Source organism: Phytohabitans sp. LZ39 (assembly GCF_059359075.1).
Window position 1 is genome coordinate 1 of the sequence record NZ_JCADBM010000019.1, and the last position, 57,671, is coordinate 57,671.

Annotated in this window: 52 protein-coding genes, 1 tRNA gene and 1 other RNA gene (1 of these 54 running past the window's edge); 32 read left to right on the forward strand and 22 right to left on the reverse strand. The window is 70.6% G+C overall.

The window, feature by feature from the left end; translation table 11 throughout:
* Positions 1-89: 89 nt before the first annotated feature.
* A complete protein-coding gene (locus AC5L36_RS30890; protein ID WP_441222290.1) occupies positions 90-2,402 on the reverse strand; it encodes a helicase-associated domain-containing protein in 2,313 nt (770 codons plus the stop codon).
* Between the two features lie 181 nt (positions 2,403-2,583).
* On the opposite strand from AC5L36_RS30890, the gene AC5L36_RS30895 reads away from it, so the two are divergent.
* From AC5L36_RS30895 to ssrA, 10 genes are all read left to right on the forward strand, one after another.
* Positions 2,584-3,960: a serine/threonine-protein kinase gene (locus tag AC5L36_RS30895; protein WP_441222291.1), complete on the forward strand. Its 1,377-nt coding sequence runs from the start codon at positions 2,584-2,586 to the stop codon at positions 3,958-3,960.
* A 133-nt stretch (positions 3,961-4,093) separates the two neighbouring features.
* Positions 4,094-4,609 carry a PadR family transcriptional regulator gene (locus AC5L36_RS30900; protein ID WP_441222292.1) on the forward strand — a complete coding sequence of 172 codons (516 nt, stop codon included), beginning with the start codon at positions 4,094-4,096 and terminating at the stop codon, positions 4,607-4,609.
* A gap of 19 nt (positions 4,610-4,628) precedes the next feature.
* Complete coding sequence (prfB, locus tag AC5L36_RS30905; protein WP_441222293.1) at positions 4,629-5,750, forward strand: peptide chain release factor 2; 1,122 nt, start codon at positions 4,629-4,631, stop codon at positions 5,748-5,750.
* 106 nt (positions 5,751-5,856) lie between these two features.
* Complete coding sequence (gene ftsE, locus AC5L36_RS30910) at positions 5,857-6,537, forward strand: cell division ATP-binding protein FtsE (RefSeq protein ID WP_441222294.1); 681 nt, start codon at positions 5,857-5,859, stop codon at positions 6,535-6,537.
* Between the two features lie 34 nt (positions 6,538-6,571).
* On the forward strand, positions 6,572-7,450 hold the full coding sequence (gene ftsX, locus AC5L36_RS30915; protein WP_441222295.1) for a permease-like cell division protein FtsX: 879 nt from the start codon (positions 6,572-6,574) through the stop codon (positions 7,448-7,450).
* 119 nt (positions 7,451-7,569) lie between these two features.
* The gene (locus AC5L36_RS30920; RefSeq protein ID WP_441222296.1) at positions 7,570-8,817 is read left to right on the forward strand and encodes a peptidoglycan DD-metalloendopeptidase family protein; all 1,248 of its coding nucleotides are present in this window, start codon (positions 7,570-7,572) and stop codon (positions 8,815-8,817) included.
* A gap of 64 nt (positions 8,818-8,881) precedes the next feature.
* On the forward strand, positions 8,882-9,358 hold the full coding sequence (smpB, locus tag AC5L36_RS30925) for an SsrA-binding protein SmpB (protein WP_441222297.1): 477 nt from the start codon (positions 8,882-8,884) through the stop codon (positions 9,356-9,358).
* A 22-nt stretch (positions 9,359-9,380) separates the two neighbouring features.
* Entirely contained in the window at positions 9,381-10,469 is a 1,089-nt protein-coding gene (locus AC5L36_RS30930; RefSeq protein ID WP_441222298.1) for an SRPBCC domain-containing protein, read from the forward strand.
* A gap of 69 nt (positions 10,470-10,538) precedes the next feature.
* Positions 10,539-11,579: an SRPBCC domain-containing protein gene (locus tag AC5L36_RS30935; protein ID WP_441222299.1), complete on the forward strand. Its 1,041-nt coding sequence runs from the start codon at positions 10,539-10,541 to the stop codon at positions 11,577-11,579.
* Positions 11,580-11,648: 69 nt separating this feature from the next.
* Positions 11,649-12,024, forward strand: a transfer-messenger RNA (tmRNA) gene (gene ssrA, locus AC5L36_RS30940).
* Positions 12,025-12,114: 90 nt separating this feature from the next.
* On the opposite strand, the gene AC5L36_RS30945 is transcribed toward ssrA, so the two are convergent.
* Positions 12,115-12,708, reverse strand: coding sequence for a DUF402 domain-containing protein (locus tag AC5L36_RS30945; protein ID WP_441222300.1), 594 nt, complete (start codon positions 12,706-12,708; stop codon positions 12,115-12,117).
* A gap of 134 nt (positions 12,709-12,842) precedes the next feature.
* Here AC5L36_RS30945 and AC5L36_RS30950 point away from each other — a divergent pair, with 134 nt between their 5' ends.
* Positions 12,843-13,307: a hypothetical protein gene (locus AC5L36_RS30950; protein ID WP_441222301.1), complete on the forward strand. Its 465-nt coding sequence runs from the start codon at positions 12,843-12,845 to the stop codon at positions 13,305-13,307.
* A 57-nt stretch (positions 13,308-13,364) separates the two neighbouring features.
* Positions 13,365-14,066 (forward strand): response regulator transcription factor, encoded by a 702-nt coding sequence (locus AC5L36_RS30955; protein WP_441222302.1) that lies wholly within the window; start codon positions 13,365-13,367, stop codon positions 14,064-14,066.
* Here AC5L36_RS30955 and AC5L36_RS30960 read toward each other — a convergent pair.
* Positions 14,041-14,844, reverse strand: coding sequence for an S-methyl-5'-thioadenosine phosphorylase (locus AC5L36_RS30960; protein ID WP_441222303.1), 804 nt, complete (start codon positions 14,842-14,844; stop codon positions 14,041-14,043). The genes AC5L36_RS30955 and AC5L36_RS30960 overlap by 26 nt on opposite strands.
* A gap of 133 nt (positions 14,845-14,977) precedes the next feature.
* Between AC5L36_RS30960 and AC5L36_RS30965 the strand changes: the two genes are divergently transcribed.
* Positions 14,978-15,532 (forward strand): YqgE/AlgH family protein, encoded by a 555-nt coding sequence (locus tag AC5L36_RS30965; protein WP_377250352.1) that lies wholly within the window; start codon positions 14,978-14,980, stop codon positions 15,530-15,532.
* Between the two features lie 82 nt (positions 15,533-15,614).
* Positions 15,615-15,687, forward strand: a tRNA-Ala gene (locus tag AC5L36_RS30970).
* A gap of 69 nt (positions 15,688-15,756) precedes the next feature.
* Here the strand turns inward: AC5L36_RS30970 and AC5L36_RS30975 are convergent.
* The 14 genes from AC5L36_RS30975 to AC5L36_RS31040 form a co-directional block, all read right to left on the reverse strand.
* A complete protein-coding gene (locus tag AC5L36_RS30975; protein ID WP_441222304.1) occupies positions 15,757-16,932 on the reverse strand; it encodes a tyrosine-type recombinase/integrase in 1,176 nt (391 codons plus the stop codon).
* Positions 16,933-17,139 (reverse strand): excisionase family DNA-binding protein, encoded by a 207-nt coding sequence (locus AC5L36_RS30980; protein WP_441222305.1) that lies wholly within the window; start codon positions 17,137-17,139, stop codon positions 16,933-16,935.
* 353 nt (positions 17,140-17,492) lie between these two features.
* Complete coding sequence (locus AC5L36_RS30985; protein WP_441222306.1) at positions 17,493-18,524, reverse strand: AAA family ATPase; 1,032 nt, start codon at positions 18,522-18,524, stop codon at positions 17,493-17,495.
* Positions 18,521-19,393: a bifunctional DNA primase/polymerase gene (locus AC5L36_RS30990; RefSeq protein ID WP_441222307.1), complete on the reverse strand. Its 873-nt coding sequence runs from the start codon at positions 19,391-19,393 to the stop codon at positions 18,521-18,523. The genes AC5L36_RS30985 and AC5L36_RS30990 overlap by 4 nt, the downstream gene beginning before the upstream one ends.
* Before the next feature lie 23 nt (positions 19,394-19,416).
* Positions 19,417-19,716, reverse strand: coding sequence for a hypothetical protein (locus AC5L36_RS30995; protein ID WP_441222465.1), 300 nt, complete (start codon positions 19,714-19,716; stop codon positions 19,417-19,419).
* Positions 19,716-20,018 carry a hypothetical protein gene (locus AC5L36_RS31000; RefSeq protein ID WP_441222308.1) on the reverse strand — a complete coding sequence of 101 codons (303 nt, stop codon included), beginning with the start codon at positions 20,016-20,018 and terminating at the stop codon, positions 19,716-19,718. The genes AC5L36_RS30995 and AC5L36_RS31000 overlap by 1 nt, the downstream gene beginning before the upstream one ends.
* Positions 20,015-20,263, reverse strand: coding sequence for a hypothetical protein (locus AC5L36_RS31005; RefSeq protein ID WP_441222309.1), 249 nt, complete (start codon positions 20,261-20,263; stop codon positions 20,015-20,017). Before AC5L36_RS31005 ends, AC5L36_RS31000 begins: the two co-directional genes overlap by 4 nt.
* Before the next feature lie 140 nt (positions 20,264-20,403).
* Entirely contained in the window at positions 20,404-22,596 is a 2,193-nt protein-coding gene (locus AC5L36_RS31010) for a cell division protein FtsK (protein WP_441222310.1), read from the reverse strand.
* Positions 22,593-22,814, reverse strand: a complete 222-nt coding sequence (locus tag AC5L36_RS31015; protein WP_441222311.1) for a hypothetical protein — start codon at positions 22,812-22,814, stop codon at positions 22,593-22,595. The genes AC5L36_RS31010 and AC5L36_RS31015 overlap by 4 nt, the downstream gene beginning before the upstream one ends.
* The gene (locus AC5L36_RS31020) at positions 22,811-23,284 is read right to left on the reverse strand and encodes a DUF3307 domain-containing protein (protein ID WP_441222312.1); all 474 of its coding nucleotides are present in this window, start codon (positions 23,282-23,284) and stop codon (positions 22,811-22,813) included. Before AC5L36_RS31020 ends, AC5L36_RS31015 begins: the two co-directional genes overlap by 4 nt.
* Positions 23,285-23,377: 93 nt before the next feature.
* Positions 23,378-24,178: an ABC transporter permease gene (locus AC5L36_RS31025; RefSeq protein WP_441222313.1), complete on the reverse strand. Its 801-nt coding sequence runs from the start codon at positions 24,176-24,178 to the stop codon at positions 23,378-23,380.
* A 3-nt stretch (positions 24,179-24,181) separates the two neighbouring features.
* Complete coding sequence (locus tag AC5L36_RS31030) at positions 24,182-24,544, reverse strand: RRQRL motif-containing zinc-binding protein (RefSeq protein WP_441222314.1); 363 nt, start codon at positions 24,542-24,544, stop codon at positions 24,182-24,184.
* Between the two features lie 2 nt (positions 24,545-24,546).
* On the reverse strand, positions 24,547-24,765 hold the full coding sequence (locus tag AC5L36_RS31035; RefSeq protein WP_441222315.1) for a hypothetical protein: 219 nt from the start codon (positions 24,763-24,765) through the stop codon (positions 24,547-24,549).
* Positions 24,765-25,025, reverse strand: a complete 261-nt coding sequence (locus tag AC5L36_RS31040) for a DUF6284 family protein (protein WP_441222316.1) — start codon at positions 25,023-25,025, stop codon at positions 24,765-24,767. The genes AC5L36_RS31035 and AC5L36_RS31040 overlap by 1 nt, the downstream gene beginning before the upstream one ends.
* Before the next feature lie 418 nt (positions 25,026-25,443).
* Between AC5L36_RS31040 and AC5L36_RS31045 the strand changes: the two genes are divergently transcribed.
* The 17 genes from AC5L36_RS31045 (at position 25,444) to AC5L36_RS31125 (ending at position 51,137) form a co-directional block, all read left to right on the forward strand.
* The gene (locus AC5L36_RS31045) at positions 25,444-26,295 is read left to right on the forward strand and encodes a GntR family transcriptional regulator (RefSeq protein WP_441222317.1); all 852 of its coding nucleotides are present in this window, start codon (positions 25,444-25,446) and stop codon (positions 26,293-26,295) included.
* Positions 26,292-26,825: an AAA family ATPase gene (locus AC5L36_RS31050; RefSeq protein ID WP_441222318.1), complete on the forward strand. Its 534-nt coding sequence runs from the start codon at positions 26,292-26,294 to the stop codon at positions 26,823-26,825. The genes AC5L36_RS31045 and AC5L36_RS31050 overlap by 4 nt, the downstream gene beginning before the upstream one ends.
* Before the next feature lie 573 nt (positions 26,826-27,398).
* Positions 27,399-28,430, forward strand: a complete 1,032-nt coding sequence (locus AC5L36_RS31055; RefSeq protein ID WP_441222319.1) for a methyltransferase — start codon at positions 27,399-27,401, stop codon at positions 28,428-28,430.
* 237 nt (positions 28,431-28,667) lie between these two features.
* Positions 28,668-30,530: a RiPP maturation radical SAM C-methyltransferase gene (locus AC5L36_RS31060; RefSeq protein ID WP_441222320.1), complete on the forward strand. Its 1,863-nt coding sequence runs from the start codon at positions 28,668-28,670 to the stop codon at positions 30,528-30,530.
* Positions 30,527-31,015, forward strand: coding sequence for a DUF5825 family protein (locus AC5L36_RS31065; RefSeq protein WP_441222321.1), 489 nt, complete (start codon positions 30,527-30,529; stop codon positions 31,013-31,015). The genes AC5L36_RS31060 and AC5L36_RS31065 overlap by 4 nt, the downstream gene beginning before the upstream one ends.
* Positions 31,016-31,215: 200 nt before the next feature.
* Positions 31,216-32,628 carry a hypothetical protein gene (locus AC5L36_RS31070; protein ID WP_441222322.1) on the forward strand — a complete coding sequence of 471 codons (1,413 nt, stop codon included), beginning with the start codon at positions 31,216-31,218 and terminating at the stop codon, positions 32,626-32,628.
* Positions 32,629-32,709: 81 nt separating this feature from the next.
* Positions 32,710-34,947, forward strand: a complete 2,238-nt coding sequence (locus AC5L36_RS31075) for a CATRA conflict system CASPASE/TPR repeat-associated protein (RefSeq protein WP_441222323.1) — start codon at positions 32,710-32,712, stop codon at positions 34,945-34,947.
* Positions 34,948-35,218: 271 nt separating this feature from the next.
* On the forward strand, positions 35,219-35,776 hold the full coding sequence (locus tag AC5L36_RS31080; RefSeq protein WP_441222324.1) for a molecular chaperone GrpE: 558 nt from the start codon (positions 35,219-35,221) through the stop codon (positions 35,774-35,776).
* Positions 35,777-35,783: 7 nt separating this feature from the next.
* Complete coding sequence (locus tag AC5L36_RS31085) at positions 35,784-37,391, forward strand: Hsp70 family protein (protein ID WP_441222325.1); 1,608 nt, start codon at positions 35,784-35,786, stop codon at positions 37,389-37,391.
* Positions 37,392-37,404: 13 nt separating this feature from the next.
* Positions 37,405-40,056, forward strand: coding sequence for a hypothetical protein (locus tag AC5L36_RS31090; RefSeq protein ID WP_441222326.1), 2,652 nt, complete (start codon positions 37,405-37,407; stop codon positions 40,054-40,056).
* 2 nt (positions 40,057-40,058) lie between these two features.
* Positions 40,059-41,264, forward strand: coding sequence for a hypothetical protein (locus AC5L36_RS31095; protein WP_441222327.1), 1,206 nt, complete (start codon positions 40,059-40,061; stop codon positions 41,262-41,264).
* Position 41,265: 1 nt separating this feature from the next.
* Positions 41,266-43,632: a GTPase-associated protein 1-related protein gene (locus AC5L36_RS31100; protein ID WP_441222328.1), complete on the forward strand. Its 2,367-nt coding sequence runs from the start codon at positions 41,266-41,268 to the stop codon at positions 43,630-43,632.
* 27 nt (positions 43,633-43,659) lie between these two features.
* Positions 43,660-45,189 (forward strand): TRAFAC clade GTPase domain-containing protein, encoded by a 1,530-nt coding sequence (locus AC5L36_RS31105; RefSeq protein WP_441222329.1) that lies wholly within the window; start codon positions 43,660-43,662, stop codon positions 45,187-45,189.
* Between the two features lies 1 nt (position 45,190).
* Positions 45,191-45,346 carry a hypothetical protein gene (locus tag AC5L36_RS31110; protein WP_441222330.1) on the forward strand — a complete coding sequence of 52 codons (156 nt, stop codon included), beginning with the start codon at positions 45,191-45,193 and terminating at the stop codon, positions 45,344-45,346.
* Position 45,347: 1 nt separating this feature from the next.
* Positions 45,348-46,487 (forward strand): TerD family protein, encoded by a 1,140-nt coding sequence (locus AC5L36_RS31115; RefSeq protein WP_441222331.1) that lies wholly within the window; start codon positions 45,348-45,350, stop codon positions 46,485-46,487.
* The gene (locus AC5L36_RS31120) at positions 46,484-49,147 is read left to right on the forward strand and encodes a CHAT domain-containing protein (protein WP_441222332.1); all 2,664 of its coding nucleotides are present in this window, start codon (positions 46,484-46,486) and stop codon (positions 49,145-49,147) included. Before AC5L36_RS31115 ends, AC5L36_RS31120 begins: the two co-directional genes overlap by 4 nt.
* Before the next feature lie 16 nt (positions 49,148-49,163).
* A complete protein-coding gene (locus AC5L36_RS31125) occupies positions 49,164-51,137 on the forward strand; it encodes a hypothetical protein (protein ID WP_441222333.1) in 1,974 nt (657 codons plus the stop codon).
* Between the two features lie 644 nt (positions 51,138-51,781).
* On the opposite strand, the gene AC5L36_RS31130 is transcribed toward AC5L36_RS31125, so the two are convergent.
* The 4 genes from AC5L36_RS31130 to AC5L36_RS31145 all read right to left on the reverse strand — a co-directional run bounded on the left by AC5L36_RS31130 (position 51,782) and on the right by AC5L36_RS31145 (position 56,164).
* The gene (locus AC5L36_RS31130) at positions 51,782-53,737 is read right to left on the reverse strand and encodes a caspase family protein (RefSeq protein WP_441222466.1); all 1,956 of its coding nucleotides are present in this window, start codon (positions 53,735-53,737) and stop codon (positions 51,782-51,784) included.
* Positions 53,738-53,862: 125 nt separating this feature from the next.
* On the reverse strand, positions 53,863-54,858 hold the full coding sequence (locus tag AC5L36_RS31135; protein ID WP_441222334.1) for an ABC-2 membrane transporter-related protein: 996 nt from the start codon (positions 54,856-54,858) through the stop codon (positions 53,863-53,865).
* Complete coding sequence (locus tag AC5L36_RS31140) at positions 54,855-55,778, reverse strand: ABC transporter ATP-binding protein (protein WP_441222335.1); 924 nt, start codon at positions 55,776-55,778, stop codon at positions 54,855-54,857. Before AC5L36_RS31140 ends, AC5L36_RS31135 begins: the two co-directional genes overlap by 4 nt.
* On the reverse strand, positions 55,775-56,164 hold the full coding sequence (locus AC5L36_RS31145; protein WP_441222336.1) for a GntR family transcriptional regulator: 390 nt from the start codon (positions 56,162-56,164) through the stop codon (positions 55,775-55,777). The genes AC5L36_RS31140 and AC5L36_RS31145 overlap by 4 nt, the downstream gene beginning before the upstream one ends.
* A gap of 116 nt (positions 56,165-56,280) precedes the next feature.
* Here AC5L36_RS31145 and AC5L36_RS31150 point away from each other — a divergent pair, with 116 nt between their 5' ends.
* Positions 56,281-57,561 (forward strand): alpha/beta hydrolase family protein, encoded by a 1,281-nt coding sequence (locus AC5L36_RS31150; protein WP_441222337.1) that lies wholly within the window; start codon positions 56,281-56,283, stop codon positions 57,559-57,561.
* Here AC5L36_RS31150 and AC5L36_RS31155 read toward each other — a convergent pair.
* Positions 57,543-57,671: the end of a Calx-beta domain-containing protein gene (locus tag AC5L36_RS31155; protein ID WP_441222467.1), read on the reverse strand. It continues 1,557 nt past the right edge of the window; only the last 129 of its 1,686 coding nucleotides appear in the window; the start codon falls outside the window, past its right edge; it ends in the stop codon at positions 57,543-57,545. The genes AC5L36_RS31150 and AC5L36_RS31155 overlap by 19 nt on opposite strands.

The following is a 57,671-nucleotide window of genomic DNA, read 5'->3' on the forward strand; positions in this document are numbered from 1 at the left end:
AACGGCCCGGACCACGACGGACATCGCGGTAGCCCAATCTCCGTCCTAACAGGAATTCAAAGCCAGTCCACCCCGACGCCGAAAGGTCTCTAGATCGCGGAGACCGACTCGATCCTGGGTAGGAGGAAGACGCGTTCGTCGTCGCGGAGTTGGCACCAGGCCGAGAGCTTTGGTCCGTCCAGCTCCGCGGGCTCGATGACGCGGCGGGTGGATTCGCCTTCGCCGTCGGTGTAGGAGATCTCGACCGGCGTGCCCTGGCTGACCGCGCCGATGAGCAGGAGCCGCTGCGCCGTGGAGAGGTGCGGCGCGTGGTCGCGTACGTCGCGCGCGACGCTCATCGGGGTAGGGCGGAGAGCGGCGGGCTCGGCGGCGCTGTCCACATAGGACGAAAGTAGCCGCTGCGCGAGTGCCTTGGCGTCGGTGGGGGTGCGTGGCGGGCGGGTGCGCTCCGGCCGGCGCGGTGTCGGCACGCGGTGGCGGGGCGCGCGTTCGACCGCGGTGATCCCGTCGGCGTCTTCGCCCGACGGCGCGTATCCGGCGGCACGCAGCGCGGTGAGTGTCTCGGCCAGCGGCCGTGCGCTGGCGAGCACGGTCGGCGCCAGCACGCTCAGCCCGAGCGGGCGCAGCGACCGCGCGCCGGCGATCTCGGCGAGCAGCGCGGGATCGTCGGCGCGCACCACGCACCCGACCGCCCGCACGCGCACCCGCCCGTGTTGCCGGCCGACGTCGCCGACGAGGTACTCCAGCACCTGTGGGACGGCACCGCCGACCGCCACGGCGCGGAGGTCGGCGATCAGGCCGTCGGGCGTGTGGCCGGCGTCGAGAGCCGCCCGCACCGACCCGGCCGAGAACCGCCAGGTGACCGCGCCGCCACCGGACTCGCGCACGGCCGCCGCGTCGAGCAGGCCGGCCAGCGCCGCCGCGGGGGTGCCCGGCACGACGGCGGTGAGGTCGTTCTGGAAGACGGCTTCGGCGACCGCGGAAGGCAGCAGTGACGCGGCCGCGGCGTCCAAGGAAGCTCCGGCGACCAGCGCCCGGCCGAGCGGCGTCAGCGCGCCGTGCGCCAGCGCGCCGACCAGATGCGCCTCCCGCCACAGCCCGTCGAGCAGGGCCGGCTCGTCGGCGAGCATCGGCAGCCGCCAGCCGAGCACGTCGACGAGCCCGGCCGCCGCGCCTTTACCGTCGGGCAGCTCGGCGGCGGCTTGGAGCAGGGCGGGGCGCAGGTCGTACGCCGCCACCCCGATCGCGTCCCGGGTCAGCGCCGCGCCGTCGGCGGCGAGCGGGGCGGCAGGCAGGTGCGGCCAGGCCCGCAGCAGCGGCACGAGGCGGCCGGCCGGCTCGGCGGCGCACCACCCGTCGTACGCCTCGGTGGGCAGCACCCGCATCTCGGAGACGCCGACGAGGCCGGCCGCGTACGCCAGCTCCAACCACAGCCGAACCTCGGGCTCGCCGCAGCCGACCGACTTGGCCAGCCGGCGCAGCTCGCGGGAGCCGACACCGCCGGCCCTGAGCAGCGCGACGGGCGCCGCGGCGACGGCGCCGAGCAGCGCGGAGGCCTGCTCGACCGCGGTGGTGGCCGCGGCGGCGGCTTCCCGGGCGACCGCCTCCGGCGACACGGCGACAAGGTCGGGCGCCGGCGGCAGCGGGTCGAACGGCGCCCGCCAGTCCGGACCGCGCAACGCCATCCCGACCTCGCCGGGCATCTGCGCGTGCTGCCAGCCGTCCGACACCAGCAGGCCGTGGCGCAGTGCCCAGGCGAGCGGTCCGTTGCCTGGACGGTCGTAGATGCCCATGACCACCAGCGGACCGTCCCAGGCGACCTTGGCGAGCAGATCGCGGGCCGCGACCGGGGCGGACGCCACCACCGCGCGCACGCGCTCACCGTCGGCGAGCGCGGCGCACACGTCGGCGAGAGCCGTCGCGCGGGTACGCCCGCGAGGGAGCCCCAGCGCCGAAGCGATCTCGTGCAGCTCGGTCACCGATGCGCCCTCCAGGAGGTGGCGCGCCGGCAGGCCGAGCTGGAGCGGGTGCTCGAACGCGTGCCACAGCGGGCCGGCCATGCGCAGCTCGTCACCGTCGGGCCAGACGAGGGCCCGCTGGGCGAGCACGGTGAGCGTGGCGACGAGCTCGGCGTCGTCCGGCTTGCAGCCGATGGCGGCCGCGACCCGGTCGAGCCCGACCAGCGGGCCGCCGAGGGCCTGGAGCACCTCGATCACTTGCAGCGCCGGCAGGGGCAGCGCGCCCGCGGCGGCGATCACCGTCTCGCTCTCCTGTAGGCGCCCGGCGAGACCGGTCAAACTGGACACTGGCGGGCCGGCCAGCACTTCCGGCCGGCGGGCCAGGACGGCGGCGAGGTCGTCGGCGGGGAGGCTGGCGAGCCATCGCACCAGAGGTGACGTCACGGAGGTCCACCCTCTCGCAGTGAGCGGCGGGTCGCCAGTCCCCGGTTCGTGCCAAACCCGTGTCGCGCCGCCCCGCGGGTGCCGCCAGCAGCCATAGCGTTCCATCCATGAGCGGGAGCCGCGAGGCTACGGGCCTTGGCTACGACGGCGAACGAGCGCCGAGCGGCGGAGCGGGGTAGGCATGGACGGGGTTCTGGACGGCCGCTACCGGCTGGAGGGGGAGATCGCTCAGGGCGCGATCGGCTCCGTGTGGCGGGCTGTCGACACGGTCACCGGGGGGTCGGTGGCAGTGAAGATGCTGCGTCCCGAAGCGGCCGAGCAGCCCGAGCTGGTCCGGGGTTTCCGGGCCGAGTTCGGGTTGCTCGCCGCCGTCAACCACCCGTCCGTGGTGCGCCCGCACCGGCTCGTCGACACGGGTGGCCCGCTCGCGATCGTCATGGACCTCGTGGAGGGGGAGGACCTGCGCCGGCGGGTACGCCGGGACGGGCCGGTGCCGCCGGCGATCGCGGCGAACATCGTGGCGCAGGTGGCCGACGCGCTCGCGTACCTGCACGAGCACGGCATCGTCCACGCCGACGTCAAGCCGGGCAACCTCGTCGTGCCGGCGGACGGCGGGCCCGTGCGGGTCGTCGACTTCGGCGTCGCGCGCCGCGTGGACGACTCGCCGCCGGCCTCCATCCACGCCACCCCGGAGTACGCCGCGCCGGAGGTGGTCGGTGGGGCCACTCCTTCGCCGACCGCCGACATCTACGCGCTCGGCATCGTCCTTTTTGAACTCCTGTGCGGCCGGAGTCCGTTCCGGGGCGGCGGTCCGCTCCAAGTGTTGCGCCGGCACGGGATGTGCGCCGCCGTACCGCCGCCAGGCCTGCCACCGGTCGTGTGGCCGGTCATCGAGGAGTGCCTGGCGCCGGATCCCGCGCAGCGTCCGGACGCCCGGCTCGTCGCCGCGCGGCTGCGGGGCGTGGAGCCGGCGCTCGACGGCGCGCCCCCGCTGCCGGCGCTCGCGGCCGACCAGATCACGTGGTGGCCCCGTCCCGCCGGAGCCGCCGCCGCGGTGGCGAGGGTGACCTGGGTGCCGCTCCGCGCCGCCCCGGTCTCGCCCGCTTCGGCGTACGTGGGGCGGATGGTGTCGATCCCCGTGGCCGGAATGGGTTCCGCCATCGAGCTCGGCGCGGCGTACGGCACCGAGAGCCCTTGGCCGGGCGCCAACACCGAGCCGGTGCCGGCGCCGGTGCCCGCGATGGCCGCTGCCGTGCCAACAGTCCCGCCACCGCCCAAGCGCCGCCGGCGCGGACCTGTCGTGCTGGCCGGCGCCGGCGCGGCCGCCATCGCCGCGATCGCCGTAATGGGCGCGCTTCTCGTCGCCGGCGGCGGATCCTCGCGTGGACCCGCGCCCGCCGGCCCCGCCGCTACGGCCACACCGCCAGTCGCTGCCGTCACACCGGCACCGGAGACGACTCCTTCCACAGTGGTCCCATCCACGATGGACCTACCGCCCGGGATGGAAGACTGGCCAGACATCGGTGATGTGCTGCCGACCCCGCGCCGGGCAGGATGATCACTTCTTGTGATCAACTAGCTACGCGTCCTCACCGGACTGTCGGGCACGGACAGTGCACAGTGGAGGATATCGCCCCGCGGATCACGCGAAATCCTGGACGCGGCGGCGACAAAGTGGCAGCGTGGAGGGCATGGCAGAAACTGCAATCAACCCCACCGCCGCAGCCCTCCTCGGGCTGCTCCACGAAGGACCGATGACCGGCGGCCAGCTGATGGCCTCGGCTGAGCGACGGCTCGGTCCGTTCTGGTCGATGACGCGCAGCCAGGTCTACCGCGAGTTGCCCGCCCTGGCCGACGCCGGCTACGTCCGCCTCGGCAAGCCCGGCCCGCGGTCGAGCCAGCCGTACGCGATCACCGCCTCCGGCAAGCGAGCCTTCACGCGGTGGCTGGCCGAGGAGCCCGGCCGCGACGCCGTGCGTAACCCGATCGCCCTCCGCGTGGCGTTCGGCGAGCAGCACTCCGCCGCTCAGCTCAAGGACCTCTACGCCGGCGCCACCAAGTACCACACGGACGCCCTCGCCTCCGCGCGGGAGCAGGCCAAGGAGGTCAAAAAGGACGGCGACAACTACGGTTCGGCGGCGCTCGAGTTCGCGGTGGCGTACCACCGGGCCGCCCTGTCGTGGCTGAAGACGGCACCGGGAGCCTGACGGCCTATCCTTGGTTGTTGTGACCGCTGCCGAGTTTGCCGACCAGCTCAAGACTCTCGACGCCACCTTGCGCAACATCGAGGCCGTTCTCGACCTCGACCGGCTGCGCCAGGAGAAGGCAGAGCTTGAGCAGCAGGCGTCCGCCCCCGACCTGTGGGATGACCAGGCGCGGGCGCAGCAGGTCACGTCGAAGCTGTCGTACGTCAACGGGGAGATCGGAAGGCTGGAGGGGTTGCGCCGCCAGCTCGACGACGCCCATGTGCTGCTGGAGCTGGCCGAAGCCGAAGACGACCCCGGCGTCCGCGCCGAGGTCGGCACCGAGCTTGCCAGCCTGCACAAGGCGATCGAGGAGATGGAGGTGCGCACCCTCCTCTCCGGTGAGTACGACGCGCGGGAGGCCCTGGTGGCGATCCGGGCGGGCGCCGGTGGGGTCGACGCGGCCGACTTCGCCGAGATGCTCCTGAGGATGTATCTGCGGTGGGCGGAGCGGCACGGCTACCCCACCGAGGTCTACGACACGTCGTACGCGGAGGAGGCGGGCCTCAAGTCGGCCACCTTCGCGGTCAAGGCGCCGTATGCCTACGGCACGCTGAGTGTCGAGTCGGGCACCCACCGTCTGGTGCGGATCAGCCCGTTCGACAACCAGGGGCGGCGGCAGACGAGCTTCGCGGGTGTCGAGGTGCTCCCGGTGGTCGAGCAGACCGACCACATCGACATCCCGGAAAACGAGATGCGGGTCGACGTCTACCGTTCGTCCGGGCCTGGTGGACAGAGCGTTAACACGACCGACTCGGCGGTGCGGATCACACACATCCCGACCGGCATCGTGGTCACGTGCCAAAACGAAAAGTCCCAGCTGCAAAACAAGGCGTCCGCTCTGCGGGTGCTCCAGGCCCGCCTGCTGGAGCGAAAGCGGCAGGAAGAGCAGGCCAAGATGGAGGGCCTGAGGACCGACGCCGCCGGCTCGTGGGGCGACCAGATGCGGTCGTATGTCCTGCACCCGTATCAGATGGTGAAGGATCTGCGCACCGAGGAGGAGACGGGCAACCCGGCCGCGGTCTTCGACGGTGACCTCGACGAGTTCATCGAGGCTGGGATCCGCTGGCGTAAGCAGCAGGAGCTCGAGCAAGGGTCGGCCTAGGGACCCATGTCGTGGGTTCAACGCCGCGTGGTTTTTTGTGGCAATGCGCGCGAACCGGTGCAGGGTGGACTTGGCTATCCGGTTACACCGCGTAGACTCCTGACCCGTGATTCAGCTCGAGCACGTCACGAAGACGTACCCCAAGGCATCCCGGCCGTCCCTGGACGAGGTGTCGTGCGGGATCGAGAAGGGCGAGTTCGTCTTCTTCATCGGCCCGTCCGGCTCCGGCAAGTCCACGATCATCAAGCTCCTGCTGCACGAGATCACGCCCAACCAGGGGCGGGTCGTCGTCAACGGGCGCGACGTGACATCGATGCGTTCCTGGAAGATCCCCCACTTCCGCCGCTCGATCGGCTGCGTCTTCCAGGACTTCCGCCTGCTGCCCAACCGCACGGCGTACGAGAACGTCGCGTTCGCGCTCGAGGTGATCGGGAAGACGAAGGCGGTGGCCCGCCGCGTGGTGCCCGAGGTGCTGGAGCTCGTCGGCCTCGGCGGCAAGGAGCACCGCTACCCCCACGAGCTCTCCGGTGGTGAGCAGCAGCGCGTGGCGGTGGCGCGAGCCTTCGTCAACCGGCCGCTGATCCTGCTGGCGGACGAGCCGACCGGAAACCTTGACCCTGACACGTCGATCGAGATCATGCGCCTGCTGGACCGGATCAACCGGACCGGCACGACGGTCGTGATGGTCACCCACGACTCCAACATCGTCAACCAGATGCGGCGCCGGGTCGTTGAGATCGAGAGTGGCCGGATCGTCCGCGACCAGGCGCGCGGCGTCTACGGCTAGTCCACCGACCTAACCCCCAGCGAAGGAACCCCCGATGCAGCGCGCTAAGTACGTCCTGTCCGAGGTCATGGTCGGGCTGTGGCGCAACGTGACCATGACGATCGCCATGATCATCACGATGGCCGTCTCATTGGCCATGCTGGGTGCCAGTGGGTTGATGTACCTCCAGGTCAACAGCATGAAGGACTTCTACTACGACCAGATCGAAGTAGCGATCTTCCTGAACAACGACGTGACCGATCAGCAGCGCACCGCGGTGGACGAGGCGCTCAAGGGCGACCCGCTGGTGGCCCAGGTCATCTACGAGTCGAAGGCACAGGCGTACGAGAAGTTCAAGACCATGTACGCGGACGCGCCCGACCTGGTCAACGCCGTCAAGCCGGGCCAGCTGCCCGAGTCCTTCCGCGTGCGCCTGAAGAACCCCGAGCAGTTCGAGCAGATCAACGAGAAGTACAAGAACAACGAGGGCGTCGAGACGATCGTCGACCAGCAGCGACTGCTCGACAAGATCTTCAACATCCTCGGCGCCGTCCAAAACATGGCGCTGCTGGCCGCGTCGATCATGGCGATCGCGGCACTGCTCCTGGTCGGAAACACGATCCAAGTCGCCGCGTACAGCAAACGGCGCGAGGTCGCCGTCATGAAGCTCGTCGGCGCCTCCAACTGGTTCATCCAGGCACCGTTCGTGCTGGAGGCGGTGGTCGCCGGCATCATCGGCTCGATCATCGCGTTCATCGGCCTGGTGCTGGGCAAGTGGTTCTTACTCGACGGCTCGCTACGCGACCTGACCGAGCTGCTGACGCCGTTGGGCTGGGGCGACGTGCTGCTCATGTTCCCGCTGATGGCCGGCGCCGGTGCCCTGGTCAGCGCGGTCACCGCCTGGGTCACGCTCCGCTTCTACCTGCGGGTCTAGCTACCGCTACTCTCCGTAATCGCCGCTCCCCGCACCTCGGGGGGCGGCGATTCGCGTTTGTACTGTTGAGAGCGTTGTGACAGGAGTACGGTAAAGACCACGTATGAGGGGAGTTGCCCGTGAGACCCCATCGTGCCTGGCTTGCCCTTTTCGTTGTGCTCCTGCTGCTGCCGGCGGGCCCGGCGCAAGGTGACCCGCGCGACGACAAGAAGCGTGTCGACGCCGCGGTCGCCACCGCCGCATCGATCCTGGAGGGCGCCACCGAACGGGCGCGGGAGGCCGCCAAGAGCCTGGCCGCGGTAAACGTCGAGCTGCCGGCCGCACGCGAGCACGCGGCTGCGGCCCGCGGCGAGGTGGTGGCCGCGGAGGTCGCCGCCAACACCGCCCGGCGGGAGGCCGCGGCGGCGGAGTTGGCGCTCGCCGCCGCCAGCGATCGGCACGAGGCGACCGCACGGCAGGTCGAGGTCGCTCGGGAGCGGGTGGGCAGGTTCGCCGAGTCCGCGTACAAGGGGAGCGACCTGGTCAGCTTCAACCTCCTGGTCGACGCGCGCACCCCGATCGACGCGGCCGAGCGGCTCGGCTACTTCGAGCGGATCATGAGCACCGAGAAGGAAGCACTGGACGGGTTCGTCACCGCGCGCCGGGCTGCCAAGCAGGCGGAGAACGACGCCGGGCTGGCTCAGCGTAGGGCGGAGGCGGCCCGCCTCGCGGCCGAGGGGGCGCTGGCCGAGGCCCGTGCGGCCCAGGCCGCGGCCGACGCGGCGGTCGCCGAGGTCGCCGCGCTCGCCGACCAGCGCGAGGAGGCACTCACGGTCGCCGAGGAGGAGCGCGACGCGAGCCTGGCCAGGTACGAGGAGGCGAAGGCCGAGGCCGAGCGCGTCGAGCAGGAGCTGCGCGAGTGGGAGGACCGGCAGAAGGTCACCCGCCCGGGCGGCCGGGTGCCGGCGATTCGCCCCGGCGCCCGCCTGCTCATGCCGGTGCAGGGGTGGAAGTCCAGCGACTTCGGCATGCGCTACGACCCGTACTACAAGGTGTGGCAGCTGCACGCCGGCGTGGACATCGCGGCCGGCGGCGGGCAGCCCATCCTCGCCGCCGCCGACGGGCGGGTGATCCGCGCAGGGTGGAACGGCGGCTACGGCAACTACACGTGCGTCAGTCACGGGCGATACAAGGGGCGCGGGTTGAGCACCTGCTACGCCCACCAGTCGCGGATCCTCGTGTGGCCCGGCCAGCAGGTACGGCGCGGCCAGGTGATCGGCCGGGTCGGCACGACCGGCGCGTCGACCGGCTACCACCTCCACTTCGAGGTGCGCCTCTCCGGCACCCCCGTGCAGCCGCTCAAATGGCTGCCGGGTTGCCTTTGCTGACCCTGCTTGTCGGCGCGCGCTCCGCGCGCAAGGCCCCGGCCGCCGGGGCCTGTACCATTGCGCGGTGCCGAGGGAAAAGGGTCGTAAGGTCGTCGCGTCGAATCGCAAGGCGCGGCATGACTACGCCATCCTCGACACCTATGAGGCGGGCATGGCGCTCACCGGCACCGAGGTCAAGTCGCTCCGCGCCGGCCGGGCGTCCCTCGTGGACGCGTTCGCCCAGGAGAGGGGCGGCGAGCTGTATCTGCACGGGATGCACATCCCGGAGTACAGCCAGGGCACCTGGACCAACCACGAGCCCCGCCGCACCCGAAAGCTGCTGCTCAAGCGCATCGAGATCGACCGGCTGATCGGCAAGCTGCGGGAGAGCGGGCTCACCCTCATTCCCCTTTCGGTGTACTTCTCGGACGGCTGGGCCAAGGTCGAGATCGGACTCGCCCGAGGTAAAAGGGCCTACGACAAGCGCCAGGATCTCGCCAAGCGCGACGCCGACCGCGAGATCAACAAAGCGATGGGCCGCCGCGGGAAGGGCATGGAGTAGCCCAAGGCTCTACAGTTCCCCGGTGACCGAAATCCGGATCGACTTCGACTTCGGCCATCCGCCCGCGCTCGTGTGGCGTGCGCTCACCGAGCGCCGGCTGCTCGCGCGCTGGTTCATGCCGGCCGATTTCCAGCCGATCCAGGGCAGCAAGTTCCAGCTGCTTCCGGACGCGCTGCCGGGTTTCGACGGCCCGATCGCCGGGCAGGTGCTGGAGGTCTCCGCCGAGCGGCGGCTGGTCATGCGGTGGAAGGGCGAGCAGCTGCACGCCCGGGTCGCCTGGGAGCTGAAGCCCAAGCCCGAGGGCTGCCTGCTGATGGTGAGCCAGTCCGGCTTTCTCGGCGTGCGGGGCAGCGCCCGCCGCCAGGCGCTGGTGTCCACGTACGACCGACTGTTCGGCGAGCGGCTCCCGGCGGTACTCGATGGGTTGGCTGGAAAGGGTGACCCGGTCGTGCCCGGAGCGCCGCGGCTGCCCGCGCCGGTCGTGGCGCGGCCGCACCGGCGCCGCCAGGTCCTCGCGATCGTGGCGGCCGCGCTCCTGATCGGGCTTGTCGCCGCGCTGCTCGCCAACCTGCCCTCGAAGACCAGCGCGCCCGCCGAAGCCGTGGCGACCGGGTCGAGTGGCCAGCCGGCGGCGTACGCGTCGGCGACGGTCACCGCCGCCACGGCGACCGGCGCCACCCAACGCCCGCCGACCGCGTCGCCGTCGCCCAGCGTCTCCGCCACGACCCGCCGGCCGGCCACCACCCCGCCCGTCACGCGCCGGGCGACCACCGAGGCCACGGCCGCCGCGCCTGCCGCGCTGGCCGCCAGCTACCGCACCGTCTCGACCAACGCGCTCGGCTACCGGGGCGAGGTGGTCGTCGAAAACAAGGGCGGCACCGCCTCCGGTGGCTGGACGCTGACGATCACGGTGCCCGCGCTGTCGCTGGTGACCAAGGTGGAGGGTCCGCAGCCAAGCCTGGGCGGGTCGGGGTGGGCGTTCAACGGCGCGGCGGTGCCGGCGGGCGGCTCGGCCCGGGTCGTCTTCGACGTCGTGCTGGACCTTCCGCTCGTCTCGCCGCAGCGGCCGCTCAGCTGCAAAGTCGGCGCGACGGCCTGCGCAGGGTTGTGAGCCGAGTGCTTGGAGTAGCGCTCCCAACTGGGTCGGCACGCCACGTGCGAATGTCTGTAAGGTCTCCCGGTGAGCGAAATCCGGATGGATGTCGATCTCGAGCACCCGGCCGAGCGGGTCTGGCGGGCGCTTACCGAGGAGAAGCTGCTTTCCCAGTGGCTTGAGCTGCCCGGATTCGCGCCGGTCGGCGAGGCCGAGGTGACCGGCGTCGAAGGGCAGCGACGGCTGGCGATGCTCTGGGACAAAGACGAGCTCAGCACCCGGCTCGTCTGGGAGCTGACGCCGACCCCGGACGGCGCCACCCTGATCCTCCGCCAGTCCTGCGTCTACGGCGAGTGGGAAGACGCGGAGCGCGAGGAGCTGCGCGCCGCGTACGACGCGGTGCTGCACGAGCGGCTGCCGGCGATCCTCGACTGGCTTGCGTTTCAGGAGGTCGACCTCAACGCCCCGGCGCCGGGGAGCCCGGCCGAGCCGGTCACCGAGGTGATCCCGTTCGTCGCTCCCGACCACCGTAAGAGCCGCGGGCGCCGGCGGGTGGCGCTCTCCACCGCCGGGCTGGTTTTGCTGGCCATCGTGGCCGTGGCCGCGCTGACCCGCACCGGCGACGGGGAGCCGGCCGCCGCACCGCAGACCGGCGCTCCCGCCGCTCCTTCCCCGACGGTCACTACGCCGGGCGGTGTCGCCGGGCTCGGCACCGGCGCGGCCTCGCCCAGCCCGTCCGCGAGCCCCACCACCGGCACACCGACCCGGCCGGCGACCAGCGCTCCGCCCAAGGAGGGCACCACCGCTCCCGCGGCGCCGGCCGTGCTCGGCGCGGACTACGAGACGACGTCGCGTGGCATCCTCGGGCTCGGGTACGAGGGCAAGGTCACCGTCAGCAACACCGGCAAGGGTGCCGCCGCGCAGTGGGCCGTGATCATCACCCTGCGGGGCAGGGCGCAGGTGACGGAGGCGGACGGCGCCGAGTTCCGCCAGGAGGGCAACAAGGTCACCTTCACCGGCGCCGACCTGGCCGCCGCTGCCTCGGTGACGTTCGAGTTCGTGGTCGACTCGGGCCTTGCCGACGAGGGGCCTGAGGCCTGCGAGGTGGACGGAAAGCCCTGCTCGTAGCGCCTGCCGGCCGGGCGGAATGTATCGGGTTGCCGAAGGCGTTAGGCTATCTGTCTGGAGATCCTTCGAGGGGGTGACTGGTTTCGACTTCGTACGTCGAGGTAGGGGAAGCGAGCCGAGGAAGCCGACGTCGTCTCGTGAATCGGTCGTCGGAAACCAATAAGCGCCAACAACAAGCGCGCTGACTTCGCTCTCGCCGCCTGAGGCGGGTAAGCGAGTCTGTCGGTCTGGAATCGCCTTCGGTCCAGTAACCGGCATCAGCTAGAAGGCTGGCCAACCGAGCCCGGTCGCGGGGCTCGCGCGGTGAGACTAATCAGCGACTGGGCCCGTCACACCGACTCGCTCGCGTGATCGGAGGGGCCGAGTAGAGGCACAGCGAGCTGCGCTCGGAGAAGCCCTGTCAACACGCCGAAGGACCCGGGTTCGATTCCCGGCACCTCCACCAGCGACGAGCGACCTCTGTCCGCGAAGAGCGCGGACCGAGGTCGCTCGTTATGTCTGCTCCGGGGGCGACCCCCGGACGCCCCGCTCCTGGCTATGAGGACGCGTACAGGCGGGCGCGGGAGGCCTCCCCATCGGGTACCGGCCAGGTCGGGTCTGGTTTCCAGCCTTCCCAGGGGCTCCACCAGCGCTCGTCGCGGTCGAGGGCGGCCGCCACCTTCTCGGTCTCGGCCCACACCGCGTCGGCCTCGTCCTGGGTCAGGCGGCCGGCTTGGACCAGGTGGGCCACGTCGGCGCGGTCCTTCCACTGCCACTTCGGTCCGCCGCCGGGGATCCAGATGTCCACGCCGTGGTCCACCGTGTCGAAGCCGTACTCCCAGCGGCGTGCCGGCGCCTCGAAGTTGACGTACCAACCCGTGAAGGCGCCGTCCTGGTAGAAGGCCCAGAGCGAGTAGGCGTCACCCGTCCGGTGCACCTGGAGGAGGCTGCTGCCGGTCCACTGCTCCTGTCCCTGCCAGGGGTGCGGGCCGAACGGGTGCGCGGGAAAGAGCAGCGGTGTACCTTCCGCCAGATATGTGACGAGGATGTCGCCGCTGTCCCAGACGACGCGGACCGGGGTCGCCAGCCACGTGCGCCCGTGCAGCACCTCTCGGCGGTCGATCACCGTGCCCGGTGCGAAGAGCTCCATACGATCGCACCATAGCGATGATGTCGTTGATGCCCATGTTTCTTAAGGGGCTTATGAGAAAGCTTTTGGGGCTGGACAGGGAGTGAGCCTAGGGCGACCATCGGCTAATAGCTCGTGGCGGGAGGTGCGTCATGGTGGCAGGACCGTCTCACCCGACAGCGGCAGAAAACGCCGCGTCGCTCGCCGTCGCCCGGCGCCACCGCGTCGCGCTGCTGCACAGCATCCAGTCTTTTGAGCGGGCCCTGGCAGCGCCGGCCGGCGATCCGGGGTGGCGGCCGCGGGTGAGCACCCGGCTGCACGGCCTGCGTGGGGCGTTCGCCGAGCACATCGTGGTGACCGAGGGCGCCGACGGGTTGTACGCGGAGCTGCTCGACCACGCGCCCCGCCTGGCCCGCAGCGTCCACGTGCTGGTCCGCGAGCACGCGGCCGTCGCCACCGCCATGTCCGCGTTGCAGCGGCGGGTCGACCAGTCCGGGCCGTCGGTGGAGGAGCTGCGGGCGTGGTCGAGCGACCTGCTGCGCGAGCTGTCCCGCCACCGCCAGCGCGGGGCCGACCTCGTCTACGAGGCCTACGCGACCGACATCGGCGGCGAGACCTGACCTTACGGTCCGCTGACAGGCCTACACGCGGCCGTGAGCGAGACCTACGCTCGCCAGATGGGACAGCGCGTGCTCGTCGTCGACGACGATCCGACCGTCAGCGACGTCGTCCGCCGCTACCTGGAGCGGGCCGGCTTCGAGGTGGCGCTCGCCGCCGACGGGCCCGCGGCCATGGTCGCGTTCGAGCAGCGCCGGCCCGCTCTCGTCGTACTCGATCTCATGCTGCCCGGGATGGACGGCCTGGAGGTCTGCCGGCGGATGCGGGCGCGCGACGGCGATGTGCCGGTGGTCATGCTGACCGCGCTGGGTGAGGAGGCCGACCGCGTGGTCGGCCTGGAGATCGGCGCCGACGACTACGTGACCAAGCCCTTCTCACCCCGCGAGCTGGTGTTGCGGGTGCGGTCCGTGCTGCGCCGGACCGCGCCGCAGGAGACCACCCTCGTGCTCCGCGACGGCGATCTCGTGGTCGACGTCGCCCGGCGGGTCGCCCTCCTCGGTGACCGCGAGCTGGCCTTGACGGTACGGGAGTTCGACCTGCTCGCGTACCTGCTGCGCCACCCCGGCCGCGCGTTCAAGCGGAGCGAGTTGCTCGACGCGGTGTGGGGCTGGACGTTCGGCGACCACTCGACCGTGACCGTCCACGTGCGACGGTTGCGGGAGAAGATCGAGGCCGACCCCGCCGACCCCACACGGATCGTGACCGTGTGGGGCGTCGGCTACCGCTACGAGCCGGCTACGGCAGAGCGAACGGTAGCGTGATCCCGTCGAGCGCCGACCCGCACGGGCACCCACGTTTCGCCGGGAGCGCGGCGATCGCGTCGAGGAGGACGCCGCGCAGCCGGTCGGTGTTTTCCCGGAAGACCCGGAAGACCTCCTCCTGCGTGACCCCGTGGTCGCCCTCCACGCCCGCGTCGAGGTCGGTGACGAGGGCGATCGCGGTGTAGCAGAGCGCCAGCTCGCGAGCGAGCACCGCCTCCGGGTGGCCGGTCATGTTGACCACCGTGCCGCCGATCGCGGTGAACCACCGCGACTCCGCGCGCGTCGAGAAGCGCGGCCCCTCGACCACCACCATCGTGCCGGCCGGCTCCGCGGTCACACCGTGCCGCGCCGCCGCCTCGCGCACCGTGTCCCGCCCCACCGGGCAGTACGGGTCGGCGAACGACACGTGCACCGCGCCCTTGTCGTAGTAGGTCTGCGTACGCCCGCTCGTCCGGTCGATCAGCTGATCGGGGATCACGAACGAACCCGGCCCCAGCTCGGGTCGCAGCCCGCCAACCGCGCACGGCGCGAGAACCTGCCGTACCCCGATGGAGCGCAACGCCCACATGTTGGCCAGGTAGGGGATGCGGTGCGGCGGGTAGCGGTGGTCCCGCCCATGCCGGGGGAGGAACGCCACCGTCCGGTCACCCACTTCGGCGATGGTCACTGGGTCGGACGGTGGACCGTATGGCGTGTCGACGGTGAACTCCGTCGCGCCATCCAGCAGGGCGTACAGGCCAGAACCGCCGATCACGGCAAACTCAGCACGTGGGCTCACGATTGAGACCTTAACCAGGGGCAGATCCGCAAGCTATGGTGCGATGCATGGCAAGCGAGTCTTGTATTTCTGGGCCCCACGAGTAGCGGGGGCGTCCGTGCACGGAGAGGGGCAGCGGATCGGGGGGCGGTCGATGGAGTCGATGACCGGGCAGCTACTGGTCGCGACCCCGGCCCTGAAGGATCCCAACTTCGACCGCACCGTTGTGCTGCTGGTCGCGCACGAGCCGGGCGGTGCCCTGGGCGTCGTGCTCAACCGGGCCACCGAGGTGCCGGTCTCCGAGGTGCTCGGCAACTGGGGTGCGATGGCTCGCGATCCCGCCGTCCTCTTCGAGGGTGGCCCGGTGCAGCCGGAGTCCGCGATCTGCCTCGCCCGCACCCACCCTGGCGTGCGCCGGGCCCGCGGCTTCCACCGCGTGTCCGGCTCGATCGGCACCGTCGACCTCTCCGTCGACCCCGAGTCGCTCCAGGAGAGCCTGGCCGGCATCCGGGTGTTCGCCGGATACTCGGGGTGGTCGGCCGGGCAGCTGGAGGAGGAGATCTCCTCGGGCTCCTGGTTCGTGTTCGACGCGCTGCCCGGCGACGCGTTCGTCGAGCGCCCCGACGACCTGTGGCCGATGGTGCTGCGCCGGCAGGGAGGCATCCTGGCCGCGGTGGCCCACTTCCCACCGGACGTTGCCCTCAACTGAGCGGCGCGCCGGCACCTGCGAGATGACCCCCGGGTTGGGGGTGTGTACTATTGCGCGGGTGCCCGGGAGACCGGGGATGTTTGGGGCCGTGGCGCAGCTGGTAGCGCACCACACTGGCAGTGTGGGGGTCAGGGGTTCGAGTCCCCTCGGCTCCACCCAGATCCACAGACGACAAACGCCCTGGCAGGGAGGAATCCCAGACGCCAGGGCGTTTCTCGTCTCCGCTAGCGCTCAGTCGCCGCGTGCCAGATCCGTGCCAGATCAGGCCGCGACGGAGTGTCTCGCGCCTCCGTGATCAGCGTGTCTAGCGCCGCCGCAATCGCGTGGTCTCGATCACGGGTCGCGTGCTGGTAGATCATCGCCGCTCGGGTACTGGAGTGGCCGATCCTGGCCATGAGTTCCTTGAGCGTCGCGCCGCTCTGCGCCGACCACGTGCTACCGGTGTGTCGTAGGTCGTGCAGATGTAGATCCATCTCGGCAGGGATGCCGGCATCCCTGAGCGCCTTCTTCCAGACGCGGTTGAAGTTGCGCCGCCGAGGAATGCCGCCTTGCGGACCGACGAACAGCCGACCGTTAGGGCCTGTTTGCGCGAAGCTCTCTAGGTGAGCCTGGATGTCCTTCTTTAGGCCAGCCGGCAGACTGATTGGACGTTTGCCGGCATCGGATTTGGGGTCGTCGTCTACCTGGGTACCGTCCTCCATTTCTGCCGTTGCGCGCCGCACACGCAGTTCCATCGAATCGAGGTCAACATTGCGCCGCCGGAGCGCTACTAGCTCGCCAAATCGGAGCTGTGCGAACGTCGCCAGCAACACCAGTAGCCGATAGCGCGGCTGAATCGCGTTGGCGATAGCGAAGACCTGATCCAGCGTCGCGGTAGGTCGCTCCTCGGCCTTATCTTGACCCGCTCCCTTGATCCGACACGGGTTGCGGCGGATCAGGTCGTCATCGACAGCCGTAGCGAAGATCGCGTGCAAAATCCGGTACGTCTTGGCGACGGTGGACGTACCCACGTCGTCGGCGAGCCGATCGGCCCGCCAGCCTCGGATGCGCGGCGCCGTGACCTCGTTGAGCGCGAGGTCGCCCAGGAACGGCCGGACGTGGAGCCGAATGTGCCGCTCGTACTCCTCTCGCGTACGCGCCTTAAGGTCACGTTCGCGCACCCAGTCGTCTGCGTACTCGCCGAGGGTGATCTTTCCCGCGTCCGGATCTATCCATTCCTTTCTGAGAATCTCGGCCTCGGTCCCCACTAGCCATTGCTCGGCGTCGCGCTTCCTGTCGAACGTGTCGGGTGCCTTGCGCGGTAGTCCATCGGGACCGATGTAACGTGCCTGCCACCGTCCAGACGGCAGTTTTCGTACGCTGCCGAACCGTCGTTTCCGACCCTTGCTGTTGCCGCTCACCTAGGCGGCCCTCCTGTTCGACGCTCGACGGATCGGGGACACAGTGCACGACTCGATATAGGCGTCCAGCACGCTTTCGGCGATGCGGACGTGAGTTCCGAACTTCTTGAATTCGATCCGCCGCTCCTCGATAAGCCGGCGGGGGAACCGCTCGGTCGTGCCGAGACGCTCGGCGGCTTCAGGGATGGAGAGGTATCTCTCAGCCACGGGTAGCAGCTCCCTTCAGGGTTAAGCAGGGGTTTCTATGCCTGAAAGCGAGACAGGGTGCCCTTCTCTGACCGGCTGAGAAGCGCTGAGAGCGCCTACCGGTGTGTGAGGCAACCCGCGTGATGGGTACGGGTGCGGACGCTCAGCGGGCCGTAGGGCGGCCCGCTGAGAGCCACGTAGAGCCAAGATCTGTGATGGCCTGGTGTGATAAGTAGCGGCAAGTCCGCTCAGAGCCTCTGAGAGGCTTATGTGGCGGTATGTCTAGCTGATCTTGTCACTCTGCTGTCACTCATGATCAGAAGCGTTTCCGCAGGTCAGAGGCAGTTGAGTGACACGGGTGACACGGGTGACAGTCAGGACACGCCTGTATCGGGCAGCGAGTAGCGGCCGGCGGCGTCGCAGGTGACCTGCGCGTCGGCGAGCATCCGGGTGCAGGTCTGCCGGACGGTGGCCGGGTTGAGACCGGTCGCCTCGGCGATGACCTTCGGCGCGCTGCCCGGGTTGCCGCGCAGGTGCCGGATGATCGCCGACCGGGTGTCGCCTAGTTCGTGGTCGGTGGCTGGGCCGTCGAGCATGAGCCACGCTCCGGCGTGCGCGTCGAACGCCAGCGGGTACTCCGCTTCGTCTACGTCGCGGCCGGTCACGTGCAGCACGCCATCGGCTTGCCCGCGTGGCCGCTTGAGCACCAACGTGGCGTCGGCGGCACCCGCGATGCCGTTCGTGCCGGACACGGCCTCTAGGAAGTCCTCCGAGCCGGCCTTGCGCACGTGGTGGACCATCAGCACCGCGATCCCGTAGGCGTCGGCCACCTTCTTGATCCGGCCTACGGCGGCGTAGTCGGCGTCGTAGGCGGACATGCCCGGCGCGGACGCGCCGCGCATCTTGGCGAACACGTCGATGATGACCATGCGCGCGTCGCGGTTGCGGTCCAGCCAGGTCGCGATCGCTTCGTCGCCACCCTGTGGCAGCGGCGGGCACGAGGTCGCGAGCGTCAGCGCGGCCGGCGCGGGTTGCCCGGCCAGCACCTTGCCGATCCGCGACTGTAGCCGGCGCGGCGTGTCCTCCAACGCGAGGTAGAGCACCGGTCCGGCCTGCACGTCGATGGCGCCGAACGCCATGCCGCCGGCCGCGACGGCGAGGCCGAGCGCGAGCGAGAGCCAGGACTTGCCGACCTTCGGCGGGCCGGCCAGCAGGTTGACCCCCTCGCAGATGATGCCGGGCACGGCCCACCGTGGCGGGGGAAACTCCATGCCCATCAGGTCAGCGGCCGTCCATGCCGTGCGGAGACGGCCGGTCTCCCGGCGCACCGGGGAGAGCACATCGGGCTGTTCGTCGGCACGCACGACGTGCAGCTCCGGCCGCTCGGCCGGCGTCGCGGCGCTCATGCTGCCACGCTCCGCGGTCGCGCCGCGCCGGCCTTGATGCCGGATCGGATCGTGCGGTCTGTCTCGCGTCGGGTGAGGCCGGCGGCGCGTGCGGCCGGCCACAGGGCCGTGTACACGTCCTCCTCGGCGAGCGCGCCGCCAGCGGCGAGTTGGCCGAGCGCGACGGCGGACAGGTACAGCGCCCGGTTGCGCTGGCCTTGCGGCGCTTCGGCGATCCGCCGGCGTTGGGCGTCGATGGCGGCGCCGACGTACGCGGCGCGGCGGCCGGCCCCGCGCAGCAGGACCGGCGCGGCTTCCTCGACCGGAAGCGGCCGCAACTCGGCGGTGAGCAGGTCGGCCAGCCATCCGGGCAGCGGCGCCGGGTCGACGTCCCACTCGACGGTGTACGGGTTGCTGTCCACGATGCTGCCGGCCGCGACCACGTATCCGCCGTGTGCGCGGGTGTCGATCAGCCAGCCGAGCGCGCCGGCCGTGTTGCGCAGTTCCGGCCCGTCCGGGTGCTGCCAGTACAGGTGGGTTCCACCGCTGGCCGTGGTGACCGTGTACGTCTCGCACGGGTACGGCTGGCCGCGCCGCTCGGCGAGTACGGCGAGCGTGTCGCCGCCGTCGTTGACGCCGGGGATGCGCCACACCTCCGGCGCTACCTGGTCCGGCTTGGGCCGGTCGAGGTCGATGACGACCAGGCCGGACGGCCCGCACGCGATACCGACGTTGTACGCGCCGGCTGACCAGCACCGGGCGATCCGCGCGGGGTCGCAGGTTGCGCGGGTTTCCCAGTCCTTGACGGCCGGGCGCTTGTCGTCGGGCCGGAGTGGGAATACGTGCCAGCCGCGCCGTGCGGCGCTCAATGCGTTGTCCAGTAGGGTCATGAGGGTCGCTCCCTCCATTGTGGTCATGCGGTACGCCGCCGGGCGGCGTCGAGGTCGATCAGCACGCCGCCGGAGTCGTCCGGCCGCGCGTGGTGGCGCTGGCGGGGTGCGGCGCTGGCGATGTTGAGGCGTAGGTACTGGCGGTAGCGGCCGGCGTCGGTGCCGTGCATGGCCCTGCGCGGTGCCTGGTAGGCGATCGCGCCGGCCTCGCCGAGCGCCGCCGTGATGGCGTGCAGCTCGGCGAGCGTGCCGGTCAGCCAGACCTCAGCGCCGGTCAGCGGCGGATCGCGGAACGACGGCCCGTCGCGGCGGTTGTCGGCCATCACGCGGCGGTCCGTCCACTGTGGCGCGGCGCGGGTCGGGCGGCGTTGCCGACGCGGGTTACCAGGTCGCGCAGGTCGGCCAGCACGGCTTGCAGTTGCCGACGTGCGGCCGGCTCGACCGGGTGCAACGCCAGACGCGCCCGGATCTCGGCGTACTCGCGACCGTGCTCGTCAGCCACGCGGGTAAGCACGGCCCGGCCGTAGCCGGGCAGGGTCACCACGATTTCGTCGGAGCGGTGCTCGCGTAGGTTGCAGCGGTGGTCCCGGGCGCACCATTCGGTGTGTGGCAGGCGGCGGCTCATCGGGCGTCCCGGCGGATGCGGTGAAAGTGGTTGAACAGCCAGCGGCCGGCGCGTAGCCGGCGGCCGGTGCCCTCGCAGCGCCGGCACAGCCGGAACGCGCGGCCCATCGGGCTGCGCCGTTTGCCGCTGCCGTGGCAACGGGGGCAGTGCTTGAACGGCCACACCCAGCACGTGAACGCGTAACCGAGGGTGACGGCCGGGAGGATGAGACAGAGGACGCTAGCAGCGACAGCGGGGGTGTCCACAACAGGCTCCTAGGGCTGTTTTCGGGTACGAAGCGCCGTGAGCTGCTATCCGCTAGATCGCAGCTCAGGATCGTGATCAGGTGCTAGCGGGTCTGCTAGCGCTAGCAGCGCAGGCCGCTAGCGCTAGCAGACCCCGGCCATCAGTCCCCGGACCGTTTGTGGTTACGCTCCGCGATCGCGGCGAGGACATCGGCGCGGGCGATGCCGCGCCGGGTGACCGGCTTACCGTCGATGCGCCGCCCGACGTCGGTGACCTTGACGGCCGGGAACGGCTTCAACGCCGCCGTGAGTTGCGCAGACTCCCAACCGCCGTACACGTCCGGGCGCAGCTCGCGCAGGTTCGCGCACAGGGTTTCGTTCCACGCCTTGTCCTCGCCGTCCGGCCAGATCTGCGCGAGGTCGGCGAGCACGTCGGCGATGTGCGCCGCGTCCCGGGTCTGGCTGTCCGGCTCAGGTAGCGTGCCGGCCTTGCCCCGCAACACCATCGCGCGCTCGACCACGCGGGCGGCGGCGTTGGTGTCCACATAGAACGACTTGCGCGGCGCCGGCTTGTCGAACCCGGCCAGGATGCCCCAACCAGCCTCGACCACCGGGCGGAACACGGTGGACCGGTAGCCGCGCTTGTACATCGACGTGCCCAGGATCATGTCGTTCGCGGTCTGATCGGCCACGGACAGGCAGAACCGGGTGTTCACGTTGCGGGTGATGCCGGTCGGCAGGCTGTCCTTGTCGGGAATCTGGGTGCCCATCAGCAGGATGATGCCCAGCGCGCGGGCGAGCTTGATGACCTTCTCCAGGATCTCCCCGGCCGCCTTGCCGTACTTGGGATGGGTGAACAGCTCTTGGATCTCGTCGATGAACGCGACGAGCGGGTGTAGGCCAGAACCCTTGAGGGAAGCCAACTCCGGCGTCACCTTGTTCTCCGGCGCCTTGCCCAGCTTGGCGTAGTGCTCGATCCGCTTCGACCGGCGCCGGCACTCCTCGTACAGCCAGTCCACGAACGCGGCGCAGCGGGCGATGGTGTCGTCATCGAACCCGTTGCCGTACTCGGCGCACAGCGGCTCCACCACGCGGAAGTCACCGACGCCCTTCAACTCGTAGCCGCGAAGCTCCACCCGCGGGTCGAGCGATGCCGCCAGAACCAGGAGGCGAAGCGCGAACGTCTTGCCGGAACCGGGCTGGCCACCGAACAGCCAGTTACGGAACATCAGCTCGACGTGAACGAACTCCATGCGCGGCGTCAACGCGAACGCGAACGGGCTGAACACGTCCACCTTGCCGTCACGAACCAGCGGCCACACAGGGGGTTTCATCGCCGACGCGGGCTCATAGCCGACCCACAAACCGAGCCGTCCGGTGTGTCCCTCGGCCGGTTCGGGCCAGACCTGATCCATCGGTAGGCGCAGCGCTGAGGCCAGCTTGCCGCGGCGTGCGACTACTTCGGACGCTTCGACCCCGTAGGGCAGGTCCACCACGGCCAGGTGTCCCGGTCCGTCGCGGTGAATGTCCATCGGGAAGCTGATCGCGCGCGGGTCCTTGGCGACAGCGGAGTTGATGGCGGCGATGCCCAACGAGGTCAGGCCACGGCGGACCAGCTCAGCGGTCAGCTTGCGGTAGCGGGTCGCCTCGGTAACCCGGTCCGTGATCGGCCTGTCATCCGGCCGCCCGGCCCGCGCCAACACACCCACCGCCAGCGCGATCGCCGACCACTGCGACCACGCCGGTACCGGCCCGTACAGCAGTACCAGCACGGCCACGGTCAGCGCGAGGGTGGCGCCCAGCAGCAGCCACCAACGCCACGTCGACTGACGCTGACGGCGCGCGTCGAGCTTGAGCCACACGTCAGCCTCGCCACGGTTCGCGGCCGCCTGCCGAAGCGCCCAGTTGCCTTCCTCGGCGGTCGCCCAGTGCAACACGCGGCCGGTACCCCGGAACAGCCCGACCGGCGCCCACAACGCCACCTTGACCCCGTACTTGGGTACCCGCACGCCGTGGAAGGCCAGCACGTAGCCGGCGTCCTTGAGTTGGTGGCGGATCGCGGCTTTCCAGCCGCGCACCGTGTACGCCCACTGAGGCAGCACCGGCCGCCGGTTCGGGCGTGGCGGCGTGAAACCCGGGTCGTCTGGCCGATCCACGGGCGCACCCAACACAGGAGCATCGTCCTCAATGGACTCCGCGTCCTCGTACACGTCGCCATCGTCGTCCGTGTCCACAGTGGCCGGGCCGGAAGCGCGGCGGTTGCGGGCGGCGTCGAGGTCAACGACCTCGGCGTCCGTCAACTCAGCCTCGGCGGCGCTCCAGTCGAAGTCTTCCGGGTTGGGGTTGACGGTCACGGCGTAGCCTCCTTGCAGGTCAGGCCGGTGAAGGACAGATAGTCGGCCAGTGCGGCGGACAGGTCGTGGTCGTGAGCGCGGATCTCGAACACGGCAGACCACGCGGCGGCCGGCTCCCGTTGGGTAATGGCCGATGCGAGGTCGGCGAGGGTGGCGGCGAAGTTGTCCAGATCCGTTGCCACGTAACCGATTTCAGACTGTTCGGTGTGGACGGTCACGAGGTACCTCCGGCGATGAACAGGGCGGCGAAGAACAGCCAGCCGACGTGCCAGGACTGGTCAAGCGCGTACGCGCCCGTGCCCAACGTGGGGTTGTCGTCGTAGCCCGGCCGAGGGGCGCCGAGAATCCAGAACCGGCCAGAGCCGAGCGCGCAGGCCAGTCGGAACAGCAGCGTCCGCCGGTCGGCGATGTAGTGCGAGACGGCCGAGATGCTCATGCCGATCGCCAGGTGCCACGGGGACGGGCGCCAGCCGGTCGCGGCGGCGACCGCGAACAGCGCGAATAGGCTGGTCGCGGTGTAGGTCGCAACGTGCGCCGCGCACGCGAGGCGGCCGAGCCAGCCGGTCCGGCTCTTGGTGTCGGCCTGCCACTGTGTCTGAATCCAGTGGTCGGCGACCTGGTGAGCGGCGTACAGGGCAGCGAAGACAGCGCCGAACGTGCCCAGCTCAGCGGTTGGATCTGCGAACATGGGAATCCTCCGAGGGTTCCTGCAAAGGGGCTTGACGAGGACCGGCGGCGCGGCACGGGTTTGCGAGGCCATGGGCCGCGCCGCCGGGCGGTGCTAGTGATCAGCGCGCATCAGGTGGGCCAGCGCCGCACCCATGCCGAGCACGGCGACGGGCAGACAGGCGACAAGCGCGGTGACCGGCCACGGTGCCGACGTCCAGCCGGCGGCGGCCATCAGGTGGTAGCCGACCTGACCGGCGGCGCCGATGGCGAGCGAGACGATCGCGGACCACTTGGCGAACCGGCGGGCAGCGCGCGGGGCGCGGCCGGACAGCCACACCCACAGCGCGTACGCGGCGTAGGTCTCCATGCCGATCGGCAGTGTGATCGCGATGTCCAACGTCACGCCATCGGCGATACCGGGCAGCAGGCTTGCCTTGCCGAACCCGGTGAGCTTGCCCAGCTCGACCCAGCCGGCCCAGATGGCGACGAACGCGGGCGCGGCCAGCAGCAGGACCGGCCACACCACCGGGCGGCGTCGCTCGGCCGGCGCGGGCGCGGTGCCCTCGGCCGTGATGTTGGCGCCCGGGTCTGCGTCCCTGCCTTCCAGCGGCGAAGCGTCCAGCGGCGGCGTCTGCTCGGCCGGCGCCAGGTCCGGCGCGCTCGGGGGCGGGCCGATCAGGTCCGGGGTGGTCTCGGTGGGCTCCGGCGCCTCGGCCGGCGCCGGGGGCGATGCGAGCAGCTCGGCCAGCGCGTCGCGCAGGGCGTTCGCCTTGGGGGAGCCGACGCGTAGCTCTTTCTTGATCCGGTTACGGGAGGGGATCTCGCCGAGCGCCTCGGCGAGCGCGCGGGCGCGGGGGAGCAGGTCTTCGATCGGCGCCGGGTAGGCGCTGCTGACGGTCGGTGCGGCGGTCATCGGTTACCGTCCTTCGTTGCAGTCGAGGCACTCGCCGAGCGAGCGAGGGATGTAGTAGGGCCGCACGCGGCGGCAGATCGGGCAGGTGCGCCGAGCGAGTAGCGCCCGGTCGATCGCGGCGCGCTGGCGCGTCGTGGCGGTGCGCTTCGGGCGGGCCAGGTCGAGGCGGTACAGGTAGGCCACCCGGGTGCCGCCGATGCCGCGCCACAAGATCTGAGCGGCGATCGGCTGTCCGGCGGGCCGTAGTCCGCGGTCGCGTAGTTGGCGCCGGGTCGCGTAGCAGGCCGGCGCGCCGCGCCACCAGTAGGTCGGGATGCCGTACCGGTCGCCTTCCGGGTCGTAGTAGGCGGCGCGTATCCGGCTCACGGCTATGGCCTGCCGGATCGGAGCCAGCGGCGCACGTCGTAGACGCCGAGCACCACGGCCGGCGTTCCGGCGGCGATCGCCAGCAGAGCGCCGGCCGTGCCGATCACGCCGGGTATGGCTGACAGTGCGGCGCCGATGCCGGCGATCGGGCCGAGTACGCGGGCCACGCGGCCGGCGCGGGCCAGCGGGTGCGCCGGTCGCGGCGTGTTGTGGGCGCTCATTAGGCCACCTGCCGATGCGGCGCGGCGGCGCTCGACGTGCGGCCGTAGAACGCGGTCGCCTCGCGCAGTACGCGAGTTTCGGCCCGGCGCAGGCGGCGCCAGTCCAGGTCAGAGGGGTTGTCGTCGGTCGTGATGATGCGGATCTCGGCGTCCAGCAGGTCAAGCTCGGCCTCGATCAGCGGCCACTCGGCGGCGATCGCGGCGAGGTCTTCCACAGTCGGGCCGGCCTCGGCCAGCGCGGGCAGGTCGAACGTTTCCATGTCGATTCCTCACAGGGGGTCGAAGTGGAGCCGCTGGCGGCACGCGGCATCAGCGCAACGTGCCGCCGGCAGAGACAGGGAAACCCCAGGTCAACCGGGGTAGGAGCGCACGGACCTTGGCGTGCGCGGTGACCTTTTCCGGGGAGGCCACGGCCCCTTCAGTTGTCAATGAGCCAGCGATCACGGCGGGCCGTAGGCGTGCGGTCCCCGAAGAGACCGCCTTCCCCGACACCCAGCCGGTCTTTGTGATGCCGGTAACCTAACAGTTGTTTGGACTACGGGTCAACTGGTCAGGTAGGACGTGGCACGAAGTGGCACTGAGCAGGGATGATGTGCCGTTGGTCACTGTTAGGTGACTGTTAGGGCACTGGTATGCTCGGGCTGATCAGATCGACGCCTAGCTCCGAGGGAGCGCGCAATGTCTTCACCCCGGCCACGACTGACGCGGGCAGAATCGTTACATCAGCAGGTCGCGCGGAATATCAGAAACGACATCGACGCGGGGGTTCTGAGGGATGGCGACGTATTGCCCTCAACGCGCGAGCTAGCACAGACCTGGGACGTCAGCGTCTTCACGATTAACGAGGCAATGAAGATCCTCATTGCAGACGGCCTAGTAGAGAGCAAGTCGCGCTCTAAGCGCGTTGTTCGGGCACCGGGTCAGACGAGGCGAAGCGAAGTGCGCCTACGAAAGCCACACGTGCTGTTGATCGGTGGATATGCCGGCAGCGGGAAGACCGAATTAGGCCGTATCATCGCAAGAGAAACAGGCTGGCCGATGCTCGACAAGGATACGCTTACGCGGCCTGTCGTCGAAATCGCACTAGAAATCCTGGGTCAGTCCCCGCACGACCGTGATTCCGACACCTATGTCAACACGATTCGACCACGCGAATACGAGTCGCTTATCGCCACCACGACAGAGAATGTTGAGTGCGGAAGCAGCGCTATTGTGACGGCGCCATTCGTGCAGGAGTTTGGCGATCCTGTGTGGATCGGCAGGACACAAGCGCTGTTCAGCGGGATGGACGCGGTCACAACGCTGATATGGGTGTATTGCGATGCCGATACGATGCACACCTACATTCGCCGCCGTGGCGCGGCGCGAGATGCCGCGAAGCTATCCGACTGGCCGGGTTGGCTGACAAGGATCAAGCCCGATTTCCGGCCGAGTGGTGAGCATGTCGTCATCGACAACTCGGCATCTAGCTCGCCATTGCAGGATCAGGCGCAGGAGTTGCTTAAGCGGATTCTTGGCGAGGCGGCATGAACGATGGTGTCATCCTGTACGGTCCTCCGGGGAGTGGCAAAGACACAGTTACTGGCGAGCTAACGAGGATCGATCCTCGTTATGTACTGTATCGCCGACTGAAAGCTGGGCAGGGGAGAACGGCCGGATATCGCATGGCGACAGAATCCGATATCGCCGCGCTTCGCGCGCAGCATCAGATTATTTGGGAAAACCGTCGCTATGGGTCTACCTACGTGATCGACCGGGCTATGCTCGCGAAGCAACTAGCGGAGAGCGTGCCAGTCGTTCACCTGGGACAGGTGGAAGCCGTTGCCGTAGTGGCCGCGAGCGTGCCGGATACGCGATGGCTGGTTGTCCACCTATGGTGTCCGCGTGAAGTCGCCGCGCAGCGCATCCGTGACCGAGGGACGGCCGACCTCAACGACCGGCTATCGGCATGGGATGAGACCGTCCCGCTAGCGACGGCTGACCTGACGTTCAACACAGCAGAAATCTCAGCGGCCGACGCCGCGAGAGAGATCTACAAGCGCATACAGGCCAGGGGGTGAGATGACCTGTGCGGCGCCGAAGGTGTCACCCGTGTCACCCGTGTCACTTAACCGCCGCTGGCCTGCGGAAACGCTACTGGTCATGAGTGACAGTCGAGTGACACCGGAAGAGCGGCTGAAACACGAGAGAGACAGCGAACCTCTCCGGTGTTTCAGCCGCTCTTCCCTCCCAGACCCTGTGCCAGATCCGTGCCAGTTAGACCGGTCGGCGCCGGGCACGGACGGGGAACCGCGGGGAAGGCGCTACCCCCGGCGCAGGTCACAGCGCTGCAAGGTCAGCGAAGTTCGTGAGATCGCCACTGGCAGTGTGGGGGTCAGGGGTTCGAGTCCCCTCGGCTCCACCCATTCGAGCGCCAGGTCAGGACACTAAGTCCATCGATCTGGCGCTATCTTTTTGGATCTTCTGCGCACATCTGTGCTTCCCCTTGCGCGGCCGGCGACCCTGGTCGATGAACGCGAGCACGGTGGGATGCCGGCGCGACGACAGTGAGACGTCATCGCGGCGAAAGCCGGCCGTGGTTGACTTCGGCCGACCGCTGTCGCAGCCGAGGCATCCACGTAAGGGGCATGCTCTTGCACTCTGACCCAGAAGACGGGGACGCTTCAGACGCGCGGGCCGAATCGGAACTGCTCAAGCTCATCTTCGGGTTCCGCTTCTCCCAGGTCATCTATGCGGCTACCCGGCTTGGTATTGCCGATCTCCTGGAAAATGGCGCGCAGGGTAGCGCTCAGCTGGCCGCCGCCACGGGGACGGACGTCCACGCGCTGACTCGACTGCTGCATGCGTTGACGCATCTCGGCGTAGTCGCCGAGGTGGCACCGGGGGTGTTCGGCCTGGCTTCGCTCGGACGGCCCCTGCGCGCCAACGCCGCACGTTCGGTCAAAGCACTCACGCTGGCGTCCTGCGACGATGCCTCGTGGCGATCCTGGGGTGGTCTGCTAAACAGCGTGGAGACGGGACAGTCGGCGTTCCAGCACATCTTCGGCATGACCATCTTCGATCACCTGGCCGAGCATCCCGAGCTTTCCGCCAACTACCACGAGGCCTCGGCGCGGGACACGAGCATGGCGTTCTCGCCGGAAGTCTTGACCCGCCTGGACTGTTCGCGTTTCCACACGGTTGTCGACGTCGGCGGGGGGCGTGGCGCCCTGTTGTCCGGGCTGCTCCGCGCCAACCCTGCCATGCGGGGGATTCTCTTCGATACGCCGGCCGGGCTTGCCGGGGTTTGCGCGACGGATCGGTGCCAGGTGGTTTCCGGCGACTTCCTCGAGAGCGTTCCGGAGGGCGGCGACGCCTATATTTTGAAATACATCCTGCTGGACTGGAGCGATGCGGACGCCGCAAGAATCCTCGCGAACTGCCGGCGCGTGATGCCGGCGGATGGCGTGCTCATCGTGATCGAGCTCGTGCTGCCGGACGAGCTGGGTAGTTCCGACCGCTACACGACAACGGGTGATCTCGGATTGCTCGTGACGACGGGCGGTCGCGAGCGCACCAGGGACGAATTCGCGGCGCTGCTGAAGTCGGCTGGTTTCGAACTGTCGTCGATCACCGCCCTGTCCGAAGACAACGACGTCAAGGCGATCGAGGCGGTGCCGACCTAGCCCAACACAATGGAAGGAGTGAGTCGATGGCCATCAAGAAGACGCCCATTCTGCCGGACAAGAAGTACAAGTCAGTTCGGATCACGATGGGCAAACCCACCGGGACCCCGAAGGGATCGTAGACGCTCCGCTAGCGCGTGATGCCGGCGCGTCGAATCGTGCACCACGTCGAGCTCAGTTGACGCGCCGGCATCTCAACATGCGTCACTTCTTGTAAGAACGGTTTAGGGGAAAACCATGCGGCTCACGCTCGCGGCGATGCCTTGGCAGGCGATCAACCGCCCGTCGCTCCCGATCGGACTGCTTCACAGCCTCGTCAGGCGCGAGTGCGCCGGCGTCGAGGTGGCCGAGTATCACGGCGGGATCCGATGGGCCGAACACATGTTCGCGCGGGTCGGCGTGCCGCCGTCGGACTATACGAAGATTGCCGACACGGGTGTCTTCCATGGCATCGGCGAGCTGGTATTCGCGGGCTGCCTTTACGACGACCCCGGGCGGAACGTCGAGGAGCTGCGGGAGACCGCCACGAACTTCGGCCTCGACGTCGACACCGTGATGAGGATGCGCGCCGTCACCGACGACTACCTGGAAACGGCAACAGCAGAGGTCTGCGCCTTCGAACCGGACATCGTCGGCTTCTCCAGCACCTTCATGCAAAACGTGCCGAGTCTCGCGCTCGCGCGCCGACTCAAGAAGGTCCGGCCCGATCTCATAGTCGTGTTCGGTGGCGCCAACTGCGACGGGCCGATGGGGCACGCGCTGCACAGAAACTTCACGTTCATCGACTTCGTCGTCCGCGGCGAGGGCGAGCGGGCGCTGCCCGCGCTGCTGGAGAGGATCGAAGCCGGCGGCGGGTTCCCCGATGTCCCGGGCTTGTGCTGGTGGGATGGCGACTGTTCGGTGGCCAACGCGCAGGCTACCCAGAGCGTTCCGCAGGGAATCGTTCCGGTGCCGGACTACGACGGCTGGCAGGACGTACTCGAGCGCTCACCGCTGCGTCCCTATGTCTCACCCGAGCTGGTGATCGAAAGCTCGCGCGGCTGTTGGTGGGGTGAGAAGCATCATTGCACCTTTTGTGGGCTCAATGGCTCGCTGATGGCATTCCGGAGTAAGTCGGCCGATCAGTTCTGGAACGAGCTGAGTACGTTGGTCGCGCGTCACCAGATCCTTGACGTGGTAACGGTCGACAACATTTTGGACATGGACTACTTCAAGACCTTGCTCCCTCGCATGACCGAGGCCGATTGGGATCTGCGGGTCTTCTACGAGATCAAGTCAAACCTGAAGAGTGCGCAGATCGAGGCGTTGAGCTCTGCCGGAGTCATGTTGCTCCAACCCGGGATCGAGAGTTTGAACGGCCATGTGCTGAAGCTCATGGACAAAGGAGTCGACGGCGCTACCAACGTGCGGCTTCTGCGGGACTGCGAAAACAATCACGTTACCTGTGAATGGAACTACCTCTACGGGTTTCCGGGCGAGCTTCCAGAAGACTACTGGAGTGTCATAGACCAGATGCCCGCTTTGGTCCACCTCCAGCCGCCAAGCTACTCCGATCGAATCATCATGGAGCGGTTCAGCCCATACTTCGAACGCCCCGAGCTGGGTTTCACCCGCCGCGAGCCGGCCAAGTTCTGCCGCCACATCTATGACCTGCCGGAGGCCGAGCTGGCCGACCTCGTGTATTTCTTCGACTGCGACGACGCCGGCATCACCGCGGAGGTGGCGCAGGCGTTGACGGAGGCGATAGAGCGTTGGCAGCGCGGCTATCCGCACTCAGCCCTGGTTGCCGATGATCAGGGCGCCGAGATCCTGGTGGCTGACCGACGGGTGGGCTGGCCGCCGGTCGAGCATCGGCTCACCGGCTGGCACGCGGACGCTTACCGCGCTCTCAACGGACGCCGCACCGTCAAGGGCTTGGTCACCCATCTCAGCGAGCGTGGACACAGCGTTGAGCGCGACGTGGTCGGCACCTGGTTGCAGGGTTGCCTGACGGCCGGCCTGGTCTTCCACGACGGAGACGCCTGGGTGTCGTTGGCGACCACCGACGTTCCCCAAAAGATCCACCTCTGCGAATCGGCGCGGGCGGGAGTCTCGGCATGATCCCCCTCGCCGGCGAGGTGATGCGATTGGGAGGGCGGCCCGAGCCGACGCTTCGCTTCATATGCCTGCTGCGCGACCACCTGTCCAAGGGCGTCATCACACAGTGGCGGGGCGAGCTCGCTGACACGATCGACGTGACCGCGTTGCACCATCTCCCGCCACCGACCGGCGGCGATCCGCGAATCGACGAGTGGCGAGCCGCCTTCCGGGTGGGCCTGTGCTACTTCCGGAGGGGGCCGGCGTTCATCCAGGTCAAGGATGTGCGGAACGCCGATGCTTCCGCGAACTTCGTCCTCGACGATCCGGCGCTCGTCGACGCCTTCACGCATTATCTCCAGCCGAGGTCGCTGGCCCGCCTGGAGCCCGCCGAGCGGGAAGCGACCGATGCCCTGTTGGCCGAAGGGTTGCTGCTACGCATAGGCGACCACGCCACGACGCTGCCCTATCGGATGTCGCGTTGGCCGGTGCCCGCAACGCTCATCTGAAGCGCCCGGGCCGTCGAGGAACGACCAGAGTCAGTGCCGCGTCAGCGAGATGAAAGCCGCGAGCAGTTCGATGGAGATCGCATCAGCCATCCACGGTGGGAGGAACGTGCATCATGACACCTGGCAGAACCGTCACTGCCCGGCCAGGTTGGCCGAACACTCGCAGGTTGGGGCGGCTCGTCCTCCGTCGACTCCTGCCGGTGGCGTTGGTTTTCGCCGGATCCGTCGGGGGCGCGGCCGGCCCCGCGGCTGCCGACCAGTCCAGCGTGTTGCCCACTGACTCCTACCGTTCGCACCCCGGCGGGCTGATCACCCGGAACGTGTACGACTACGCGCCGGCGGTCATCGCTGACGGCCCCTACCGGATGTGGTGGTGCAGCCAGCTCTCGGGAGGGACGGTACCCGGCGACGACATCCTGTACGCCGAATCGCCCTCCCTCGGCGGACCCTTCCGCGCTCCCGGCGGCGGCCAGCCGCTGCGGGTTTTCGACGGCACCGCGACTGGCTGGGATCAGCACACCTGCGACCCGTCGGTGGTGCGGGTCGATGGCACCTATTACATGTACTACGGCGGCTCCCGGGACGGATCACCGGATTTGACCCAGATCGGCGTGGCCTCAAGCACCAACGGCCTGCAATGGCAAAGGCTCAACCAGGGGCGCCCGATCATCACGCCCGCCTTCGAGGTCGATCGGCCCAACAGGTACGGCGCCGGCCAGCCCAGCGTCGTCCACCTCGACGGGATGTTCTACCTGCTGTTTACCGACACGACCGCCAGCGGCGCTCTCGACAACGGTGCGGGGCAGTTCGCCTGGCGCTCCACCGACCCCACCTTCCAGAGCGGCGTCGAAGTGTTCAGCGCGACCGGCTGGCAGCCACGGACGGCGGACAACGACCGCAGCTTCTCCGTGCTCAACGGTTTCTCGGTGGACTGGCAGTACTCCGACGTATTGCAGGCGTTCATCGTCGCGAGCAACGGTCCGAATTCAAGCGGGACGGTTCTGGAGTTCCTGGACCGTAACGACCTGCGCATCCACCCGCACCCGAACGGATTGCTGCCCGGCACCTGGACCGAAGGCCCCGCCCTGGTCGCCAAGCCCGACAAACACGCGATCGTCACCCCCCAAGGCGAATGCGGCCGGGTACCCATCGACGTGATCCAGTCGACCGCCACCGCACCACCGCACACCCTGGGCCACTTCGGGTTCGACCTGCTCACCGGCCGCACTTGTGGCCAACTGACCGACGCCCAGGTGGCTGCTCTGTTCAACGGCTACGGAATCGAAAGTGCCGGCCTGCCGGCCACGTACATCACCGGCGGCCGACGCCTACAGATCCAAGAGCTCGGCGTCTACACCGCCCTGACAGGTAACAGGGTGAATGTCTCTTCCCAGACGTTCCACCAAATCCCGTATGGAGCCTCCCTGCACACCGGCGTCCCGGCCGTCAGAGCCGCCGGTAGGCCGGCCGGCTACCTCCTCGACGACGGCCGGCTCTGGCCGGTGGCGGACAACCGGCTGATCACCGCCAACAGGTCGCCGGTCACCACCATCAGCGTTCAGCAATACGACAGCTACCCCAAAGCGCCGACGCTACGACACTCCTGGCAATGATGCGGGCAGGTGGGTTCTGTCGTTGATCCGCAGCCATTCGGCGATTCTGTTCCGCTGGAAACGTAGCTACAGTCGCGCGGCATGGGAGCCGCCGAGCCTGTGTCAGCTGTGCCGGACGGGGCGGGTTGGGCCGGCGGTGAGCTTCGTGACGACGCGCTCGCCACGCTGGCCGAGATGGAGCAGTGGCGGCTTCCGGCCGAGGGGTGGCGGCAGGTCGCGGGTGCCCTGGGTGACATGGCCGGTGCCATCGCCGACCGAGACGGTGACGCGCTGGATCGAGCGATCACCGATCTCGACGCGTTGAGCCCGGGGCGCATCATCCCGATCGACCTGACCTCTCCCGCCCCGAGGTCGCTGCGGCTGCGTTCGAACATGCTCGTGCACGCGTTGACCGGTGCGGAGACACTTCCGGCGCCGCCCCGTCGCGGTCCGGCGCTCGTGTCCTCCGCGCCGGTCCGGCAGGAGCTGGTGGTCCATGCGATCGCGCCGTTGGACGGTCCGTGGGCGGAGGCCGCCTACCGGCAGGTGCGGCGGATCTGGGTGGGCGTGGGAGACCTGTTGGCCGCGACCGAGCCGGTCGACGACCGCCGGCCGCCCGTGGACCTGCCAGCCACATGCGCCCTGCTGCCGACCGGTCCGATCCTCGCCGCCCGGCAGCGACCGGATCAGCGGGTCCAGGCGATCCTGCGCCGGGAACACGACGTCGTCGTCCTCTCCGTCGGCTGGCGTGCCGATCCTGACGCGCCCACCTGGGCCGGCTGCGAGCGGGAGTGGGACGCGGTCGCGGCGGGCGGCACCGGCGAGTTGCTCGGCGTCGTCCGGCTCTACCTGGGCATCACGCCGACCGCGACAACCGATGCCGTGGCCGCAGGTGACCTGTGGCAGCGAGACGGCGTATCGGTCGCCGGCTGCACGCTGTGGGAGCTGCCGCCGTTCGACGATCACCACCGGGCCGAGCGGCGCATCCTCGCGGTCGCGCCGGACGAGAGTCACGAGGTGCTCAGCGGGCTGGTGTGGTCGGGCGGCGGAGGAGCGATCGCACCGCTGACCCGATACCTCGTCGACGCCGCCAAGATCCGCTACGAGTTGCGCGTCCGGATGGCCGCCGACGGCGCCCTCCGCGCCGCCGCGGCGGGCGGCACGGAGGCAGCGGCGCTGACGGTGTTGCTGACCAAGCTTGACGACCTTTACGGCACGGTCGACATCGCGCGGTCCAACATGGCGACCGCGATGCGGGCGGTCGCGCCCGGCGCCGCGCCGCTCGGCGGCTTGTTCGCCGACGACCGCGAGACCGCCGACTGGGTGGCTTCGACCCTCGCCGACGACCAGCGCTACCTCCGAAACGCACGGGAACGTGCGCTAGCCACAAGCCGGCCATCCACGGGCGGCACGGCACCATCCCCGACCATCGGGCTGGTCGCCGCGCTGCCCGAGGAGTACGAGGCGATGGCGATGCTGATCGACGACGCGACCGAGTGGCCGATCGCCGGCGACCGTTCCCTCTACACCCGTGGCACCGTCCCCAGCGCCCAGCCGGGCCAGCCCCATCACGTGGTGCTGACGATGCTCGGTGACACGGCCAACAACGCCGCCGCGGCGGCCGTGGCCCACCTGCTGCGCAGCTTCGGATCGGTCGACCAGGTGCTGATGACCGGCATCGCGGCCGGCGTGCCCATGCCCGCCCGGCCGGACAAGCACGTGCGGCTCGGCGACACCGTCGTGTCCACCTGGGGCATCGTCGACTACGACCACGTCGTGGATCGGGACGGCGGCCTCGCCTTGCGGCAGGGCTTTCCAGTGCCGTCGCCGCTGCTGTGCGGCCGCGCGAAGGCGTTGGCGGCACAGGAGATCCGCGGACACCGGCCCTGGGAGGACGAGCTCGCCCGGCTGATCGAGCGGCGTCCGGCGTTCGCCCGCCCCGATCCCGCCACCGACGTGCTCCGCGCGTACGACGGGGACGACGTACACCCCGACCCGGCGCTGACCGGACACCGCCCCGGGCGGTCGAAAGTCCACGAAGGACGGATCGGCTCCGCGAACCGTTCGCTGCGCAACGCGAAGCTGCGGGACGCGCTGGCGGAGAGGTACGACCTGCGCGCCATCGAGATGGAAGCGTCCGGGATCGGGTCGTCGGCCTTCGCCAGCGGCCGCGAGTGGTTGGTGGTCCGCGGCATCAGCGACTACGGCGACAGCCGCATGGGCACGCTCTGGCGGCCTTACGCGTCGGCGGTCGCCGCCGCATACATCCGAGCGCTGCTGGGCTGCTGCCCGCCGCTCGATCCACACGGCGGCCGCACCGCCGGCAACGCACCCATCTAAACCAGCCGAGATCCCCGACCCAAAGTCCACGATCTGACAGCGCCGGTCCCGAGCCGGTGACTCCGTTGTGGACAGACGCCGGACCTGGGCCGATGGCACTGCCGCGGCGGTGTGTTTGGTTCGCGGTCCATCGAACGGCTGGCGGCGATGGCCGCACGCCCGTCAATGCGAACAAATGGGCATGCCGTTCCGGCTATCGCCTCGTTACCTTCCGAATTCTCCGGTGCACACCGATTGAGGGCGAGGGTTTGTGGAAGAGCACGATCGGCAGGTGCCAGAGCCGGATCCGGTCGCCGCCCGGCTCGAGCGGATAGAGGAACAGCTCGCCGAGTTCCACCGGCGTTCGGCCCATCGTGAGTCGATCATCGACCGGCTCCACGCGGAAAACCAGGAGTTTCGCGACGGCCTGCGCCGCGTGATTCTGGAGCCGGTGGTGACCGACCTGATTCGCCTCCACGACTCGATGGCGCGCGAGGCGCAGCGGCTGGCCACCGAAGAGCCGCTTGCCGCCCGGCTGCTGGAGAGCTACGCCGACGGGATCGAGCTGGCGATCGAGCGGTGCGGCTACGAGATGTTCGCGGCGGTCGCCGGCGAGGCCTACCAGTCCGGACGGCACGGCCCGGCGGGCACGGTGCCGACCCGCGATCCGGCCCTGGACAGCACGGTGGCCGAGCCGCTCTCGGCCGGCCTGCTCGAGATCGAGTCCGGCAAGGTGCGCCGCCCGGCCCGGGCCCGGGTGTACCGCTTCGAGCCGCCGGCCGGCGACGCGATCGACGTCCCGCTCGCGGATGTCGACCAACCCATCCACCCAGACCCCGTCGGGAAGTGAGTAATCCGTGGCGACTTTCGGCATCGACCTCGGCACGACCTATTCCTGCGTCGCCCGCATCGACGAGACCGGCCGACCGGCGATCATCAAGAACGCGATCGGCGACGACACCACGCCCTCGGTGGTCTACTTCGAAGAGCCGGATCACGTGGTGGTCGGCAAGGACGCCAAGGCAAACGCCAAGCTGCGCCCCGACCTCGTCGTCTCACTGATCAAGCGGCAGATGGGCAAGTCCTTCGAGATCACCGCGCACGGCCAGACACACTCGCCGGAGTCCATCTCCGCGCTCATCCTCCGCGAGCTCGCCCGCGCCGCGAGCGAAAACTGCGGCGAAGAGGTCAAGGACGTGGTGATCACGGTGCCGGCCTACTTCGGGGTCGCGGAGCGCGACGCCACGCGGAAGGCCGGCGCGATAGCCGGCCTCAACGTACTGAGCATTGTGGACGAACCGGTCGCGGCCGCCCTGCACTACGACGCCCTCTCCACCGGGCAGACCCGCACGCTCTTCGTGTACGACCTGGGCGGCGGCACCTTCGACACCACCGTCATCAAGGTGTCGCCCGAGGAGATCCAGGTCGTCTGCACCGACGGCGACCACCACCTCGGCGGCGCCGACTGGGACGACCGGCTCGCCGAGTACCTGCTCGAACAGTTCCTCGCCGAACACCCCGACTCCACGGCGGCCGACGACGAGGAGTTCCTACAGGAGCTGGCCGCCGGCGCCGAAGACATCAAGAGGCAGCTCAGCAGCGTGCAGACCCGCCGGTTCAACGCGCGGTTCGCCGGCGACGTCTCGAAGATCGAGGTGACCCGGGAGAAGTTCGAGGAGCTGACCTCGGAGCTGATCAAGCGGACCTTCACGATCACCCAGCGCACCCTGGAGACGGCTCGGGAGAAGGGCATCACCGAGTTCGACGACGTGCTGCTGGTGGGTGGGTCCAGCCGGATGCCGGCGGTCGCCGCCGGTCTGGAGGCGCTGGGCCTCGCGCCGCGGATGCACGACCCGGACCTGGCCGTGGCCAAGGGCGCGGCGCATTACGCGCTCATCGAGTCGATCAAGGTGCAGTTGCCGGAGGAGGGCACGGAAGCGCCCGAGGCCGCCGTCAAGGATGTCGCCGACCAGCTCAACATCTCGGTCGAGAAGGTGCGGGCGCTGGCCGGCAAGCGGGTCGCCACCGTCGTGCCGCGGGCCTTCGGCATCAAGGTGCTCAACCGCGACGCGCAGGGCGCCGAGTTCTACACGGTCGAGCACGTGCTGCGCGCCAACACGCCGCTGCCGGCGGAGACCGAGCCACAGCGGTTCGGCACGGCATTCCCGGACCAGGTCGAGATCGAGGTGGAGATCTGGGAGCAGTCCGGCTCGGTCGAGTCGGACGTGCTCGAAGACAACGAGCACATCGCCGAGGGTCTGATCAGCGGGCTGCCGCCGCTGCCACAGGGTTCGCCGATCGACGTCACCTTCCAGATGGAGACCGACGGTCTGTTGCGGGTGCACGCCATCGAGCTGAAGACCGGCAAGGACCTGCGCATCGAGCTCCAGATCAAGAGCGGGCTCTCCGACGAGCAGGTCAGCGAGGCCCGCTCCGCGGTGGCCCGTTACAGCGTTTCCGCGTGACGGCGGCCGGCCGATGTTCGATCAGGAGCGCTACCGGCAGGAGGTGCTCGATCCGGCGCGGAAAAGCCAGAACACCCCGCCGGCGGACCTCTTCATCCGGTACGGCATCGACACCGACCGGCTTCCCCGCGGCGACCAGTTCGACGCGCACCTGGCCACGGTCGTCAAGTACTGGCAGTCGCTGAGCCAGAAGATCACGTACCGCCGGCTCGTCGAGGCGCTCAACGCCGCGCACAAGGCACTTCAGCAGGCCCGGCAGCTCACGGTCGAGCACTTCGCGGCCGAGCGGGACCGGCTCTCCGCCGAGGTCGGTCGCAAGCTCGACGAGGCGGTGGAAGACCTGGCGGCCGGCGGCTCGGTGGTCGCCGCGTCCACCGTGGCGAAGGTGGCGGCCCGGCTCAGCGGGGCGATGGTCGAGTCGCAGCTGCGCGAGCGGCTCACCAAGCGCCGGGTGCGCATCGTCGACGAGATGTGGCCGCTGCCCGAGGCGCCGCCCGCCAAGAGCCGCGAGGTGATGCGGTCCGTGCGGATACTCGGCCTGCCGCTGTCCCTGTACGCGGTGGCCGGCGAGAAGGTCGGCGAAGGCTTTACCCTGCGTGCCGGCCTGCGGGTGACGGATGGCCCGCTGACCGTCACGATGTTCGAAGACGCGAGGGCACGGGCCGAGCGGCGGGCCCAGGACGACCGCAAGACCGCCACCGAAAACCTGCTGACCAACCTCCGCGACGCCTACGACCAGGGCACGCTCGACCAGCTCGTGCTCTGGGAGCTGATCGAGGTGTTGGCGCCGGCCGCCGAGCTCCCGATGGCCTCGGTCCGCCGCGTCGCCCGCGAGGCGACCCAGCTGGGGTTGAAGCGGGAGGAGGCCGAAGAGCTCGCCCTGGCCGTGCTGATGCGGGGCGCGGCCGCCGCCCCGGCTCGCCGCGACCCCGCTGGCGAGGTCGACGAACTGCTCGGCGGTGGTTCGCTGCGCGCGGCGGAGCGGCTGCTCGGCACCCTGCCCACCGAAGAGACCGGCGAGGTGCGGGCCCGCGTCGAGGCGGTGGCGAAGCGGGTGGCCACGCTCGCGAGCCAGGCGCAGAAGGAGATCGCCGCCGGCCGGCCCGAGCACGCCGCCGAGCTGCTCACCACCGCGCTGCGCGACGCCGCCGACGACACCGATCTGACCGGGCGGCTGCGCGCGCTTGCCCCACCGGCGGTGCCCGCGGTGACCGCCGGGACTTCCGCCGGCGACCGGGTCGCGATCGGCTGGACGCCCAGCCCGGCCCGTACCGGTGGCGTCACGTACCAGGTGGTCCGCACCCGCCGACGGCCGGCCGGCTCGGCGACCGACGGCGACGTCGTGGGGCGCACCGACGGCAACGAGCTCGCCGACAGCGCCGCCCCGGCTGGCGACGACCTCTACTACACCGTCTTCGCCTCGCGGTCCGACGGCGTCTGGTCGGCCGGTGCCAGCGCCGGTCCGGTGGCGCTGCTGCCCGAGGTCACCGGCGTGACCGTGACGGCGGGCGAGACCGGTGTCCGGGTGGGCTGGACGGCACGGGCCGACGCCAGCGCCTTCAGCGTGGTCCGCGAGCCGGGCGGAGCTCCGGTGAGCGCCACCCGCACCGGGTTCACGGAGGAGGGGCTGAGTCCGGGCCACGACTACCGGTACGTGGTCCGCGCCGGCTATCCGGGCTCGCGCGGCGCGGTCGTCCAGTCCGCCGGCGTCACGCTCACCGTCACCCCGCAGGCACCGCCGAAGGCGGTTCCGGATCTGGGTGTCGAGCCGTTGCCGGGCCAGGATCCGGGCCGGCTGCGGCTGGTCTGGACACCGCCGGCCAGCGGCAAGGTCACCCTCCGCGCGGCGGCACACCGGCCGCGCTGGCAGCGCGGCGCGGAGATCACCGAGGCGGAGCTGAGCGGGTACGGCCAGGAGCTCGCCGGGCACGCGGAGCCGGCGACGAACGACCGCGTCGCCCTGGCGGTGCCGATGCCGGCGGGACGGGTCTTCGTCACCGCGTTCAGTGCCGGCGGCGGCCGGGCGGTCGTCGGGCCGACCGTCTCGGTGACCAACACCGTGCCGGTCACCCGGCTTGCCGCCCGCCGGGTGGGTGACCGGGTGCGACTCAGCTGGGAGTGGCCCTCCGGCGTGGCGCTGGCCCGGGTTCGCTGGTGGCCGGCCGAGGCCGGTGCCGACGCACACGCGCAAGAGATCGACTGCTGGCTCCGCTCCTATCGCGACGACGGCGGCCTCGAGATCGCCACCGGGTCCGGCGCCGTGCACGTCGCGGTCGCCACCGTCAGTCGCGACGCCGAGGGCGAGAGCGTGGGCAGCCCGGTGACCGTGCTGGTGACCGGCGTCGGCGTACCGGTGAGCTACCGGTTCGTCGAGCGCGGCGTCCCCTTCCGGCGCCGCACCCGGATCGAGCTGAGCTGCGAGCAGCCGTGTTCCCTGCCCGACCTCGTGGTGGTGCAGTCGCCGGGCCGGGTCGCGCCGCTACGGCCGGAGCAGGGCACCGCGGTCGCGCGCGTGCCGGCCCAGCGCCTGGATCCGGGGCGCCCGCTGAGCGTCGACGTGGCGGTGCGGGCCGCCCGCGGACCGTACCGGCTCGGCTGTTTCGTCGACGACCATGCCGGCGCCGGGTCGGCCGTGGTGCTCATGGGTATCCCGGGAGGGCACTGAGCATGTCCAAGCTGACCTGCCCGTACTGCTACGGCACCTTCGCCGAGAAGCAGATGCGCTTTCGGTGCGGCGGCCTGCGGGCGCCGGATGGCAAGGTATGCCCGCAAAAACCTGACCCGGTGCGCGCCAAGCTGGGGGACAACAGGGTCGTGCCGCCCGTCGTGGAGGCCAACGGCAAGCGGCTCTCCGCCGTGTGCAAGGGATGCGGCAACATCGCCACGATCCAGATCTGTCCACATTGCCACAGCCAACTTCCGGTGCACTACGGCAAAATCGACAACCGCATGGTGGCGATGATCGGCGCCAAGTTCAGCGGCAAGTCGGTCTACATGACGGTGTTGCTGCACGAGCTGATCCACCGGGTGGGCCGGCGCTTCGACGCCGCGGTGATCGGCGCGGACGAGCGGACCCGGCGCGAGTTCGGCAGCGAGGAGCGCACCCTCTACTCGGAGGGCGTGCTGCCGGTGACCACCCGCACAGCGGCGGCGGACAAGGGTAGAGAGCCGTTCGTCTTCAAGTTTTCGCTCGGCGAGCGGCGGCGGTTTCGCAGCACCCTGCGACACACCGTGCTGTCCTTTTTCGACACCGCTGGCGAAGACCTGGAATCGGAGCAGGGCGTCGCGCAGAACGTCCGGTACCTCGGCAGCGCCAACGGCATCATCGTGCTGCTCGACCCGCTGACGATCCCCGGGTTGGTGGAGACTCTCGGGCTGGATCCGTCCGTGCTGCCCACCGAGAGACAGCGCGAAGCGGCGAAGGCGGACAGCCCGATCAACATCCTCACCCGGGTGACCGAGGTGCTCCAGAAGGTGCCCGGGGTGGGCCCCAACCGGATGATCGACACTCCCGTGGCGATCGCCTTCTCCAAAGTGGACGCGTTGTGGGACGCGCTGCCCGAGCCGAGCCCGCTGCGGCAGCCGGCGCCGGCCACCGCGTACTTCGACGACAACAACAGCCTCGCGGTGCACGCGTACGTCCAGGCGCTGTTGCACGACTGGGAGGGCGGGCAGATCGACCAGTTCCTGGCCAAGCACTACCGCACCTACCGGTACTTCGGCGTCTCGGCTCTCGGCGCCGTGCCACCGGCCCTCGAGCCGGGGCAGCTACGGCAGAAGGTCGCCAAGTCCGGCATCCAGCCACACCGCGTGGAGGACCCGTTTCTGTGGCTGCTGAGCCGGCTCAAGGTGATCGAGACTGGGAAGGACTGAAATGGGCGTGCCGCAGATGTACTACACCTCCTGCGAGGTGGGTCTGGCCGGCTACCCCGGCTTTCAGTTCAACGCCGCCACTCCGGGCATCGACGACGCGGTGCTGCGCCGGGTCGAGCAGTCGACGTCCTACGAGCCGCCGCGTTCGCTCGGCTACCAGCCGACCGCCGAGCAGATCGCCGGGTGCCCGGTCAACCTCTGTTATCTGCCCGGCGAGGATGGCGAGCCGTCGATCCTGGCCAACACCGCCTTCGTCGGCACCGACTACTCGCACCGCTTCGGAAACTACTTCGTGCACGCCATCAGCCTCGCTTCGGCGGGGCGCGACCTCGGCGGCGCGCTGCCGATCGACTTCTGGCGGGCCGCCTTCTGGGCCCGCTCCGAGTCCAGCCACACCCAGCTGTCCGAAGTGGACGCCGTGCCGTCGGCCCCGTTCGGCCGGGCTTCGACCGACGCGTTCCTCCAGCAGAGCGGGCGGCTCGGCTGGCTGCCGCGGATGCTGACCGCGGTCGAGCGGGCGATCGCCACCGGCGACCGGCCGGTGATCCTCCTGGAGGCGGACAGCGAGCGGGTCGCGCGCTGGATCGCCGCGATCTGCCACCTGCTGCCGCCGCCCATGGCCCGGCGCCTGTCCTTCGCCACCTACAGCTTCCGTCCCGGGCGGGGTGGTGAGCACCTGGTGGGCACCGTCCCGGAGACCGACTTCGTGGCGGACGAGTCGGCCCTGCGCAGCTATCGCCTCTTCGATTTCGTCGACGGCCACGCCTCCGACGGCGCCAGCCACCCGATGGCCGAGCTGCTGACCGCCCTGGGCCCGGAGGCCATGCAGACCGTGTGGACGCTCGCCGCGCCGCTCGCTTCCGGCCAGGAGCGCGACTTCGCCGGCTGGTACCCGCTGGCGGCCGCTGGTGCGCTCTGCGCCGACCTGCCGGTGAGCGCGGACGACCTGGCCGCGGTTGTGGACTGGCTGCCGGCCAACACGGGCAGGCTGGAGCCGGGCCTGGTGGTCGACGTCGCCGAACGCTGCCTGGACCACGACGCCATCACCGTGCCGCAGAGCATCGCCCTGATCCAGGTCGCCGCGGCGGTGCGCGACGACAATCTCCGCGCGGCGGCCGAGATCTGCGCGTTCAACCTGCTGGTACGCGATCCTTCCGCGGCACCGGCGGACCTTCCGCGGCCCGTGACCGAGGCGGCCATCCGGCACGCCACCGGCCTCGTCACCGCCAGGCTGACCCGGGCCGGTCAGCTCCCGGAGGCGCTGGCGCTGCTGACCGTGGCCGTCCGCGCGGAGCTGCCGCTCGATCGCGGCGACCTGGAGGGCTACGGCCGCGAGCTTGTCGCGCCGATGCTGCTGGACCGCCCCGACGAGCCGCTGCCCCAGGTGCTCGGCAAGGTGCCCGCGCTGCGCCGCGGCATGCTCACCGCGCTCGGCGACGCACTGTCCACCAGGGAGGCCGCGGTCCTGGCCGTCGCCACGAAGCTCGACGGCACGGTGTCGCAGGAGGAGCTGGCCGCGTACCCGCGGCTGCGCCGGCTGCTCATGGTGGCCCGGGCCGCACGCGAGCCGGAGCGGCGGATACCAACGCTGTTGCGGCTCTGCGAGACCGACCTGCCGGATCGCGCGGTGCTCGGCGCGCTGTGGCCGGAGGAGTGGAGCGTCGAAGACGCGGTCGAGGTCGTGCGCCGCGTGCCGGAGCGGTTCTGGGAGTCGCCGGCCATGGTCGACCGGCTCGACCAGGTGCTGCGCCGGCCGGACGCGCCGAACGGGCAGTGGCGGGAGTACTACGCCCTCTGCGACTTCGTGGTGGATCGAAAGCTCACCGACGACATCTCCGCCGCGGCCGCCGCCCACGCGCTCGGCATCCGGCGGGCGCGAAAGCTGGTGCAGCAGACGGGCGCCGCGCGCGGCCGGCAGCTGACCGAGCTCGTACGCAAGGCGCTCGACCAGATGCAGCGCAGCGAGCCGCTGGTGCGCGGTTGGCTCGAGGCGCAGCTCCCGCCGGTGCTGCTCGGGCTTGACGCGCAGCCGCTGGCCGACCTGCTGCCGCGGATGCCCGGGGCCCTCCGGGTCAGATACCGCGAGCGGCTGACCGAGACCCTGCGCCGGCGACCGCCCGACCTGGCACTGGCCACGACCGTGTTCGAAACGTGCGTGCTGCTGTCCCGCGTGCAGCCGGCGCTCGTGAAGGAGCTCAACGAGGTGCTGACCGCGACGGTGGCGCGGTGGAAGTCGCGCGACCTCGACCAGCTGGACAAGTGGGTCGGCGGCTCCGACAACAAGAACCTGGCGAAGTACTACACGCAATGGCGGGAGTCACGGGTGCCGCGCGGGCTCGGACGCTTCCTGCCGCGTCGGCGGCACTGAGCCTGTTTGTCGGGAGGGCAACATCCGATGTTCTATCTGTTTCTCCTGCTCATGTGGTGGGCGCTGGTCGCCACCGTCTTCATGGTCCTGAGCGTCCCGCTGGTGGTCGTGACCAGCGCCGTCTTCCTGGTCCTCTACGTGAGCGCCTACATGCGGGCCAGCGGCCGCGCGCTGGGTGTCCTGTCGCCCGGCCAGGCCGTCGCCGTGCCGGCACCGAGCATGACCGGGCCGGGCGAGCCGGCGTACGTGCACTACCTCTCCGGACCCGCGGGCCGAGACCTCAAGCAGGTCGTCCGGCTGTCCTGGGAGGAGATGCGGCTCCAGGCCCGCAAGCGGCGCGACTGGCTCAAGGCCAAGTTCTTCGGGTACGGCAAAAACAACTACTGGCGGGCGATCGGCGTGCTGTTCGGCGCCGGTCTCGTCGTGAGCTCGCTGATCACCGCCGCGGTCATGGGATTGGTGATTGTCGGCGAGCTGGCGATCTGGGGGCTGCTCTTCGTCCTCGCCAAGACGGTGCTCTACCTGCTGCGCGGGCTGGACGCCGGTCTGTCGTACCTGCGCGGGATCAAGCTGAGCTGCCCGACCTGCCACAACCGCGTGGTCTACCCGGCGTACGAGTGTCCGGGGTGCGGCACGCGGCATCACGACGTGCGGCCCGGCAAGTACGGGCTGCTGCGCCGGGTCTGCGCATGTGGCCACCGGATGCCGACGCTGCTGCTGCTCGGCAGCCACCGGATGACGGCGTACTGCTCCAACCAGGTGTGCGGCGCACCGCTGGCCGAGGGCGCCGGCACCGCGCGGGAGATAGTGGTGCCCATGGTCGGCGCGACCACGGCGGGCAAGACCCGCATGATGCTCGCGCTCGCGGCCACCCTTGTGGACGGTCACCCGATGCCCGGCATGCACGCCGAGCCGGCCGACCAGGAGACCAAACGCCGGCTCGCCGACCTACAGGAAAGCCTGCGCAAGAAGGGCGGCACCGACAAGACGCTGGCCCAGGACGCCATGCGGGGCTTCTCGTTCAACCTCAACGGCGGGAAAGTGCGGCGCCTCGTGCACATCTACGACCCGCCGGGCGAGCGGCTCAACGACTCGGCGCTGCTGCACGAGCTGCGTTTCATGCGGATCGCCGACGCGTTCGTGTTCGTCGTCGATCCGCTGGCGATCCCGGACGTGTGGGACTCGCTCGACGCCGGCGCCCAGAGCCGCTATCTGCCGGTCCGGTCCGCGCGACCACCGGACTTCATCTTCTCGCAGGTGGTGCAGAGCCTGGAGGGCATGGGTGTGCAGCCGCGGAAGAAGGCGCTGGCCGTGGCGGTCACCAAGAGCGACCTCACCGCCGGCATCCCGATCTGCGGTGAGCTCGGCGACGGCAGTGACGCGGTCCGCGGCTGGCTCAACGAGCGGGTCGGCATGGGCAACATGGTCCGCGCCATCACCAAGGCCTTCGGCGAGGTGCGCTACTTCCACACCACGGCGCGGTTCACCGGCGGCGACACCGACGACAACGTGCGCGACCTTCTCATGTGGACCCTCGGCCGGTACGGAGTGAGCTGACATGAACACCTTCAACCCCTACCAGCGCTGGCGGCACGCGGTATACGTGGGCGGTGTCGCCGTGGTCGGCCTGCTCACCGCCGCGGTCCTGCTCACGATGGTGGGCTGCCTGTTCGCGTGGTTCGGTGGCGCCAGCTCCGGGCAGGCGGGGTACTAGCGTGACCGCACCGCGGCGGAACGGGCTGACGTCCGTGCCCGCGCTCCCGCTGGCCGGTGACTCCGTCGACGTCACGCTGCCCGTCCCGGCCGGACCGGTGCGGCCGTTCGCGTTGCTGCTCGACGGACGCGGCCGGGTGATGTCGGAGTTCGACCTGGTATTCCCCGGCATGCCGGCGCACCCGTCCGGCGCGGTGCGATGCGGCGAGGCCTCGATGCGGGTGGTGCCGGCGGCCGGCGGCGATGGCGTCCGCCGCATCGCGATCGGCCTGCTGCGCGGGCTCGACGCACCGGCCGAGGCCCGGCTCGACATCGCCGGCACCTCCTTCACCGTCCACACCGATCCGGGTGACCCGGTGGTGGTGGTCGCGGAGCTCGTCCGGGATACGGCGGGCGAGTGGCGCTGCCGGCGGGCCGGCTACGGGCTCGCGTCCGCCGCACACCTGGCCACCCGGTTCCGGGCCGAGCCGGGCGGGCCGTTGCAGCGGCGCCTCACCACCTACCTGGCCGCGCTCGCCCCGCCACCGGCGACCGCCGGAGCAGTGCCGGCGCAGCGGACGGCGACAGCGGGGCTGATCGTCGGCAGCGTGTCGCTCGACCGCGGCGAGCACGCCGCGGTGGCCCGCGCCGGCGACACCTTCCGGGCGTCGCTCAACTGGAGCAGGCGCAGCAAGGATCTCGACCTCTACGCGCTCTATGTGGACGGTGCCGGGCGCGGCGGAGCCTGCTACTACCGGCAGCAGGGATCGCTGCACGCGGCGCCGTACATCTGCCTCACCTCCGGCGACCAGCGCGGGCGGGAGACGGTCGAGATAAGCCGCACCGCACACTTCCGCTACGTGCTGATCTGCGCGTACTCCGCCGTGGAGAACGGGTTCGGCTCGTTCGCCAGCTTCCACGCCTTCGTCGAGGTCGACAACGGTGACGGGTCACAGGTCCAGGTACCGCTGCACAGCCGCAACCGCTACGCGTACTGGGTGGTGATCGCGCTCGTCGACCTCCGCACCGCCGACCGGATATCGGTGCGGCACGTGGAGCGGTACTCGGCGCCGGGCAGCGAGGCACGGCCGGTGCTCTACCCGGACGGCTCGTTCCAGATGGACGCGGGTCCGGTCGAGTTCAAGACAAGGCCGGTCTGGTGACCCGCGCGACGGACGAGCGCGACGACCTCCTGCGCCGGTACGCGGACATCGCGCTGGCCGCGTCCGGAGACGGCGACCTCGACGCGGCGGCCTCGGGGCTGCACCGGCTGCCGGCCGCCCTGCCCGGCCGTGGCCGGCTGGCGGCCGCGCTTCTCGGCGCCATGGTCCGCGAGCCCAAGCTGGACATGGCGCGGCTGCGCCGCTTGGAAAGCGTCCTCGCGGTGGCCGAGAGCGACCCGCCCGCCAGTCCGAAGTGGACCAGCACGCGCGCCGCCGCGCGGGCGGTGGCGTTGCTTGTCGCGGCGGCCGAGGACCGGGTCGCCGACCCCCGCGAGGCGATGGCCGAGCTGGAGAAGCTCGCCGCCGAAGCGGGTGCGGACGCACCGGCCGCGCCGCTTCTCGAGGCGGCGCGGCAAGGTCTCGCGTTCATGGCCGCCATGCACGAGGGCGACGAGTCGGCGCTCCGCCGGCTGCCGGAGCAGTTCGAACGCCTGCGGTCCATGGGTGGCATGGCGACGCACCCCCTCGCCCAGCGGCTGACCGACCTGGTGGCGGCGACCACCGAGTTGATGGCGGCCAACCAGCGCGGCGACGACCTGACCGAGCCGATGGGCCGCGTCCGGGAGGCGGCCGAGCACCTACCGCCCGACGATCCGGTGCGGGTGGCGGCGCTGGAGGCGCTTTCCATGGCCGCCGATCTGCGCGGCGTGCCATCGGGCGGACAGTCGACGGGACCGGGCGAGGCGGATCCGGTGCTGCGCCACACGCACGCCGCCGCGATGCTGCTCCGCGACGGCGAGGAGACCGACGTCGGCAAGATCGAGGCAGCCATCGTCTCGCTTCGCGAGGCGCTCCGCCTCAGCGGCCCGGACGACACACGCCGGCCGTTCCACCTGGCCGGCCTGGCGCTGGCGATCTTCCGGCGGACCGAGGTGACCAACTCGATCGCCGGGCTCGACGAGGCCGTCACGTTGCTGACGGAGGCACGCGAGCTGGCCGGTGGCCCGCACCATCCACAGTGGTCCTGGATAGGCGACATGCTCTCCGGCGTCCAGCAGCGGCTCGGCACCTCGGCACCGCCGCACCGCACCGGCCTCGACGCGATGCGCGGCCACGCGTTCCGGGTGATGTTGCAGTCGGACCTGGCGGCCGCGACGGTCGCGGCCGCCGACGCCGCCCGCTCGGCCGTCGACACCGCGCGCTGGTGCCTACAGGCCGGTGAGCCGGCCGACGCGATCACGGCCCTGGACGCCGGGCGCGGCCTCGCCCTCTTCGCCGCGACCGAGGTGGGCACGGTCGGCACACGGCTGCGGATGGCCGGACGGGCGGCACTGGCCGACCGCTGGGACGCCGCGGTGGCCTCCGGCGACCCCGACCAACTGCCCACAGTCCTTCGCCGCGACGCGCTCGCGGTCCTCACCGAGCAGGGCTCGCCGGCCGTGCTCGACCCGCCGGGCCTGGACGAGATCCGCGAAGCGCTGCACACCCTCGACGCCGACGCGCTCGTCTACCTGGTGCCGGGTCTGCCCGGCTGGGCGGTGATCGCGCCGGCCGATGGCCGGCCCGGCTACATCCCGCTGCCCAACCTCCAGCCCGACGGAGACCTGGACGTCGAGCGGTACCTGAACGCCGCCGCCCGCCGGGCCTCGCGCGGCGACCCCGACCGCGACATGGAAGCGGACGACGACGCCGACGACGCGTTCACCGACAGCCTCGACGCCTTGTGCCGCTGGGCCTGGCGCGCGGCGATGGGTCCGCTGGTCGAGCAGTACCTTCCCCGGCTCCCTCGGCGAGCTGACGGTCGCCCGCCGCGCGTGGTGCTGGTGCCCATGGGCAATCTCGCGCTCATCCCGTGGCAGGCGGCCCGCCACCCGGACGGCCGGTATGCCGTCGAGCTTGTCGCGATCTCGCAGGCGGTCTCGGCGCGGATGCTGTGCCACGCCGCCACGCTGGCGCCGGTGCCGCTCGCACCGACCGGCCTCATCGTCGGCGACCCGGACACCGGCGACCCGTCGCGCGACCTGCTCGCCGCGCGAGCCGAGGCACACGCGATCCGGCGTGCGTTCTACCCGGGAGCCCGCTACATCGGGCGCCGGCCCGACGGCAGCAAGAGCCCTTCGGGCTCGGGCGGGGCCGACGAGGTGCGAGCCTGGCTCACCGCGACCGGTCCGGCGGCCGGGGCGATGCTGCACCTGGCCTGCCACGGGTTCACGTCCGCCAGGGCCGGCACCGGATACCTGCTGCTGGCCGGCGGTGACCGCCTGGCCGCGGAGACGCTGGGCGCGGTGATGGCCCGAAACCCCGAGCGGGCCATCGGGCTCGTCGTGCTCGCGGCCTGCCGCACCGGGCGCACCATCAGCGGCTACGACGAGGCGTACAGCCTGGGCACCGCCTTCCTCGCCGCGGGCGTGCGTTCGGTGCTGTCCACCCAGTGGAGCGTGCCGGACCGGGCCACGTCCGTCCTGATGTTCATGTTCCACCACTACCTGATGGCCGGCCGGCGGCCGGTGTGGGCGGCGCTGCGGGAGGCCCAGCTGTGGATGCTCGACCCGCGCCGCCAGGTGCCCAGCGGCATGCCGGACGAGCTGCGCGCCGAGTTGACCGGCGCGGACCTGACCGCGGTGGCGGCCTGGGCCGGGTTTGTCCACTGGGGACGATGATGCGGACGGAGGATCTGTGGCCGAGGACATCGACGGTTTGCGTGCCAGGCTCGCGGGCATGCGCGGGCCGGCCCGCACGCACACCCTGCACGACCTGGCGCGGCTGCTGGCCGACCGGTACTGGCGCACCGGGCCGGGCAAGTCCGAGGCCCTGCCGGACCTCCAGGAGGCGACCGAGGCGCTCACCGAGGCGTACGGCTACTTCGAGCCCGGCGACGAGCTGAGGGGGATGGTCGCGGCGCAGCTTGGCTGGCTGCTCGCGGCGCGGCACACGGCGCACGGCGGCCTGGAGAGCGACCGGGAGACGGGGATCGAGCGACTCCTCGAAGGCCTCGCCTACCCGCGGCTGCCGCCCGCCATGGTGCCCATCGCCCGGCTCATGCTCGGCCAGCTGTACATGAGCCGGGTCACGGGCGGCTTCATCCAGGGGGCGATGACCCTGGCGGTGCGGCCGGGCAAGGGCAGCCGCAAGCAGGCCGACGACGCCCGCCGCGCGGCCGAGTGCTTCCGGCAGGTGCTGGCCGAGTCGAGCCTCGGGCCGCAGATCACCGCCGCCGCCGAGGCGATGCTCACGCTGGCCGAGGCGCTCGCGAGCATGTTCGGCGGCGTCCCCGGCTTCGACCCCGGAACGGTGACCCGAGCGGCCCAGGCCCTTCAGCGGCTGCGCAAACAGAGCGGCGGGCCGCTGCTCTCCATGGGCAGCCGGATGGCCGGCATGGACCCACTGGACCGCCCGGTCGTCGTGATGGACGGCCCGGCCACGACACCGGCCGCGCCACGCCCCCGTCCCGCCGCTCCGGTCACCGACACCGAGGCGCTCCGGCAGGCACTGCGGGAGCGGCTGGGCGCGGACGCCGAACCCTGCGCGGCGGCGGGTGCCCTGCTGGCCGACGGCGCGCCACCGACCGATGTGGACACTGCCGACGAGCTTGTCGCGTTGGCCACCACCGTCGTGCACGCCGGCCCGGCCGTGGCCACCGACCACCTCCTGCTCGCGGTAGCGCTGATGCTGCGCGGCCGCGCCGACGACGGCCCTGGCGCGGCCGCCGATGCCGACGCCGCCCTCGACAGCGTCCGCGCCGCCACCGCGGATGTCCGGTCGCTGCCGGCGCCGGCCTTCACCCTGCTGCTGCGGCTGAGCATCTACCTCGCCCACCGGGACACCGCCGGCATTTTCCGACGTACCCTCGCCGAGATCGCCTCCGCGCTGCGGAGGGTTGGCGCCGACGCGCTCGCCTGCCCCCAGCCGTCCGGGATGGTACTGCTGCACGCCGCGAGCGGTCGGGTGTCGCTCGGTACCGAGCGCAGCCTGCCGCGCCGCACACTCGTCGTCGGTGACCGGCCACCGGCCGCCGGGATCGCGATCGTCTCCACCATCGCCAGCCACGCCCAACTGCTCGACCTGGCAACGCGCCAGCGGCGGCCGGTCACCGAGGAGCCGGTGTTCGTGGTCGACCCGCGCGCTGACCGCGAGCGGGCCACCGCGGAGGTGGAGCCGCTGAAGCGTTGCTATCCCCGCGCCGAGGTCCTCACCGGAGGCACCGCGTCCGCCGTGCTCGCCCGCCGCGGCGCGGCACTGCTGCACCTGGCCTGCGCGGAAGGTCCGGACGGGGCGCTGCGGCTCGCGGGCGGCACCGAGCTGCGCGCCGAGGCGATCGCCGCCGCTGGCCGCTGCCGTCCCGGTGGCGGGCTTGTCGTGCTGCCGGCGACCGGCGCCGCGTTTCCGGCATTGGCCGACGCCTTCCTGGCCACCGGCTGCGCCGGCGTGATCGGCTGGCTGCGCCCGGTGTCGCCGCGAGTGGCGTCCACTGTGTACCTCGCCCTGCACACCCGGCTCGCCCGGCAGCCACAGGAGCCCGCCGCCGTCGTGCACGCGGTGCGCCGCTGGCTGCGCGACCCGGATCGCAAACCGCTGCCGGGCTTCACCGCGCATCTCACCGGGATCGACACCCGCGACGTCGCCAGCGCCCTGGCGCACCGCGGCATCTGAACCCCGTTTCCCACCCCTCGCGGCAGGCCCGCGGACCACCAGATCCTTGGCATCCAACGGTCCTCGACTTTGGCGGTTTGGCTGGCTTGAGGCCCGGCCAAGCAAGGCTCCGCAAACCCCGATGCCCACCGCGCGCGGTGATCGTTAGCCCGCAAACCGCATTCTCGCCCGCGTGTCACACAGGTTTCGGGCTAACGATCACCACGCCTTCCACATGCTGACCCGATGGTCCCGTCCCGTGGGAGCTCCGGGAATGCGACGGCTGGCCGGCATGATCGTTAGCCCGATTAGGGCGTTGTCTTCGGTGTGTCACGCCCATTTTAGGCGAACGATCATGGCGCCGCCCACATGCTGAGCCACCGCCGCAACCAGTGGGAAGGGTGGGCCGGCACGGCGAACACCGCAACCACCCACCAAGAAACCAAACAAGCCGGGGACGGCCCGGCCGGAGCCCGAGGCCCCGCCGGAGGCGCCGAAGTAACCGCGACCAACAGCGGACGGGTAAGGCCGCGGGAGCAACGGAGGGTGACCACCGCGGACGTCGCGGTAGCTCAAATCTCCATTAGTCCAATCCACTATGGACGAACTGCCCGCGGTTCGGGGCCGTGCCTGACGAAGCGACCTCGACCCGAAAGCTCCATGGGTCAGCGCCGGGCCGGCACCTCGGTGACGACCGGGAGGGTGAGCGTGGACCAGTCGTACCCGCCGGCGCCGTCCACCTCGTCGTCGCGGTCGACGATGATCCGGCCGAGCCGGTCGAGTAGGCCGTGCAGCGCCATCGGTCCCCGGCGCGCCGGCCGGGCCTCGCCCAGCGGCGGCAGGTCGAACGGCGCCGAGCCGAACTGCTCTTCGGCGACCAGCAGCTTGAGCACGTCGCGGACGCTGCGGCCGGGCTCCGGCGGCTGGCTCTTGGGCAGCTCGACGCGCACCGTGCGCCCGCCGCGGGCCCATGCGGTGGCCCCGGGGTCGACGAAATCGCCGGAGTACAGCGCCGCGTGTACCCGGTAGCCGCTCGTCAGGTCGAGCAGCACGCAGAACAGGCGGCGCGTGTGCCTGTTGTGCAGGCGGATGAAGATCCTCGGCGGCACCCACGTGGTGCCCTCCCGCGTGTACCGCAGCCGGATCTCGCCGTTTTCGGCGACGAGCGACTCGGCGGTGTCGCTGGGTAGGCGACCCGGGACCGCCGGGACGATCTCCAGCGTGACAAGGCCGGCCAGCCTCGACGTCGGGTTGTCCAGGGCGTGGATCTGCCGCCATCGGGCGATGTGCTCCAGCTGCCGCACCACAGCCGAGGCCGCGCCGGTGAGCTGCCCGCCGATCACCGCGCCGTCCGGTCCTTCGACCCAGGCGGCGTGGCGGCGGGTGGCTACCCGTAACTCGGGTGTCGCACCCCCGTCGACCACGTGTACGTGCGGGGACGGGCAGCCGCCAGGGCCGGCGGTGCGCAGCGCCGCGAGGACCCGCTCGGCCGCGGCCGGGTCGTCGCCGGGCCGCCCGCCGACCGCGACCGCCGTGGGCGGCAGCGGCACCCGGGAGAGCACGACCTGGTATTGCCTTTCCTGGTCGGGCGACCAGCCGATCGGCTCCACCAGGCTGCGCTCGGTCAGGACGCTGACTACCCGGGCCTCGCGCGGCGGCCGCACGCCCGACTCGGCCACCCGCAGCACGTCGGCGCCCGTGGGCACCGCCGGCAGGCCGTGGCAGGAGCCGGCATCCAGCTCCCAGCCGGACCGGGTGTACCGGATCAGCATCCCGGTGCCGGGCGGCGCGATCACGCCGCCGAGGAACGGCTGGTCGGCCGGCCCCGGGGCCTCCGGGTGGAGCTGTGGCACCTGGCAGGTGGCCCGCAGCTCGACGTCGGTCCGTGCGGCGATCAACAGCTGGCGGTAGGTCGCCGCGCCGCCGAGGCGGCCGAGCGCCCGCAGCAACGACCAGCTGAACAGCCCGCGCCGGGCGCCCTCCAGCCGCCGCTCCTGCGCCACCTCGAACCGCCGCGCGGCCGCGAGCGCCACATGCTCCACTTCGGACCGGCCGACCGCGGACGCCGGGCGCCCACCCAGCTCGGGCAGCAGGACCTCCGGCAGCTCGGCGGCAGGCACGCCGGGCACCCAGCGCACGCCCACGTCCGGCGCCCGGCTTTCCAGGTCGAGGCGGGTGGCGCCGGCGCTGTGGCAGCTGTCCAGCACGACCGCGACGTGCGCGCGGCGCTCCGCCACCTCGTCGAGCAGCACCGACAGCTCCTTGTCGAGCAGGTCGGGTACACCTGGCGTGCGGCTGTCGGCGCACACGAGGGTCTGCATGAGCGGGCCGCTCTCGATGTGCCGAAACCGTCGTGGCACCGGCATCTCCGAGCCGTGGCCACAGAACCAGAACAGGGCGGTGTCACCCTGGCGGGCCTGGCCGAGGTGCCGCCGGATCCCGTCGATCACCGCGGCCCGGGTCGCCGCCTCGTCGTGCAGCTCCCGCAAACGCAACGTTGTGCCCGGGACCATCCGGCTGCGGAGGAACGCGGCGGCGGCCACGACGTCGTTGCGGCAGCCTCGGAGCGCCGGCACACCCGCCGCCTGGTATGTGTCCACACCCACCAGCAAGGCGTACACCGCGGTCAACGCGCACCATCCTTCTGAAAGCGATGGCTGAAGACTGCCGTGGGACCGCGGCGCGAACGAGTCGGCGAAGCGCCCGTCTTTCCGGACCGAAGAGGCCTGGCATACCGGCGACCGGATCAGCTGAGGCCGCGGCGGATGCGCCAGAAGGCGAACCCGGCCAGGAGACCACCCAGCAGCAGGTAGGTGCCGAACTCCAGCCACTGGAACGTCCAGTACCGGCTGGCTGGCTGGTACTTGACGGTGAAGTGCAGGTTCTTCTGGGCTACACAGGCCATGTCACGGCGGATGTCGCCCTTGAAGCAATCGTTGATCTGGCCGCGGGCGACCTGCTTGCCGTCAGCGTCGAGAAGGGGCACGCGGCCGGAGAGCATCCAGGAGCCGGGGACCGCGTTTCCGTACCCGCTGATGCTGATGCCGTCGGTGCCGGCGCTGAACTCGGAGACCTTCGTGTCGGCCGTGAAGGCGACGGTCTCGGTCACCGGCGGCCGCAGGTGCGGGCGGATGGTGGTAGGCACCAGGATCTGTAGCGCGGCGAACACAGCGAGCGTGATGGCCATCGCCGGGATCGTGCGGCGGGTCAGCAACCCGATGACGATGCCGGCGGTGACGGCGAACGCGGCGTAGGCCAGCGGCACGATGTTGCGCGTCGGGAAGAGCAGCGGGTCGAAGCGGCCGCCGATCAGCTTGTCGTACGGGCTGGCCGCCCAGGTGAGCAGCAGGCTGAGCGCGCCGGCCAGCGCGATGCCGGCGAGCGCGACGAACCCGAGCTTGACCGCCAGCCACCGGGTGCGGGTGACGCTCTGGTTCCACACCAGACGGTGGGTGCCGGTCTCGACCTCGCGGGCGACCAGCGGTGCGCCCCAGAACGCGCCGATGATCGCTGGCACCAGCACGACGAGGAAGCCGGACAGCAGCAGCGTCTCGAAATAGGCGTCTTCCATCACCTCGCGGGCACTGCTGAGGGAGCAGGACGCGACGCAGTCGGTGACGTTGGCGTCGTAGGTACTCCGGATCCGCAAGCCGAGAGCCACCAGGAAGATCGTGAGCGCGGCGAGGGCGGCGAGCGCGATCAGCGCCTGGCCGCGAAACTGGCGCCAGGTGAGCCAGATCATCGTTGTGCCTCCAAAGGCTGTGCGGCGTAGCCGCGGACGGGGGCGCCGGCCGCGACGGTCGCGGCCCGGGTCAGGTAGGCGAGGACCATGTCCTCGAGGTCGATGCGCTCGAAGCTCGCCTCGGGAACGAGCTGGGCGAGCATGCCCGTCGTGTCCTTGACGACCAGCGTGCTCTGGCGGGCGGTGTGCTCGGCGTGGACGATCTCGATGCCCGGCGGCAGGGCGTCGAGCTCGCCACGGGCCGCGATCACCCGCTTGTGCATTTCCAGCAGGTCTTCGACGTCGCCGGCGAGCTGGACCCGCGAGCCGGCCAGCACGACGAGGTGGTCGCACACCCGCTCGACGTCACCGAGCAGGTGTGAGGAGAGGATGACGCTGACCTCGAGCTCGGCCACGAACTCCATCAGGCTCTGTAGGAACGCCCGGCGGGCCAGCGGGTCGAGCGCGGAGACCGGCTCGTCGAAGATCAGCAGCTGCGGCCGCTTGGCCGCGGCGAGCGTCAGGGCCAGCTGGGCGCGCTGGCCGCCGGAGAGGCGGCCGGCCTTCTGCGTCGGGTCGAGGCCGACCTGCTCGATGCGCTGGCGGGCGAGCGTGGCGTCCCACTTCGGGTTGAGCCGGGCCCCGAGCCGCAGGTGGTCGGCCACCGACAGGCCCGCGTAGACCGGTGTGTCCTGCGCGACGAAGCCGACCCTCGCCAGCTGCGCCGCGCTCGCCGCGGGCTGCGCGCCGAGCACCTCGATCGTGCCCGCGGTCGGCCTGATGGTGCCGGCGGTCAGGTTGAGCAGGGTGGACTTGCCCGCCCCGTTAGGCCCGACGAGGCCGACGATCCGCCCGGCGGGAATGGTGATCGTCGCCTCCGTCAGCGCGGCGCGCCGGCCGTATCGCTTGGTCAGGCCGTCGGAACGCAGGACCGGTGTCATCGGGTCACCTCTGTGGCCTCTCGAAAGGTCGTCATGAACAGGGCCTCGATGCTGTCCGCGTCGAGGCCCGCGGCACGTGCCTTGGCCAGCCAGGCACGCAGCTCCACGCGGAGCGGCTCGTGCGCGGCCAGCGACTCGCCGGCGAGCGACTGGGTCACGAACGTCCCCACCCCGGGGCGGGGCGTGACAAGGCCGAGGTGCTCCAGCTCGCGGTAGGCCTTGAGGACGGTGTTGGGGTTGATCGCGAGCTTTGACACGACCTCCTTGACCGTCGGCAGCTGGTCGCCCACCGACAGCAGGCCGAGCCGCAGCGCCCGCTGGACCTGCTGGACCAGCTGCTGGTACGGCGAGACCCCGGAACGGAGGTCCAGATGGAAGTCGATCACGGCTACTCACTTTAACTAGGGTACTAGCACTATAGAACTATGGACCGCTCACCCGTCAAGGACGGGGTCGGCCGAAGTGCCCGTCCCGCGTACCCGTGCGGGTCTAGGTTGGTGAAATGCCTTCGCATCAGGCCTTTTCGCGGGGCTTCTTCCGTGACCGGGACCTGGACTACATGACCCGGGTGCTCCTTGGCCGAGCGGCGTACGGCGGCAGTGAAGTCGGCGATGTGCTCGCCACGATCGACCGGATCGAGGGGCGGGTCGACTGGCGGCGCGAGTGGACGCGGACCGCCCGCCGCGCCCGCGTGTCGGCCGAAAGCCAGCGGTCGCGCGGCGACGTCGTCGGCGCCGGACGGGCCTACCTGCGCGCCGCCACCTACTGGGCTTGCGTCGCCGAGGCGTACACGGAGGGAGACGACCACGAGGGGCTGCTCGGCGCGTTCCACGCGCACCGGGCCTGCTGGGACGCGTTCGTCGACTCCTTCGGTGGCGCCCACGTGCGCGTCGACGTGCCGTACGAGGACACGACCCTGCCCGGCTACCTGCTGCGTCCCGACGCCACCGGCATCCCGCGGCCGACGCTCGTACTCACCAACGGCAGTGACGGCGCGCTGAGCGGGCTGTGGAGCGGCGGCGCCGCCGGTGCGCTCGCCCGCGGGTGGAACGCGTTCGTGTACGACGGGCCGGGGCAGCAGTCGATGCTGTTGGACCGCGGCGTGCCCTTCCGGCCGGACTGGGAGGCCGTGCTCACGCCGGTCGTCGACGCGCTCGTGGCGCGGCCGGACGTCGACGGCGAACGCCTCGTCGCGTCCGGCATCAGCCAGGGTGGCTACTGGGTGCCGCGGGCGCTGGCGTACGAGCACCGGTTCGTCGCGGCGGTCGCCGACCCGGGCGTCGTGGACGTGTCGACGCGGTGGATGCACGCGGTCGGCGTGAGCATGCGCGGCATGCTCGACCGGGGCGAGCGGGAGGCGTTCAACCGGGACATGCGCATCGCCACGCTGCTGCCGGGGCTACGCCGCGCGCTGGCGTACCGCAGCCGCGCGTACCGCTCGCGGGACGACTGGTTCGACCTCTTCCGCGAGGTGCGCACGTACGCGCTGGACGACGAGACGGTCAGCCGGATCGCGACGCCGCTGCTGGTGACCAACCCCGAGGGCGAGCAGTTCTGGCCCGGGCAGCCGGAGCGGTTGGCCGCGCTGCTCGGTGACCGGGCCCAGCTCGTCGACTTCACGGCGGCGGAGGGGGCCAGCCTCCACTGCCAGCCGCTCGCCCGCCAGCTCACCGACGAGCGCGTCTTCGGCTGGCTGAGCGCTCAGTTACCGGGCGCGGCCCCGGGATCCGAAGCTCCCCAGGGCCGCGCGTCCGGTGTTTCAGGTCAGGCCTCGCAGGGCTGACCCTCCACATTGGCCTTCGACTCGGCGATTACCACGTCGGTCAGCAGGGTGTCCAGGAAGACGGCTCGCCGCACGACCGTGCCCCCGCTCGTCTGGGTGCTGTTGAGCTG

Excerpts from the sequence above, each read along its gene's own strand:
- AC5L36_RS30895 (WP_441222291.1), top strand. The coding sequence starts at position 2,584 with ATGGACGGGGTTCTGGACGGCCGCTACCGGCTGGAGGGGGAGATCGCT.
- AC5L36_RS30900 (WP_441222292.1), top strand. The coding sequence starts at position 4,094 with ATGGCAGAAACTGCAATCAACCCCACCGCCGCAGCCCTCCTCGGGCTG.
- ftsX (WP_441222295.1), top strand. The coding sequence starts at position 6,572 with ATGCAGCGCGCTAAGTACGTCCTGTCCGAGGTCATGGTCGGGCTGTGG.
- AC5L36_RS30945 (WP_441222300.1), bottom strand. The coding sequence starts at position 12,708 with ATGGAGCTCTTCGCACCGGGCACGGTGATCGACCGCCGAGAGGTGCTG.
- AC5L36_RS30955 (WP_441222302.1), top strand. The coding sequence starts at position 13,365 with ATGGGACAGCGCGTGCTCGTCGTCGACGACGATCCGACCGTCAGCGAC.
- AC5L36_RS30965 (WP_377250352.1), top strand. The coding sequence starts at position 14,978 with ATGGAGTCGATGACCGGGCAGCTACTGGTCGCGACCCCGGCCCTGAAG.
- AC5L36_RS30985 (WP_441222306.1), bottom strand. The coding sequence starts at position 18,524 with ATGAGCGCCGCGACGCCGGCCGAGCGGCCGGAGCTGCACGTCGTGCGT.
- AC5L36_RS30990 (WP_441222307.1), bottom strand. The coding sequence starts at position 19,393 with ATGACCCTACTGGACAACGCATTGAGCGCCGCACGGCGCGGCTGGCAC.
- AC5L36_RS30995 (WP_441222465.1), bottom strand. The coding sequence starts at position 19,716 with ATGGCCGACAACCGCCGCGACGGGCCGTCGTTCCGCGATCCGCCGCTG.
- AC5L36_RS31000 (WP_441222308.1), bottom strand. The coding sequence starts at position 20,018 with ATGAGCCGCCGCCTGCCACACACCGAATGGTGCGCCCGGGACCACCGC.
- AC5L36_RS31020 (WP_441222312.1), bottom strand. The coding sequence starts at position 23,284 with ATGTTCGCAGATCCAACCGCTGAGCTGGGCACGTTCGGCGCTGTCTTC.
- AC5L36_RS31025 (WP_441222313.1), bottom strand. The coding sequence starts at position 24,178 with ATGACCGCCGCACCGACCGTCAGCAGCGCCTACCCGGCGCCGATCGAA.
- AC5L36_RS31035 (WP_441222315.1), bottom strand. The coding sequence starts at position 24,765 with ATGAGCGCCCACAACACGCCGCGACCGGCGCACCCGCTGGCCCGCGCC.
- AC5L36_RS31040 (WP_441222316.1), bottom strand. The coding sequence starts at position 25,025 with ATGGAAACGTTCGACCTGCCCGCGCTGGCCGAGGCCGGCCCGACTGTG.
- AC5L36_RS31045 (WP_441222317.1), top strand. The coding sequence starts at position 25,444 with ATGTCTTCACCCCGGCCACGACTGACGCGGGCAGAATCGTTACATCAG.
- AC5L36_RS31050 (WP_441222318.1), top strand. The coding sequence starts at position 26,292 with ATGAACGATGGTGTCATCCTGTACGGTCCTCCGGGGAGTGGCAAAGAC.
- AC5L36_RS31060 (WP_441222320.1), top strand. The coding sequence starts at position 28,668 with ATGCGGCTCACGCTCGCGGCGATGCCTTGGCAGGCGATCAACCGCCCG.
- AC5L36_RS31065 (WP_441222321.1), top strand. The coding sequence starts at position 30,527 with ATGATCCCCCTCGCCGGCGAGGTGATGCGATTGGGAGGGCGGCCCGAG.
- AC5L36_RS31075 (WP_441222323.1), top strand. The coding sequence starts at position 32,710 with ATGGGAGCCGCCGAGCCTGTGTCAGCTGTGCCGGACGGGGCGGGTTGG.
- AC5L36_RS31090 (WP_441222326.1), top strand. The coding sequence starts at position 37,405 with ATGTTCGATCAGGAGCGCTACCGGCAGGAGGTGCTCGATCCGGCGCGG.
- AC5L36_RS31095 (WP_441222327.1), top strand. The coding sequence starts at position 40,059 with ATGTCCAAGCTGACCTGCCCGTACTGCTACGGCACCTTCGCCGAGAAG.
- AC5L36_RS31100 (WP_441222328.1), top strand. The coding sequence starts at position 41,266 with ATGGGCGTGCCGCAGATGTACTACACCTCCTGCGAGGTGGGTCTGGCC.
- AC5L36_RS31105 (WP_441222329.1), top strand. The coding sequence starts at position 43,660 with ATGTTCTATCTGTTTCTCCTGCTCATGTGGTGGGCGCTGGTCGCCACC.
- AC5L36_RS31110 (WP_441222330.1), top strand. The coding sequence starts at position 45,191 with ATGAACACCTTCAACCCCTACCAGCGCTGGCGGCACGCGGTATACGTG.
- AC5L36_RS31135 (WP_441222334.1), bottom strand. The coding sequence starts at position 54,858 with ATGATCTGGCTCACCTGGCGCCAGTTTCGCGGCCAGGCGCTGATCGCG.
- AC5L36_RS31140 (WP_441222335.1), bottom strand. The coding sequence starts at position 55,778 with ATGACACCGGTCCTGCGTTCCGACGGCCTGACCAAGCGATACGGCCGG.
- AC5L36_RS31150 (WP_441222337.1), top strand. The coding sequence starts at position 56,281 with ATGCCTTCGCATCAGGCCTTTTCGCGGGGCTTCTTCCGTGACCGGGAC.